This is a genomic window from Paenibacillus jamilae, assembly GCF_050482105.1.
GTDB lineage: Bacteria > Bacillota > Bacilli > Paenibacillales > Paenibacillaceae > Paenibacillus > Paenibacillus jamilae_B.
In genome coordinates this window covers 287,981-343,610 of sequence record NZ_JBCNHI010000015.1, presented here as the reverse complement: position 1 = coordinate 343,610, position 55,630 = coordinate 287,981, and the positions used below count along the sequence as shown (strand labels likewise).

General features: G+C 47.0%; 52 protein-coding genes and 1 riboswitch (1 of these 53 only partly in view). Of the genes, 16 read left to right on the top strand and 36 right to left on the bottom strand.

Going from position 1 to position 55,630, the window contains the following annotated elements:
- Positions 1–314: 314 nt before the first annotated feature.
- From ABEW32_RS13790 to ABEW32_RS13775, 4 genes are all read right to left on the bottom strand, one after another.
- A complete protein-coding gene (locus ABEW32_RS13790; protein ID WP_430188484.1) occupies positions 315–1,685 on the bottom strand; it encodes an NCS2 family permease in 1,371 nt (456 codons plus the stop codon).
- Between the two features lie 220 nt (positions 1,686–1,905).
- Positions 1,906–2,295 (bottom strand): hypothetical protein, encoded by a 390-nt coding sequence (locus ABEW32_RS13785; protein ID WP_430188483.1) that lies wholly within the window; start codon positions 2,293–2,295, stop codon positions 1,906–1,908.
- Between the two features lie 36 nt (positions 2,296–2,331).
- The gene (locus ABEW32_RS13780) at positions 2,332–2,805 is read right to left on the bottom strand and encodes a MarR family winged helix-turn-helix transcriptional regulator (RefSeq protein WP_430188482.1); all 474 of its coding nucleotides are present in this window, start codon (positions 2,803–2,805) and stop codon (positions 2,332–2,334) included.
- A gap of 130 nt (positions 2,806–2,935) precedes the next feature.
- On the bottom strand, positions 2,936–3,781 hold the full coding sequence (locus tag ABEW32_RS13775) for a LysR family transcriptional regulator (protein WP_430188481.1): 846 nt from the start codon (positions 3,779–3,781) through the stop codon (positions 2,936–2,938).
- Positions 3,782–3,910: 129 nt separating this feature from the next.
- Here ABEW32_RS13775 and ABEW32_RS13770 point away from each other — a divergent pair, with 129 nt between their 5' ends.
- The gene (locus ABEW32_RS13770; protein WP_430188479.1) at positions 3,911–5,041 is read left to right on the top strand and encodes a Gfo/Idh/MocA family protein; all 1,131 of its coding nucleotides are present in this window, start codon (positions 3,911–3,913) and stop codon (positions 5,039–5,041) included.
- Positions 5,042–5,138: 97 nt separating this feature from the next.
- Here the strand turns inward: ABEW32_RS13770 and ABEW32_RS13765 are convergent, their stop codons facing one another.
- Positions 5,139–5,756, bottom strand: coding sequence for a Type 1 glutamine amidotransferase-like domain-containing protein (locus ABEW32_RS13765; RefSeq protein ID WP_430188477.1), 618 nt, complete (start codon positions 5,754–5,756; stop codon positions 5,139–5,141).
- Positions 5,757–6,223: 467 nt separating this feature from the next.
- Positions 6,224–7,762: a glutamine-hydrolyzing GMP synthase gene (gene guaA, locus ABEW32_RS13760; RefSeq protein WP_430188475.1), complete on the bottom strand. Its 1,539-nt coding sequence runs from the start codon at positions 7,760–7,762 to the stop codon at positions 6,224–6,226.
- Positions 7,763–7,907: 145 nt separating this feature from the next.
- Between guaA and ABEW32_RS13755 the strand changes: the two genes are divergently transcribed.
- The 6 genes from ABEW32_RS13755 to ABEW32_RS13730 all read left to right on the top strand — a co-directional run bounded on the left by ABEW32_RS13755 (position 7,908) and on the right by ABEW32_RS13730 (position 14,103).
- The gene (locus ABEW32_RS13755) at positions 7,908–8,564 is read left to right on the top strand and encodes a DedA family protein (protein ID WP_430188474.1); all 657 of its coding nucleotides are present in this window, start codon (positions 7,908–7,910) and stop codon (positions 8,562–8,564) included.
- A 279-nt stretch (positions 8,565–8,843) separates the two neighbouring features.
- Positions 8,844–10,385 carry a spore germination protein gene (locus ABEW32_RS13750; protein ID WP_430188473.1) on the top strand — a complete coding sequence of 514 codons (1,542 nt, stop codon included), beginning with the start codon at positions 8,844–8,846 and terminating at the stop codon, positions 10,383–10,385.
- On the top strand, positions 10,382–11,590 hold the full coding sequence (locus ABEW32_RS13745) for a Ger(x)C family spore germination protein (protein WP_430188471.1): 1,209 nt from the start codon (positions 10,382–10,384) through the stop codon (positions 11,588–11,590). Before ABEW32_RS13750 ends, ABEW32_RS13745 begins: the two co-directional genes overlap by 4 nt.
- Before the next feature lie 5 nt (positions 11,591–11,595).
- Positions 11,596–12,705, top strand: coding sequence for a GerAB/ArcD/ProY family transporter (locus ABEW32_RS13740; protein ID WP_430188469.1), 1,110 nt, complete (start codon positions 11,596–11,598; stop codon positions 12,703–12,705).
- Between the two features lie 30 nt (positions 12,706–12,735).
- Complete coding sequence (locus tag ABEW32_RS13735) at positions 12,736–12,972, top strand: hypothetical protein (protein WP_430188467.1); 237 nt, start codon at positions 12,736–12,738, stop codon at positions 12,970–12,972.
- 15 nt (positions 12,973–12,987) lie between these two features.
- Positions 12,988–14,103 carry a GerAB/ArcD/ProY family transporter gene (locus ABEW32_RS13730; RefSeq protein ID WP_430188466.1) on the top strand — a complete coding sequence of 372 codons (1,116 nt, stop codon included), beginning with the start codon at positions 12,988–12,990 and terminating at the stop codon, positions 14,101–14,103.
- A 60-nt stretch (positions 14,104–14,163) separates the two neighbouring features.
- Here ABEW32_RS13730 and bcp read toward each other — a convergent pair whose 3' ends face one another.
- From bcp to ABEW32_RS13710, 4 genes are read right to left on the bottom strand one after another with little or no spacing between them, the layout of a single operon-like run.
- Positions 14,164–14,640: a thioredoxin-dependent thiol peroxidase gene (gene bcp, locus ABEW32_RS13725; protein WP_430188464.1), complete on the bottom strand. Its 477-nt coding sequence runs from the start codon at positions 14,638–14,640 to the stop codon at positions 14,164–14,166.
- A 42-nt stretch (positions 14,641–14,682) separates the two neighbouring features.
- Entirely contained in the window at positions 14,683–15,471 is a 789-nt protein-coding gene (locus ABEW32_RS13720; RefSeq protein WP_430188463.1) for an ABC transporter permease, read from the bottom strand.
- 4 nt (positions 15,472–15,475) lie between these two features.
- Positions 15,476–16,270: an ABC transporter permease gene (locus tag ABEW32_RS13715; protein ID WP_016819311.1), complete on the bottom strand. Its 795-nt coding sequence runs from the start codon at positions 16,268–16,270 to the stop codon at positions 15,476–15,478.
- Positions 16,263–17,303: an ABC transporter ATP-binding protein gene (locus ABEW32_RS13710; RefSeq protein ID WP_430188461.1), complete on the bottom strand. Its 1,041-nt coding sequence runs from the start codon at positions 17,301–17,303 to the stop codon at positions 16,263–16,265. The genes ABEW32_RS13715 and ABEW32_RS13710 overlap by 8 nt, the downstream gene beginning before the upstream one ends.
- Before the next feature lie 103 nt (positions 17,304–17,406).
- Between ABEW32_RS13710 and ABEW32_RS13705 the strand changes: the two genes are divergently transcribed.
- The 3 genes from ABEW32_RS13705 to ABEW32_RS13695 all read left to right on the top strand — a co-directional run bounded on the left by ABEW32_RS13705 (position 17,407) and on the right by ABEW32_RS13695 (position 21,094).
- The gene (locus tag ABEW32_RS13705) at positions 17,407–18,528 is read left to right on the top strand and encodes an LCP family protein (RefSeq protein WP_430188459.1); all 1,122 of its coding nucleotides are present in this window, start codon (positions 17,407–17,409) and stop codon (positions 18,526–18,528) included.
- Between the two features lie 82 nt (positions 18,529–18,610).
- The gene (locus tag ABEW32_RS13700; protein ID WP_430188457.1) at positions 18,611–19,927 is read left to right on the top strand and encodes a glutamate-1-semialdehyde 2,1-aminomutase; all 1,317 of its coding nucleotides are present in this window, start codon (positions 18,611–18,613) and stop codon (positions 19,925–19,927) included.
- A 207-nt stretch (positions 19,928–20,134) separates the two neighbouring features.
- Complete coding sequence (locus ABEW32_RS13695; RefSeq protein ID WP_430188456.1) at positions 20,135–21,094, top strand: DMT family transporter; 960 nt, start codon at positions 20,135–20,137, stop codon at positions 21,092–21,094.
- Between the two features lie 93 nt (positions 21,095–21,187).
- Here the strand turns inward: ABEW32_RS13695 and ABEW32_RS13690 are convergent, their stop codons facing one another.
- From ABEW32_RS13690 to ABEW32_RS13625, 14 genes are all read right to left on the bottom strand, one after another.
- Entirely contained in the window at positions 21,188–21,589 is a 402-nt protein-coding gene (locus ABEW32_RS13690) for a sensory rhodopsin transducer (RefSeq protein ID WP_430188454.1), read from the bottom strand.
- Between the two features lie 51 nt (positions 21,590–21,640).
- The gene (locus ABEW32_RS13685; protein ID WP_430188502.1) at positions 21,641–22,675 is read right to left on the bottom strand and encodes a glycoside hydrolase family 88/105 protein; all 1,035 of its coding nucleotides are present in this window, start codon (positions 22,673–22,675) and stop codon (positions 21,641–21,643) included.
- A 73-nt stretch (positions 22,676–22,748) separates the two neighbouring features.
- Positions 22,749–23,861, bottom strand: coding sequence for a rhamnogalacturonan acetylesterase (locus ABEW32_RS13680; protein WP_430188452.1), 1,113 nt, complete (start codon positions 23,859–23,861; stop codon positions 22,749–22,751).
- A gap of 114 nt (positions 23,862–23,975) precedes the next feature.
- Positions 23,976–24,815 carry a carbohydrate ABC transporter permease gene (locus ABEW32_RS13675; RefSeq protein ID WP_430188450.1) on the bottom strand — a complete coding sequence of 280 codons (840 nt, stop codon included), beginning with the start codon at positions 24,813–24,815 and terminating at the stop codon, positions 23,976–23,978.
- A gap of 5 nt (positions 24,816–24,820) precedes the next feature.
- Positions 24,821–25,729 (bottom strand): carbohydrate ABC transporter permease, encoded by a 909-nt coding sequence (locus ABEW32_RS13670; protein WP_013369434.1) that lies wholly within the window; start codon positions 25,727–25,729, stop codon positions 24,821–24,823.
- 190 nt (positions 25,730–25,919) lie between these two features.
- Positions 25,920–27,212, bottom strand: coding sequence for an ABC transporter substrate-binding protein (locus ABEW32_RS13665; protein ID WP_430188448.1), 1,293 nt, complete (start codon positions 27,210–27,212; stop codon positions 25,920–25,922).
- Positions 27,213–27,386: 174 nt separating this feature from the next.
- Positions 27,387–28,946 carry a response regulator transcription factor gene (locus ABEW32_RS13660; protein ID WP_430188447.1) on the bottom strand — a complete coding sequence of 520 codons (1,560 nt, stop codon included), beginning with the start codon at positions 28,944–28,946 and terminating at the stop codon, positions 27,387–27,389.
- Entirely contained in the window at positions 28,924–30,654 is a 1,731-nt protein-coding gene (locus tag ABEW32_RS13655; RefSeq protein WP_430188446.1) for a sensor histidine kinase, read from the bottom strand. Before ABEW32_RS13655 ends, ABEW32_RS13660 begins: the two co-directional genes overlap by 23 nt.
- Positions 30,655–30,825: 171 nt before the next feature.
- A complete protein-coding gene (locus tag ABEW32_RS13650) occupies positions 30,826–31,062 on the bottom strand; it encodes a hypothetical protein (protein ID WP_430188444.1) in 237 nt (78 codons plus the stop codon).
- A gap of 37 nt (positions 31,063–31,099) precedes the next feature.
- On the bottom strand, positions 31,100–31,966 hold the full coding sequence (locus tag ABEW32_RS13645) for an inositol monophosphatase family protein (protein WP_430188501.1): 867 nt from the start codon (positions 31,964–31,966) through the stop codon (positions 31,100–31,102).
- Between the two features lie 173 nt (positions 31,967–32,139).
- Positions 32,140–33,141 (bottom strand): UV DNA damage repair endonuclease UvsE, encoded by a 1,002-nt coding sequence (gene uvsE, locus ABEW32_RS13640; RefSeq protein ID WP_430188442.1) that lies wholly within the window; start codon positions 33,139–33,141, stop codon positions 32,140–32,142.
- Positions 33,142–33,279: 138 nt separating this feature from the next.
- Complete coding sequence (locus tag ABEW32_RS13635) at positions 33,280–33,603, bottom strand: hypothetical protein (protein WP_016819326.1); 324 nt, start codon at positions 33,601–33,603, stop codon at positions 33,280–33,282.
- Between the two features lie 102 nt (positions 33,604–33,705).
- Entirely contained in the window at positions 33,706–34,794 is a 1,089-nt protein-coding gene (locus ABEW32_RS13630; protein ID WP_430188440.1) for a D-alanine--D-alanine ligase, read from the bottom strand.
- A gap of 65 nt (positions 34,795–34,859) precedes the next feature.
- The gene (locus ABEW32_RS13625) at positions 34,860–35,855 is read right to left on the bottom strand and encodes an amidase domain-containing protein (protein ID WP_430188438.1); all 996 of its coding nucleotides are present in this window, start codon (positions 35,853–35,855) and stop codon (positions 34,860–34,862) included.
- Positions 35,856–36,261: 406 nt separating this feature from the next.
- Between ABEW32_RS13625 and acnA the strand changes: the two genes are divergently transcribed.
- Positions 36,262–38,973: an aconitate hydratase AcnA gene (gene acnA / locus ABEW32_RS13620; protein WP_430188436.1), complete on the top strand. Its 2,712-nt coding sequence runs from the start codon at positions 36,262–36,264 to the stop codon at positions 38,971–38,973.
- 162 nt (positions 38,974–39,135) lie between these two features.
- Here the strand turns inward: acnA and ABEW32_RS13615 are convergent, their stop codons facing one another.
- A complete protein-coding gene (locus tag ABEW32_RS13615; RefSeq protein WP_430188435.1) occupies positions 39,136–39,972 on the bottom strand; it encodes a YitT family protein in 837 nt (278 codons plus the stop codon).
- A 506-nt stretch (positions 39,973–40,478) separates the two neighbouring features.
- Here ABEW32_RS13615 and ABEW32_RS13610 point away from each other — a divergent pair.
- On the top strand, positions 40,479–40,631 hold the full coding sequence (locus ABEW32_RS13610) for a hypothetical protein (RefSeq protein ID WP_010348453.1): 153 nt from the start codon (positions 40,479–40,481) through the stop codon (positions 40,629–40,631).
- A 144-nt stretch (positions 40,632–40,775) separates the two neighbouring features.
- On the opposite strand, the gene thiC is transcribed toward ABEW32_RS13610, so the two are convergent.
- Positions 40,776–42,590 carry a phosphomethylpyrimidine synthase ThiC gene (gene thiC / locus ABEW32_RS13605; RefSeq protein ID WP_430188433.1) on the bottom strand — a complete coding sequence of 605 codons (1,815 nt, stop codon included), beginning with the start codon at positions 42,588–42,590 and terminating at the stop codon, positions 40,776–40,778.
- 183 nt (positions 42,591–42,773) lie between these two features.
- A riboswitch (TPP riboswitch) is annotated at positions 42,774–42,885 on the bottom strand.
- A gap of 117 nt (positions 42,886–43,002) precedes the next feature.
- Positions 43,003–43,746, bottom strand: coding sequence for an IclR family transcriptional regulator (locus ABEW32_RS13600; RefSeq protein ID WP_430188432.1), 744 nt, complete (start codon positions 43,744–43,746; stop codon positions 43,003–43,005).
- A 297-nt stretch (positions 43,747–44,043) separates the two neighbouring features.
- Here ABEW32_RS13600 and ABEW32_RS13595 point away from each other — a divergent pair, with 297 nt between their 5' ends.
- Positions 44,044–45,081, top strand: a complete 1,038-nt coding sequence (locus ABEW32_RS13595; protein WP_430188430.1) for an alpha/beta hydrolase — start codon at positions 44,044–44,046, stop codon at positions 45,079–45,081.
- Positions 45,082–45,332: 251 nt separating this feature from the next.
- Positions 45,333–46,712 carry a Fe-Mn family superoxide dismutase gene (locus tag ABEW32_RS13590; protein WP_430188428.1) on the top strand — a complete coding sequence of 460 codons (1,380 nt, stop codon included), beginning with the start codon at positions 45,333–45,335 and terminating at the stop codon, positions 46,710–46,712.
- A gap of 17 nt (positions 46,713–46,729) precedes the next feature.
- Here the strand turns inward: ABEW32_RS13590 and ABEW32_RS13585 are convergent, their stop codons facing one another.
- The 7 genes from ABEW32_RS13585 to ABEW32_RS13555 form a co-directional block, all read right to left on the bottom strand.
- The gene (locus tag ABEW32_RS13585) at positions 46,730–47,575 is read right to left on the bottom strand and encodes a lipoate--protein ligase family protein (RefSeq protein ID WP_430188426.1); all 846 of its coding nucleotides are present in this window, start codon (positions 47,573–47,575) and stop codon (positions 46,730–46,732) included.
- Between the two features lie 143 nt (positions 47,576–47,718).
- Positions 47,719–48,312 carry a GTP cyclohydrolase I FolE gene (gene folE, locus ABEW32_RS13580; RefSeq protein ID WP_013369415.1) on the bottom strand — a complete coding sequence of 198 codons (594 nt, stop codon included), beginning with the start codon at positions 48,310–48,312 and terminating at the stop codon, positions 47,719–47,721.
- A gap of 54 nt (positions 48,313–48,366) precedes the next feature.
- Positions 48,367–48,621 carry a YneF family protein gene (locus ABEW32_RS13575; RefSeq protein ID WP_013369414.1) on the bottom strand — a complete coding sequence of 85 codons (255 nt, stop codon included), beginning with the start codon at positions 48,619–48,621 and terminating at the stop codon, positions 48,367–48,369.
- Between the two features lie 104 nt (positions 48,622–48,725).
- Positions 48,726–50,459: a tRNA epoxyqueuosine(34) reductase QueG gene (queG, locus tag ABEW32_RS13570; RefSeq protein WP_430188424.1), complete on the bottom strand. Its 1,734-nt coding sequence runs from the start codon at positions 50,457–50,459 to the stop codon at positions 48,726–48,728.
- Positions 50,460–50,554: 95 nt separating this feature from the next.
- Positions 50,555–50,992: a ribonuclease HI gene (gene rnhA / locus ABEW32_RS13565; RefSeq protein WP_430188423.1), complete on the bottom strand. Its 438-nt coding sequence runs from the start codon at positions 50,990–50,992 to the stop codon at positions 50,555–50,557.
- Between the two features lie 90 nt (positions 50,993–51,082).
- Positions 51,083–51,667, bottom strand: a complete 585-nt coding sequence (gene lepB, locus ABEW32_RS13560) for a signal peptidase I (RefSeq protein WP_430188421.1) — start codon at positions 51,665–51,667, stop codon at positions 51,083–51,085.
- 119 nt (positions 51,668–51,786) lie between these two features.
- The gene (locus tag ABEW32_RS13555; RefSeq protein ID WP_013369410.1) at positions 51,787–52,212 is read right to left on the bottom strand and encodes a GNAT family N-acetyltransferase; all 426 of its coding nucleotides are present in this window, start codon (positions 52,210–52,212) and stop codon (positions 51,787–51,789) included.
- 520 nt (positions 52,213–52,732) lie between these two features.
- Between ABEW32_RS13555 and ABEW32_RS13550 the strand changes: the two genes are divergently transcribed.
- Positions 52,733–53,347, top strand: coding sequence for a superoxide dismutase (locus tag ABEW32_RS13550; protein WP_430188420.1), 615 nt, complete (start codon positions 52,733–52,735; stop codon positions 53,345–53,347).
- 137 nt (positions 53,348–53,484) lie between these two features.
- Complete coding sequence (locus tag ABEW32_RS13545; protein WP_430188419.1) at positions 53,485–53,973, top strand: DinB family protein; 489 nt, start codon at positions 53,485–53,487, stop codon at positions 53,971–53,973.
- Between the two features lie 85 nt (positions 53,974–54,058).
- Here ABEW32_RS13545 and ABEW32_RS13540 read toward each other — a convergent pair whose 3' ends face one another.
- A complete protein-coding gene (locus ABEW32_RS13540; RefSeq protein WP_430188418.1) occupies positions 54,059–55,498 on the bottom strand; it encodes a PTS transporter subunit EIIC in 1,440 nt (479 codons plus the stop codon).
- A gap of 24 nt (positions 55,499–55,522) precedes the next feature.
- Positions 55,523–55,630, bottom strand: partial view of an alpha-galactosidase gene (locus ABEW32_RS13535; RefSeq protein WP_430188416.1) — the 3' end only. 2,085 nt of this gene lie beyond the right edge of the window; the window shows 108 of its 2,193 coding nt (coding positions 2,086–2,193); the start codon falls outside the window, past its right edge; its stop codon occupies positions 55,523–55,525.

Sequence of the window (55,630 nt, the reverse complement as noted above, 5' to 3'; positions counted from 1 at the left end):
TTTTCAAAGATCAAACATTTTCTTGAATCAGCTCATCGCCTCATCAACTCTTATATCATATCATGTCCGAACCAACTTTGCAAGCATTTTTTTGAAATCTTTTTTTTCATTCGCTCGCAACCTTGTATTTCTTGGCCGGAATTAGAATATACCATATACGTTTTTCATTTGCAAGTATTATTTATATAAAATTTTTCAACACATATTTATTATTCATTTCCCTTCATATATTAACCCTATTGCTTTTACTCCTATGAACAAAAAAATCTCCTTCCTTAAAACAACAGGAAAGAGATTCTTTATTATCAACTAAATTATTCGGAACCCATGAAGGCAAAACGGATCACTACAATAATAGCAAGCACCCACATAAGCCAGTGAATTTTAACTTTATTACTGGTAAACAGATTACTGAACACTGCCAGCACAACGTAAGACAGAATACCAGCAGAGATACCATTCGCAATTCCACCTGTAAAAGGCATCAAAACAATGGTCAAGAACGATGGGAATGCCAGCAGGAAGTTATCCCATTCAATATTGCGAACCTGACTCATCATCAACACCCCGACGATAATCAAAGCTGGGGCAGTAGCCGCTGAAGGCACGACCAGAGCCAGCGGAGCAATAAAGAGAGACAGCAAGAACAAAATACCTGTCGTTACAGCAGTGAGACCTGTACGTCCACCTTCTTCTACCCCTGCGGAGCTTTCTACAAATGCTGTAATTGTACTTGTACCCAGTACTGCACCAGTACTTACACCAACAGCATCTACAAGCATCGCTTTACCGATGATTTTTTCGCCTTTTTTCTTATCTTTCATTATACCTGCACGCGTAGCTGTACCCACCAACGTGCCGAATGTATCAAACAGCTCTACAAATGTGAAGATAAAAATAATATCAAACAGACCGATATGCAAAGCAGCCTTCAAGTCTAGCTGACCTACGGCCAAATTGCCGAAGTCTGGAATCCAGTGGCCTGTTGTCAAGCTACTCAGATTTGTTACACCCATCGGAATACCGATTAATGTAGTAGCGACGATTCCAATCAACAATGCACCTTTGACCCGAACGACCATCAATGCTGCAATAATAAGCAACCCGATAAGCGCCAGAAGCGCATCTTTTTGATGTACCAGACTACCCAGAACCAAGTTAAAAGCATGACCCGGAACTGGATGACCCACATCGGTCCCTGGAACGATACTCACCATAACCAGATTACAAAGCTTGAAGCCCACAATTGTGACAAACAAGCCAATACCAACTGTAATAGCTGTTTTTAAATTTTCCGGAACCGCAACAAGCAGCATCTGTCTTACCCGGGTAACGGTCAAAATCAGAAAGACGATACCGGATATAAATACAGCGCCAAGTGCCGCTTGCCAAGTAATCATCCCATTAGAACTCAAGACTACAGTCATAAAATAAGCATTCAAGCCCATCCCTGGTGCCATACCGATCGGTACATTTACAAACAAGCCCATTAGAATGGTAACTAAACCTGCACCCACTGCTGTTGCAAAGAAAACAGCTTCACTAGGCATTCCCGCTCCGGTTGGTCCCAAAAAGGTATTGTTGACCACCAGGATATAAGCCATGGTCATAAAAGTAGTGATCCCCGCAATAATCTCGGTGCGGATGTTCGTGCCATGTTCCTTTAATTTAAAGAAACGCTCCATGAGTCGTAATTCCTCCTACGTAAAGCATACTCGTATTGTTGTCGTTCAATTGCTGTAATATTCGCATTCATATACGCTGTATTACATCCGTTATTTTAGGCTCTCACCTACAGCTTGTCAACAGAAAAAACGAATGTTACAAATTAAACACATAAGTATTGTTCGGAAAAAAGATAACCCGCAAGCTCTTATACAGCTGGCGGGTTATCTTTTAGGATAATCAGATGTTTTTGTACTTATCAAAGGCATTCGCTGTATCCGGTATATTTTCCAGATAAACGATCTTTCCTTCTGTATCCAGCCGGGCTTTGTCCACTCCAGTGAGTGTATAAACTTCGCCTGTTGCCTTTTTGCCACACACTGCCCATTTGGTTTGATAGGTATCAGCTTCTCCGAAAACAGGCTTCCATCCCTCATACATATGCTTGATTTCGAGCGTCCCCTCGAAGAACATGTTCAAAAAGCTTTTCCAACTGTTCATACCTTGTTTTCGATCCCCATTTAACACGAACTCAATCTTTTCGGAAAAAAGGCTGATTAATCGATTTCTATTTACCTGATCGTCTTTTGCTAAATCGTAGTAATGAAAATAATCTTCTAAAATCTTCATTGAGTGGCCTCCAAAAACATTTTGTCCTCGCACATTTCACATATTCTTCACATTGCTAGACATACGCTGTAGTGCATCTGTTAAAGCTACAATTTCCTCGTCTGCAAACTTGTAGAGGAGCTTTTCTTGAAAGGCTTCTCTTTGCTCTGTCAAAACTCGCAGCTCTTGAATCCCTAAATCAGTTAAACGTATATAGGTCACACGCTTATCCTGCTCTTTTTTACTGCGTAAAATCAGACCTTCCTCTTCCAGTCTTTTCAAATGCCGGGTCACTGCTGCACCATCAAGAACGAGCAGATGTTGAAGCTCTAGCTGACTTAATTCCTGACGATGATGAATATGATATAAAATTTCAACCTTGGTAAAGCTGGTTTTTAGCTGTGCTTCAAAAGCGTTATTCATTTCTTTACACAACAGATGCATACGATAAAACAACTGGCTTTTTTCAGAGCAATGTTCGATAGCTACCACTCCTCCTTCAAATACTTGACCTATCAATTGATATATCAAGCATTATACACTCTTACTGGAAATTAACAAGCCATGAGACAAGTCTACATATATTAAAAAGTCGGAGCTAACAGCATGGTAGCCTTGGTATTTGCCTTGATTAATTGGCATTCGATGTCTCTCCTATTTATTAGATCGTATTGTTGATTTCGATAAATTTATGTTCAATTGCTGTCATTTCGTGATTTGGACGGGATATTAAATATGTATCCATGTATCCAAAAGTCGAAGGAATTGGTAAATAGGACGTTACTTTAAATTGCCGCGCCAGCTTTTTGGACATAAGGGTGATTCCCATTCCCATCAGAGCGAACTCCACCATCGTATCAAATATCCCAACCTCGACAACCTCGCCATGGGTCAATTGCATGTCCTGATACATCTTCTCTAAATGCGTGAGGTACAGGCAGCTATCCGATAATATGATAATAGAAGCTCCTTGCAGTACCTGTTGGAGATCCGAGCCTTCGTGTATACCTTTCCCCACCAGTACCAGCTCTTCACGGCATATTTTTTGATAATGAATATATGGGTTGGTAGGATATCCTGTAACAAAAGCTATATCAAGCTCGCCGTCGAGGATCAATTGCTCCATTTCCGTGGTGGTTCCGGTTTTTAATGTCACTGAAGCCTGCGGATACATCTCATACACCTTTGTTAGCGCCCTTGTTGTTTCCCCTGCTACAATGGACTGCATCGTGCCGACGCGCAGTTTTTCCTCCTGGGGTCTCATTTTCATCTCCGTGTCTTGCCATAGCAGCAAAATTTGCTTGAACTGAGCATATAAAATTTCTCCAGCGGGTGTCAGTTCCATACCACGAGGCTTGCGGTAAAATAACGCTGTGTCGTAATAGGCCTCCAGCTTCTTGATTTTAGCTGTCATATTCGATTGCAAATGATTCAGCTTCTGGGCAGCTTCTGTTAGACTTCTAAGCTCTGCCACTGAAACGAATGCCTGCATATTTTGAATATCCACCTCTTTACCTCCCATCAAATAAAATGATATCTACATCACTAACAAACATTATTCTTTATGAGTTAAGTGTATTATATTGGGCTGGAGCGCTATTTTCTACCCATATTTTAAAATCAGGAGGAGTGACACATGATTAAACAGATGATTCGTGCAGGTATCATAGGAGGTTCGATGAATAACAAATGGGCCAGCCAAACGCATATTCCTGCTTTGCTCAAGCACCCGAGCTTGGATATCACGGCCATCGGCACTTCCCGTATGGAGAGTGCACGAAAAAGCGCAGATGACGTAGGGGCAACATTAGCTTTTGACGATGCCAAAAAGCTCACAGCTTCCGAGGATGTGGACATGGTCGTGGTGAGCGTAAAAGTTCCCCATCATTATGAGGCGGTGATGGCGGCTATTCAAGAGGGGAAACATATTTTCTGTGAGTGGCCTCTGGGGGCCAACACTGCGGAAGCTGCTGAGATGGCTAAGGCGGCGGAACTGGCTGGCATTCATCATACCGTCGGCTTGCAGGCACGGCAGGATTATGAAGTGCAAACGATGAAAAGGCTAGTGGAAGACGGGACAATTGGTGAAATTGTATCCTGTCATATGCAAGTAGCTACTTCCGGCAAAGGTGGACAAGTAAATCAGGACACTGCTTATCTGCTGAATAGAGCCAGTGGTGCCAACCTGCTGACCATTAACGGAGGGCATTCCCTGGATGCGCTGCAATACATCGTTGGCGAATTCCGTGAGCTATCGGCCATCACATACTCCCGTTATAATGAGGCCACTATTCATGAAACGGGCGAAGTTATTTCCAAGGATACTCCCGATCAGATTCTGATTCACGGACTAATGGAAAATGGAGTACCGACTTCCGTTCACATTCAAGGTGGAGTGAATTCTAAGTTTGAGCTAGAGATTCAGGGGAAAAAGGGAATTTTGCGTTTGTCACAGAATCCTTCGCTTGGGCATATTCAATTTGGGAATCTGACGCTTGAAAAGCTCATATATGATCCAAGTAATGAGCAGAGTCATGTGCCTAACGGTGATTTTGAAACAATAAATATAGCTCATGAACCTGATAGTACCCTGGATTTCCCAAAAGAAGGGGTAACCCTGAATGTTTCCAAAGCTCATCATGTATTTGCCAGGGATATTTTGACGGACACCCATCTCGCTCCTGATTTCAACCATGCCTTAAAACTGCATCAGTTACTTGACCGCATCGAGGAATCGGCTGCAACCGGGAAAAAGATCGTATGGTAAGTTAGAATTTAAAAAAGAACCTTCAATACCAAGATAGATGTGGATTGAAGGTTCTTTAAAATATTTATCAGTTGAAATTCTCCTTTATTTAATGAAGTCATGCATTCTCGACTTTTATACTATCACCTTCAACCAAAATAACTTCCGCGTTGCTGATTGGATATAAATTTAATTGGCTGCCATATTCCTCAATGATGTTCTCCACCGCTTTTTTAAACGGGATGTTCGTATGGTGAGGGACTGGATAAAATTCAATTGCCCTGAGTGCAGCAAAGGAATCCAAAGCAGGCGCCTCCTGCACATTGTCCATAAGTCGGGCATATTCGATATTAGGTGATAAAATCATCGAACCTGCCGATTCGCCTATATACAACTTCCCTGCATTCACTTCCTCAGCAATGATTTTGTCAGCTCCGGTTCTTCTTAACTCTTGAAGTAAATAAAATGTGTTGCCTCCGGTCATATAAATATAGTCATTTCCTCTAATTTTACTCTCTATTTCATTCAATGTTGTTGTGCTGATTTCGATCTCATCCACGATTAGTCCTAAATTCTCTAATGCTTTTTTCCCTGTATTCACATAAAACTTGACTTTCTCTGGAATACTTGCGGTTGGAATGAAAGTGACTTTTTTTCCTGCCAAGTTTTCATCAGCGAAATGGACTAAGCATGGTGCTACATCCTTAAATGAGGACGACAAAAATAATTTTTTCATCTCTTTATTCTCCTTAGAATAGCGTTTAATGAAACGGATATGTAACAAGTTAATCTAGATAAATTATAAAATATATTAGTATCAAAACATGACACCATTAGAGGATGACATAAAAAATAAACGTTTAATTCCACACTTGATTTAAGCTATTTATAGCTTGAAGCTAATCAATTCATATAAAAAAGGAGACATTACCATTGAATAATATCTCCTTTTTTCAACTTCATATTCCGTTTTGCAAAAACGAGTGACTTTATATCTCCGTCGCATGAGGCCATGCAGTTCGCCTTTAGCAAACCCCCGTCGATTGAGGTTGCCGCGCAGTAAACTTTCCCGAATAAAGTTTCGACCTTGCCCCCGTAAAAAAGACTCCGACCGCATAGCGATATTTCGCCGATACGGAGGAGCCTGATGTTGTATTGGTGAATCTCAAAGGATTCATGGTTACGATGCGGGAGTCTCTACGCTTACTCCCACTCAATTGTTGCTGGTGGTTTGGATGTTACGTCGTAGACGATACGGTTAACGTTGTCCACTTCGTTAACGATCCGAACGGAGATTTTCTCCAATACGTCCCAAGGGATACGTGCCCAGTCGGCGGTCATACCGTCGATTGAGGTTACTGCGCGAATACCTACGGTGTAGGAATACGTACGGGCATCGCCCATAACGCCAACGCTCTTCATATTCGGCAGAGCGGTGAAGTATTGCCAAATTTCCCGATCCAGACCTGCTTTGGCAATCTCCTCGCGCAAAATAAAGTCAGAATCACGGACAATCTTAAGCTTGTCCTCTGTCACTTCGCCCAATACACGAATGGCAAGACCCGGGCCTGGGAATGGCTGACGCCATACAATTTCGGCCGGAAGTCCACATTCTTCGCCGACTTTACGCACTTCATCCTTGAACAAAGCATTCAGGGGCTCGATCAGTTTGAACTTCATGTCTTCTGGTAAACCGCCCACGTTATGGTGGGATTTGATGGTTTGCGCCGTTGCTGTTCCGCTCTCTACAATATCAGTGTACAACGTGCCTTGTGCCAGGAAGTCAAAATCATCGAATTTAGCTGATTCTTCTTCAAAAACGTAAATAAACTCGTTACCGATGATTTTACGTTTTTGTTCCGGGTCATCCACTCCTGCCAGTTTGGACAGGAAACGCTCACGTGCATCAATTTTGACAACTTTCATATCAAATTTACCAACGAACGTCTCCATTACACTTTCAGCTTCACCCTTGCGCAACAGTCCGTGGTCAATGAACATACATGTCAGTTGGTCGCCGATCGCTCTGTGAATAAGCATGGCTACTACGGAGGAGTCCACGCCGCCACTTAAAGCGCACAGTACTTTCTTATCGCCTACTTGTTGGCGGATTTCACGAATTTGCTCTTCAATGAACGATTCCATGGTCCAGTTGCCTTCACAACCACACACTTCATACAGGAAGTTGTTAATCATCTCATTACCTTGAACAGAATGACGTACCTCTGGATGGAATTGTACCGCATACAGATTCCGCTCCAGGTTACTCATTGCGGCAATCGGGGCACTCTCTGTTCCTGCATCCAGTGTAAAGCCGGTTGGCAGATCTGTAACGTGGTCGCCATGGCTCATCCATACGGTTTGACGGGAATCCAGTCCTTTAGTCAACCGAGCGCCCTCATTGAATTGCACGTCTGCTTTGCCATATTCACGCTTGCCCGCACGTTCTACTTTACCGTCCAGTTGGTGGGCCATCAGCTGCATGCCATAACAAATACCAAAGATAGGGATGCCAAGATCATAAATTGCCCGATCCACCTGAGGAGCATTGTCTGTGTATACGCTGGAAGGTCCGCCTGAGAAAACAATTCCTTTCGGCGCCAGCTCTCTCAGCTTCTCCGCAGGCGTATTGTATGGAAGGAGCTCGCTATATACGCCGAGATCCCGAATTCTTCTTGCAATTAACTGGTTGTATTGTCCTCCAAAATCGAGAACTACAACGATTTCATTAGGCTTATTCATTACCGTGCCTCCCTCAATTGTTCGTTTCATTATACGCAACGATAAAACAACACGTCAAGAAATCAACCATAGTTGAGTGGTCATGAAAAGATTGATAAAATAAATTAATTCTAAATTACTTAATCTGCCCGTAGGAGTGTACACGATGGATGTGCTGAAATGGATCGCGCAATTGTTCGAAGAATATGGATACGGCGTCCTTTTTTTCGGCTTGCTGCTGGAGTTTATTGCTTTGCCTTTTCCCGGAGAGACCACAATGGCTTATGCGGGATATCTCTCCTATGTCGGCACCCTGGATTTCGGCAAGCTGGTGCTGCTAGCTTTCTTAGGCACAACCATCGGTATGACCATTACCTACTTTATCGGAAAATGGGCTGGACTCCCCTTTATTCAGAAATACGGTAAATGGTTTTTGTTATCGCCGGACAAGCTTCAGAAAACACAAAAATGGTTTCAACGTTATGGATACTGGCTTATTTTCGTTGGATATTTCATTCCAGGTGTCCGTCATTTTACAGGCTATTTTGCTGGAATTATAGCTCTTTCTTTCCGTAAATTTGTCTTATATGCTTACAGCGGTGCTTTATTTTGGGTCGTTCTCTTTCTAAGCATCGGCAAGCTGTTTGGTCCGCAATGGGATGCCATTTTCCATTTGGTAGAACTGTACGCATTACGAATCGCGGCTGCCGTTGGGTTCATCATCCTGCTGTATTTTATATACCGATGGAGAAGCTTGTTGTTTGGCTCGCTATACAAATCTAAAAAATCGGTTAAAACCAGCAGCAAAGATGACACGGAATAGTCGCACTCCTGCGCCTTCCACTTACAGATCCTTGCATGATATACCGAAATCACGTTAGATTTCACAATACCCCTCGTTGTTCTAACCAAAGCCCCACATTCGCGGCTCCAACATTTCTAACGTTTCCCCTGCTCCCAACATAGACGATCCGATGTTCCCTCGGCTCTACGTCGTCAGCATACCCAACAATCGGCCCTGTAAATACAACAGGGTCAAGCATAAATTCATATTTTCAGAGCATACTAAACCAACAAACTCCAATATCGGAGGATTTTACGTATGCCAAATGAGAATAAAAGCTGTCCACTTACTCATATATCCTCTAACTTGAAAGATAATGTAAATCATATCGAGAGCTCCTTTGGAAGCAGCGGAGATGTAATTATTAAAGAGCTATTATGGATGCAAAAATGGCCAGCAGCTCTGTTTTATATCGACGGTCTGGTCAACACTCAGTTACTCCATGATTCCGTTCTGCGTTCATTGATGCGGGTAAACGAACATCATGTACCGGAGGGCATAGAACCATTTGACTATTTAAAGGATCAGGTTCTAATTGCGGGTCACTCAGGTAGTGTGGACGAAATGGACGCTCTATTCAATCATATGCTATCTGGCGGTATTATCATTTTGCTGGAAGGATATACAAAGGGCATATGGATTGATGCGGTCGGTTGGGAGGATCGCAATGTCAGCGAGCCCCAATCCCAGACGGTTGTACGGGGTCCAATGGAGGGTTTTACCGAAAATTTGCGTACTAATACAGCTCTGATTCGTAGGCGAATCCGTGATCCGCGGCTGTGGATGGAAACAAGACAGATCGGTCAGGTGACTCATACCAATGTGTCTGTGATGTATATCAAAGGAATCGCTGACGAAGGGGTTATTCAGGAACTGAGAGATCGTTTGGACCAAATTGATATTGACGGAATCCTGGAAGGGGGTTACATCGAAGAGGAAATTCAGGATGAAACCTTTACCCCATTTCCGACCATTTATAACAGTGAGCGTCCGGATTCGGTCGCTGCCAGTCTGCTGGAAGGTCGAATTGCTATATTAGTGGACGGCACCCCCTTTGTTCTGCTGATACCTGCATTGTTCGTTCAATTTTTCCAGTCGGCAGAGGATTATTACCAGCGTGCCGATATCAGCACTTTACTGCGTATGCTGCGTTTCTTTTCCTTTTTTATCGCAATGCTTGCCCCCGCAGTTTATATTGCGATAACTACCTTTCATCAAGAGATGCTTCCGACAAACCTTTTGATCAGTCTCGCCGCACAGAGGGAAGGCGTACCGTTTCCGGCATTTGTCGAGGCAATGCTTATGGAGATTACTTATGAAATTTTGCGTGAAGCAGGGGTTCGAATCCCCAAGACTGTCGGGCAGGCTGTGTCGATTGTAGGTACACTGGTCATTGGACAAGCAGCTGTAGATGCAGGAGTAGTCTCGGCGGCTATGGTCATTGTTGTGTCAATCACAGCGATCTCCAGCTATGTTATTCCAGAAAACGGTTTGTCGATAGCGGTTCGTATTGTACGTTTCGCCTTAATGATGCTAGCGGCAGCCTTCGGACTTCTTGGAATATTAATGGGTTTAATTGTACTTTTGCTGCACTTAACCAGTCTGCGATCGTTCGGTGTCTCTTATATGAGTCCATTCGGACCCTACGTGGAGAGTGATTTGAAAGATACGCTATTTCGCCTACCTTGGTCTCATATGAGGACACGTCCTCAATCCACCCCTATCCAAAATACGATCCGCCAAAAAAAGAAAAAAAGACGAATTGGCAATACATCGAAAACCAGAAGGGATCAAACATGAAACAAACTATACATTTGCTCTTCGTCTGGGGGCTGATTGCATTACTATTGGGTGGATGCTGGGATCGAAAAGAATTAAACGAACTAGGCATCGCTATAGGGATCGGGGTGGACATGGAAGGAGATCAGTATCAGGTGACTGCTCAGGTGGTTATTCCTTCCGCAGTAGCCTCCAAATCCTCACCTGCTTCAGGCTCTCCGGTTGTTACTTATCAGGCCACTGCGCCGACGATTCAAGAGGCTATTCAAAAAATGACGGATACAAGCCCGCGATCCATCTATTTATCTCATATTCGCATGCTGATTTTAGGCGAGGAGTATGCAAGAAGAGGAATTTCTGATGCGATTGAAACCTTGATGCGAGAGCCTTTTACCAGAAGTGACTTTTATATTGCGATAGCCAAAAATAACAAGGCCTCTACGATGTTAAAGATCCCCACTCCACTGGAAAAGCTGCCAGCCAATAAATTGTTTGCTTCATTGGATACGTTAACGAAAACATGGGCTCCTGCCACCAAAATAACCATGGATCAACTGCTTAGCGACTTGGCTAATCCCGACATCCAGTCCACCCTGCCCGCATTGGAAGCCGTGGGAGATATAGAATCGTCCAATGAAAAAGGTGTAGATGCTACCAAAAGCATATCTCCTGGAACCATATTAAGATTCTCTGGCATTGGTGTATTAAAAAAAGACCGCTTATTGGGCTGGATCAATGATCAAGACAGCAAAGGGTTCAATTACATCCGAAATAAAGTGGTATCTACTACGGGACATGCCGACTGTCAGGGAGGCGGGGAAATTGCCTTATTAACCTTAAGCAGCGACACCCAAAAAAAAGTGCTTATTCGCGATGGAGAGCCTGTTATCTCCATATCTGTTACTAACAACAGCACAGTGCGAGAGATTAACTGCAAGCATATGAAGTTAAGTAGTATGGCTGATATTAAAGAAATTGAAGCTGCGAGCAATGAAAAAATCGTTGAAATTATGAAACATTCCGTAGAGACCGTTCGGCATGAGTTCAAGTCAGACATTTTCGGCTTTGGTCAGCTGATCCACCAGTCCAAACCAGAGCTTTGGGAAAAACTAAAAGAAGAAAAAGAAAATCCTTTTATGGATTTAAAGATTGAATACAAGGCAAAAACCAGAATCAGAAAAATTGGTTCCTTGTTCGAATCATTCCAAAAAAAAATGAAGGAGTGAGCTTGGTGGAGGAGAAAGGACGTATCGGCATCACAAATATAGCCGTGCTCGTATTTTTGAGCATTTTCGGAGACTGCGTTCTGGTATATCCCTCCCTCATTACGGGCATATCCAAGCAGGATGCTTGGATCAGTTCATTCCTAAGCATCCCTGCAGGACTGGCTGTGCTACTGCTACTCCTGCGGGTACATCAGCTATATCCTGATCTCACCTTTGTTCAACTCAGCCAGCGAATTTTAGGTCCGTGGCTTGGCGCTCTCATCTCCATCTGGTATCTGTTCCATTTATTAATGAATTCAGCGATTTATTTAAGAGAAGTCGGAGATTTTATGAACAACCAGACCTATGTGATGACGCCTCTTCCCGTTATCAATTTACTCTTAGTTCTTGTGCTTATGTGGGGCATGTATATGGGCCTAGAGCCTATTGCGCGTACAGCTCAAATCATGTTTCCTTTATGTTTGGCCTTTACATTGTTTTTAATCCTATGCTTGCTTCCCCAATGTGACAGTCAGCAGCTTAAGCCAGTGATGGAGCAGGGTATTCCTAAGATTATGGAAGGTAGCATTTTTGCATTGTCCTATCCATTCGGAGAATTAGCTTTTTTACTCATGATTTTTCCTTATGTGCGCAAGCAACCGGGTCTAAAAAAATCCGTTTTATTATCCGGGCTTGCTGCCAGCGTTCTGTTAAGTGTACTGCTCCTGGTTTCTCTTCTGGTTCTAGGCCCTTTTATAACCGAAAATAGTGTGTACACCTCTTATACGCTATCTAAAAAAATCGACATAGGGAATTTCTTACAAAGAATTGAATCCATGATGAGTACAGCCTGGATTATCACTACTTTTGTTAAAACCATCCTACACTTCTATGCCTTTACCTTAGGAATGACTCAGCTTCTGCGATTAGACAATGTCCGGACCTTTCTTGGCCCTAGCTTCATGATTCTGTTTGGTCTGATCATCGTGTCGGCACCCAATATTACCTATTATCTGAACACGATCATTCACGCCTGGATTTATTGGGATTTGACGGATTCCGTTGTCCTCCCTTTGCTGCTGCTTGTCGTGTACAAATTGAGATCGAAAAGCAAACATACCTTGGGATCTGGTTGAGCCTCACCCATTAAAGGAAGGAGCATCGACATGCTGATTACCATTGTCATTACCTGTATCGGTCTAGCCATTGCAGTCAAGGATTTGCCAGGCTTGTACCGAAAGCATCGCTTTAAGGATATGTTCGTGTACATCATTATGCTTGGATTAGGCACATGGCTCAGTATTCTTGCTGCCAAATTAGAGGTTACGCCAAGTCCGCTAATTTTGATTGAAATCATCTATAATCCTGTTAATGCATTTGTGTCACATGTATTTGGTTTTTAGAAAGGAGACAGCCACATGTTAAAAAAAGCACGTATTAGCATTCGGCAAGTGACTGTCCTGATGTTTCTGAGTTTAATCGGGGATATGCTGTTAATTTATCCAACTGTTATTACACATATCGCTCACCAGGATGCCTGGATCAGCTCTATTCTATCCATCCCGCTGGGCTTAATTATTATTTACGTGCTTCTTCGCGTTCACGAGCTCTACCCGGGCCTTACACTTATAGAAGCCATCCGCAAAATTTTAGGACCTGTATTCGGATCTATCGTTTCTTGCTGGTATCTGTTTTATTTTTTCATCGGTACCGCCCTTAATGCGAGAGAAGTAGGAGATTTTCTGACTACAACGATATTTGAGGCTACCCCTTTGCGCGTTCTACTGGCACTGGAAGTGTCATTATTGGTGCTTGCTGTGTTAGCGGGAATTGAAGCCTTTAGTCGGGTTAGCGAAATTTTGCTGCCTGTGTATGTATTCATTTTTTGCGGTCTGATCTTGGCGCTGCTCCCACAAGTTCATCTTTCTAATCTACGTCCTTTTTTGGAAAACGGGTTATCTCCTGTTGCTAAAGGGATGGTTCCAGGCGCGGCAATGCCCTTTGCCACAATGTCCGTCATGCTCATGGTATTTCCTTTCGTCAACAAAAAGGCCCATTTTAAAAGGGATATGCTGCTTGCATCGCTTACAGGCGGAGTGATCGTTAGCCTCTTTCTGCTGCTCTCCCTGCTTGTCATTGGACCCTTCGTAACCAACTACAGTCAATACATTTCCTCTGCACTTACAACCAAAATTAATGAGCTGAATTATATTACACGTGTTGAATCGCTGGTTTCCTTGATCTGGGCACTAGCCGCTTATTTTAAGGGAGTCATTTTCTTTTATGCCTTTACTTTTGGTATAACCCAGCTGTTCCGAATTTCTAATGTTCGTCCTTTCGTCATACCTGCCGGGGCGCTTGTGTATGGAATGACCGTTTTGGTAACGCCTAATGTGTTTTATTATATAAGAACTCTTGTTTATCCAATGGCTGCCTGGAATTATACGAACGGTTTGATCATTCCGCTGCTTTTGTGGACTGTTTACCTCTGCCGGCAAAAGTGGAAACATCGGCAAAACACATCTAAAAATTAGCAAAAAACCTTTTGAAACCGATGCTTAGAAAGCACACCCGGATTCCAAAAGGTTTTTTTCTTACGCCATGTCCTGAATGAATGCCAGCGCAGCATCAATATGCCCTTTTACTCTTAAACCACGCCATTCATGAACTAAAATGCCATTCTCGTCAATAAGGAACGTAGAGCGAACAATGCCCATGTACTGCTTGCCGTACATTTGTTTTTGCTGCCATACACCATAGGTTTCAGCCACCTGATGCTCTTCATCAGATAACAGCTGAAAAGGTAGACCGTACTTGGCAATAAATTTGTCATGCTGCTTAAGTGGATCGGGGCTTACCCCCAGAATTACGGTGTTCAACCCTTCAAACTCCGCATGTTTATCCCGAAAATCGCAAGCCTGGGTCGAGCAGCTAGAGGTCAAGTCCTTGGGATAAAAATACAACAATACCCTGCTGCCTCGATAATCCGATAGCTTGACGCTCTTTCCCTCACTGCCAAGCAATTCAAAGTCTGGTGCCGCTTGTCCAATAACGGTCGCTGTCGTGGACATTTTATCATCTCCTATCTTGTAGGGGTTCTTATATCATTCGCCCTATGAGCCAGCACCCCGGTAACGCCGAATCCCCCAGTTCCAAGCCAGTAAGCCCAATGTCAGAAAGACAATCCCCATCACAGGAGTTAAGAGCGCCATATGACGCATGTCCTCTCGTTGAAGGAACAGTGAGGCCGGATATACGCCAACAAAAGCAAAAGGCAGTATCCAGGTCAATACAACCTGAATGGCACGGTTATAGATCGTTACCGGATAACGTCCATAGCCCTGAATATTGTACATGAGCGGAATAATACCCGTAGGCGCATCCGAAAAAAATGAAAGAGAAGTCAATATAGTGTATATGCCTGTATAAATGGCCACGGCACTTAAACTCAAAACGATCAGCGCAGGTATGAACCACCACTCCATAGCCAAATCCATCTGTGCCCCGCTGATCCCCATAATAATCAGACCGATCACTGAGCCAACCAGTGCGGGCGGGTCCACATTTTCAAGGAAAATCTGGAACAGATTATATGCGGGACGGGTCATTACCCGGTCAAGTTCACCTTTTACAATATAGCGCTCGCTAAAGTTCCAAAGATTAACGAAACAACTGAATAGTCCGTAAGGAACCATAAAGAATCCATAAACGAACACAACTTCGCTTTCACTCCAGCCACCCAGACTGTTCGTATGCATAAAAATAACCAAAATAAAAATAAGATTTGTGGCCTGGAACAACAGATCCGAAATGACTTCTACCCAGAAATCAGCACGATAGGTGAGCCGTGATTTCATGTAATTTTTCAAATATTCGCTAATGAGACCCAAATAGTACATCATCGGCTTACCCTCCCTGCACGAACAGACGTCTGCGCGCCAGCCGCCAAATGATGATCATCGGCACGAGCAGAACGACCAGCCAAATGATTTGGATACCCAGCACATTCCAGATGCCCACGCCTTTTACACGTCCCGTAAATACGGAGCCCGGCAAATAAGTAATTGCCTGAAAAGGCATCCATTGGGAGATTGTCGCCAGCCAGCCCGGAAACAAACTGATTGGCAAAATCAACCCTGAGAATAGGTCTACGACTACGCGCTTCATACGCATCATGCCCTCATTATTTTCAATAAAAAAGGCCGTCAAGCCCGTAATAATATTAATCTGAGTGTTGATCAGAAAGCTGAAAAACAGCATGACCAGAAAACCAATCCAGGCTACCGGGTCACTGGGAAGCTTCACGGGGAACAGCAGCATCGCAATCGCCATGCCCGGAATCATAAACAAGAGGAAGCGAAACATCCCCTCACCGAGTCCCTGCATAAACTTAACAAGTACATAGTTATAAGGTCGGATCATCTGAATAGCAATGCTTCCATCACGAATATCTGTCGATATTTCGCGATCCAGATTATTAAAGTAAAAGGCTCTTGCCATCCACGATACGGCTACATAGGTCGTCATCTGAGCAGCAGTAAAGCCTCCAATACTACCCGCATCGCCATATATCGCTTTGTACGTGAAATAATACACGCCGATATTCATAGAATAAATAAGTATGCCTGAATAATAGTTCACACGATAAGCAAGCATGGTGAGAAATCGAATACGAATAAAATCGGTGTATACGCTAAGCATGAACTTTGGCCTCCACTATCGGATTGCCCTGGCGTTCTGCCGAGCCAGACTGATAGATACTGCGGACGATATCATCCGTATTAGTTTCAATGATTTTGATATCCGTAATGTCCGTACGACCAACTACACTAGCCAGCACATCCGATACATTAATATGAAGAGGAATCCACACCTTGGCAGCCAAATCGTTATCCATGGTCCACGTCAGCGGCATATCGGCTGTCCATGCCTGCAATTGCTCCAGCTGTGTCGTCGTACCAAATTGAAACCGTACTTCTCGCCCTGTACCCCAACGATCCTTGAGATCATCCAGTCCACCATCATAAATGATATTCCCATCATCCAGCATAATGACGCGCGAGCACAGCGCTTCAATATCCTGCAAATCATGGGTTGTCAGCAAAATAGTTGTCCCGTGTTCCCGGTTCATGTCCTTCAAAAACTCGCGAATTTCGGACTTCACCATAATATCAAGCCCAATGGTCGGCTCGTCCAAAAAAACAATGGACGGATTGTGCAGCAAAGCAGCTACCAGCTCACAACGCATCCGTTGTCCAAGGCTAAGCTTACGTACCGGGCGGCTCAGCAAATCCTGTAGCTGCAGCCTCTCCACCAGCTCATCCAGCCTGCGTTTGAAGTCCATAGCCGGAACCTGATATACTTTGCGCAGCAGTTGAAAAGACTCGATCACACCGATGTCCCACCACAGCTGGCTGCGCTGACCGAAAACAACGCCAATGTTACCTACAAATTTCTCGCGATCCTCATAAGGGACATAGCCCCCCACCTTGAGATGTCCCGATGTTGGCACCAGAATACCTGTCAACATCTTAATCGTAGTGGACTTTCCGGCCCCGTTCTCACCAATATAACCGCATATTTCCCCCTGCGGAATACGGAAGGATATATCTTTGACCGCAGCCACCTCGTTGTATTCGCGGGCGAATAAATCAAGGAAGGCACCTTTTAAGCCCTCGCGGTTTTTTTGAACCTTAAATGTTTTGCGCAGATCCTGCACATCAATTGCTAGCATGCTATACCTCTCAATCAGGATTTGTAAAATCCATAGTTAAATTGATTGTGCTCCAAAAAGAAATTATAATGTAATGAACTGAAAAGCGAAAGGGAGAGCATCCATGACAAGCAGAACCAAAAGGACGATATGGTCGGTTCTAGCCGTGGTAATCGTCGCGATTGTCGGCTTTGCCGTGTACTACTTTACATCCATTTATAATCAGCTGGATAATCTGCATAAAGAGGGTGCCAATTCCCCCTTCAAAAATGTAAAACAGGTCGATCAGGTTCGTACACCAGAACCGCCTAAGTGGGAAGGTACCGATATGGTCAACATACTGCTAATGGGTGTCGATGGCCGTGGCATCCAGAAAGGGGAAGTCCCCCGATCGGATAGCATGATGGTTGTATCACTGGACCCTGTGAAGAAAAAAATCCACTTGTTCTCTATTTTGCGTGATACGTACGTGGATATTCCTAGCTACGGAAAAAATCGAATCAATACTGCCATTACTCATGGACCCAACACGGCCATGAAGACGGCCAGCGACCTGCTTGGCATCCCGGTGCAATATTATGTATATACAGATTTCCAAGGCTTTATTAAACTGGTGGACGCTGTAGGCGGCATTGATTTTGAAGTGGAAAAGGATATGCATTATACAAGTAATGCGGATAAGCACGAATATGATATTGATTTGAAAAAGGGTATGCAGCATCTGGACGGCAAGACGGCGCTTCAATATGTGCGGTTCCGCCATGATGCCATGTCCGACTTCTCCCGTTCTGGACGGCAACGGGCATTTTTGGAGGCTGTAGCCCAGAAAATGCAGACCACGACTTCCATTGCTAACCTGCCAAACATTTTAGAGCAGGTAAATCCGTATATTGATACGAATCTCAGTGTTAACGATATGTGGAAGCTTGCGAATGTAGGATACCAAAGCAGCTTTGCGGGCAGCGAGCAGGTTCCACCGATGAAGCTGCTTGGCGAAGAAAATGTGGGCGGCGCGGAAGTGCTTACGGTCCGCGATCCCGAAGAACTGAAATCGTATGTGCAGGATATATTTAATAATCCTCCCGTACAGACACAGGAACAAAATAAGGATCAGAACGGAACGAAGCAGCCGGATAGTGCATCGTCTTCCAAGACAGATAAACCTTCCTTCACAGGAGGCAATAAAACCAGTACTGAGGATGCTTCGACACAATCAACAACAAAGACAGGACAAAAAGAGCTATAATAATGTATGCAGGGGCAGCCGTGAACGCTGCCCTTTGGCGTGTGTATACCCTATCTTAAAGAACGGAAAGGAAGTTTTGAGGATGAAACGGGAAAACTCCGAAGCACTATATAAAGAAGCCCTGGAGCATATTGTCGGGGGCGTTAACAGCCCTTCGCGCTCCTTTAAAGCTGTAGGCGGCGGCGCTCCAGTATTCATGAAACGCGCCCAAGGCGCTCATTTCTGGGATGCGGATGATAATCAGTATATTGACTATTTGGCGGCCTACGGCCCTATTATTACTGGACATGCTCACCCCCATATTACGAAGGCCATCAGCGAAGCGGCTGCGAATGGCGTATTGTATGGAACCTCGACGGCCTTGGAAATCAAGCTGGCCAAGATGCTGAAGGAAGCCATTCCTTCATTGGATAAAGTCCGGTTTGTGAATTCCGGCACAGAGGCGGTCATGACGACGATTCGCGTGGCCCGCGCCTATACGGGACGGAACAAGATCATCAAATTCGCCGGCTGCTATCACGGTCACTCGGATCTGGTCCTTGTAGCCGCAGGCTCGGGTCCTTCCACACTGGGCATACCTGACAGCGCAGGGATTACAACCAATATTGCAAGCGAAGTCATTACCGTGCCATTCAATGACCTCGACGCGTTGCGCCAAGCATTGGAGCACTGGAGCGACGATGTGGCGGCAGTCATGGTCGAGCCGATTGTCGGTAATTTCGGCATGGTCATGCCGCAGCCTGGCTATCTGGAAGGGCTGTGCTCGCTGGCGCGGGCGAACGGCTCCCTCGTCATTTATGACGAGGTCATTACCGCCTTCCGCTTCCACTACGGCTCAGCCCAAACGTATGCAGGCCTGGACAACCATGATGCGATTCAGCCGGATTTGACCGCGCTGGGCAAAATCATGGGCGGCGGTCTGCCGATTGGTGCCTACGGTGGCAGCAAACAGATCATGGAGCAGGTGGCCCCACTCGGCCCGGCCTATCAGGCAGGTACAATGGCAGGCAACCCGGCTTCGATCTCGTCAGGCATCGCCTGCCTTGAAGTTCTTCAAGGGGAAGGCGTGTATGAAGAGATGGAACGTCTGGCTGTGAGACTGACGGACGGTATTCAGTCTTCTGCTGATCGCTACGGCGTGCCATTGACGATCAACCGTATTCGCGGAGCGTTCTCGACGCATTTCTGCGATCATCCGATCACGAATTACGCGCAGGCGCAGGATACAGATAGCGAAGCGTTCGCATCCTTCTTCCGCCACATGCTGGATCGCGGCATCCATCTGGCTCCGTCCAAGTTCGAAGCCTGGTTCCTCACAACAGCACATACGGACGAAGATGTGGATGCCACACTGGAAGCAGCGGACGATTCGTTACGTGCGATGTCACAAGGAAAATAAGCAGAGCAGTAAGCGATAATATATGAATAGGATGAGAGCTGGAAGTAGTCTTAGGGACGGGGTTTTGACCTCAAGACTGCGTTCCGGCTCTTTTTTCATTTCACAACTGTACCCGTACAGTTGTGAAATTTATAAATTGTATATGGTTATGCCATCCGGTTATATTGAGAGAACCACAAGTTAAGATCATGATTACGGAGGTTTATTATGCACAATCGTTCCACAAATGGGGTCGCCTATCTGGCAGCTCTCAGCTATGCAGCTATACTTGGCTTTTCATTTTTATTTGTAAAATTGACGGTGACGGAGGCAAGCCCACTGGATGTGATCGCCCACCGCTTTGTGTTGTCATTGATCGCTTTGACCATTCCAGTGCTGTTTGGTTGGATTAAAATCAATATCAAGTGGCGCGATATGCTGCGCATCTTGCCATTGGCGCTGCTTTCACCGTTACTGTTTTTCCCTTTACAAGCGTTCGGGCTGATGAGTACTTCTTCATCGGAGGGTGGAATTATTCAAGCTACCGTTCCTATCTTTACACTTCTGTTAGCCTCCTATTTTCTTAAAGAGCGCACAACAGCGCTTCAAAAGATATCCTTACTGCTCTCTGTCTTTGGTGTGGTTTTTATATTTGTGATGAAGAGCGGAGCACCGCTAGCTTCCAATAGCTTTGGCGGTATTGTTCTGCTCGTGCTCTCTGCTATATGCCTATCTGGCTATAATGTGCTGGCTCGTCCATTGACACAAAAGTACAGCCCGATGGAATTGACCTACGTTACCTCCATTTTGGGATGTGTCGTTTTTAACCTGGCGGCCTTGGGGTATCATGCCATAGACGGTTCTATGAGCGCCTATACTGCACCGCTGGTAAAGCCAGATTACTGGCTAGCACTGGCTTATCTGGGCATACTGTCTACCCTCGTCACCTCGCTGTTATCAAGCTTTGCCTTGAAGTGGATCGAAGCCTCCAAAATGAGTGTGATCGGTAATTTATCCACCCTTATCTCCATGATTGCCGGTGCCTACATTTTGAAGGAACAGCTGGCCTACTATCACATTATTGGGGCTGTGGTGATCATTATCGGTGTGGTGGGCACCAATTTCGGAGGACGAAAAAGCTTCGCGCCTATTAAAACAGCTTCTGAGATATCACAAAGAACAGAATAATAACAGACATTAATCTGTGTTCAAAAAAAGAAATCTCTAAGCTGGACCATTCCAGCCTGGAGATTTCTTTTTTAACTTCATCGTTTTCGTGGACTAGACTGGGTATGCCATGACACTCATTAGCGCCAGCTCCGGCTGTGTCGTGTCCAGTCTGCTATATTGTACAATGATAGGCACATCGCTAGTGACCGTAATTGCGTAAGGAATACCTACCGGAATCCGTTCGCCGGACTTTTCCAGCGAGGCTGTTCGGATATGACGGGTTCGTTTTCCTTCCACCACCTCAATCAATCCCTCCAACGGCTCGCGGTCTTCAAAATAGATGTCTATACTCAGATTTGCCGCACGTGTTCCACAGTTCAGCACGCATATACTCTCATGACTGAGCAGCTCCCCCCGGCTTTCCGGTGGAATATATCCGTCGGGGATGACCCAGAACAGGTTGCCTTGCGGTTGATTAGCCGCCTTTTCCTGAGATCGTTCAGTATCTCCCATGCCATTGACCTCCTTTCATCTATGAATACATTCACACCTCTAAAGACTTTTTTACCCGTACGGATTCTCCTTGGTACGCAGCAGCTCAGCCAGAAAAGCAAGCGCCAATCCCTGGCCCCAGCCCTGAATGCGTTTGTATGGAACGTTTCGATAGCCGTCCATATCGTTCATTACAGCAGTTCCAGCGGATACGCCAGTCACTGTACCGTCCTCCTTAATACGAGAAAGAATGGCGTCGATCGCCTTTTGCGTGTATTTGTTAAACAGTCGGCCCTGCATAAGCAAAGCAGTCGCTATTCCTGCCGAGCCGGAGGTTTCCAGATAAGAGGTATCATCGTTCAGCACTGTATGCCATAGTCCTTCCGGGGATTGCAGCCGCACCAATGCATTGAGTTGGTCACGCAGCGAGCCGTCGATGATCATATAGGATGGATGCTGCACCTCCACACATTTTAGCGCCTTGGCCATCGTGAGGGCTGCCCATGAATTGCCGCGCGCCCAGTATATGCCCGACATGCGGCTTTGGTTTGCGTGATCCCAGCCGTGATAATACAAATTTGTATCCGGGTCCTGCAAAAATTCCTCATGTCCATGATATTGCCGGATTCCGTCCTCCCAATATGTCTTGTTGCCCAGCAAATGACCGATCCGCAGCAAATAAAAGCCGGCCATAAACATGGTATCCACCCATGCTTGCTGCGGAAATACGTCATGGAGTGAATTCACGGTATGTTGGAAAATGCCGTCGGCAAACCGCTCGGCTTTTTTGACCAAAAATTCTGCCATCTCGATGGCGATATCCAGGTATTTTTGTTCCCCTGTAGCCTGATGCAGCGTCAACAAACAATGCCCGACAGAAACGCCGTTTACCGACAAAGGCGGAAGTCCATCCTCGATATTTTCATCAACCCATTCCTTCAGCCGGGTCAAATATTTTTCATTGCTTGTCGCTTCATACGCTTCACAGACTCCATAAAAGGCTACTCCACCCGGCCAATCCCAGCTATAATGCATTTGAAATGTGCGTTCCACTACCCGGTCGATCACCTGTTTAATCTGTTCCTCATCAAAACTCAATGCGGGCATTTCCACGTCTCCTCCTTTGGTAAGCTTCACATTAATTGCCCTCCTTGCCATCTGCTCCAAAAAAGGTCACCCGTCAGCGTAAGTACGTGCGCAGCGGTTGCAAATTCAGTTCCTGCACAGCCCTCGTCACCATATTTGCAATCCTGATCGCACCGTTCTCATGAAAATGCGTATTGTCCTCCAGGCCGCCGGAAAAGTTCATGTATTCCCCGGGCAGCAGCCACATAAAAAGCTCCTTGCTCTCTTCGGGGCCCAGCTCTTCATATAACTCCTGCGTACGGGCAGACAAATCAATGAGCGGCACGTTCGCTTCTTCGGCCAGCTCGCGAACCGCCGTTATATAGTCGCCATGTGTGTCAGACAACGTACCGTCCTCGTTAAAATAGCGACGATGTACAGGCGTAATCAGCACCGGAGTTCCGCCCTTGCTTCTCGCTCCGTCGATATACAGGCGCAGATGTTCCTTGTAGGTCGTAAAAGGCTCCGTGGCCCGCTCCGGATCGGGCTTCTGATCATTATGGCCGAACTGAATGAACAGGAAGTCTCCTGTCTTCATTTCTTCCAAAATAGCGTCCAGCCGTCCCTCGTCCACGAAGCTCTTGGAGCTTCGCCCCGATACGGCATGGTTATCCACGCAGACATCATGCTTGAACAGGGCCGGCAAAGCCTGGCCCCAGCCTGTATACGGAAAGCCGGACAGCCCTTGGTCCGTAACCGTGGAATCTCCGGCTAGAAATAGCCGGAGACTCTGCAGTGCTGGCACAATTTCCAGCGCATTAAGTCGCGGTGCGGTGCCAGATAGGGTGAGGCGCAGTTTGCCATCCCGCACAGGCACCGTAAACATCGCCTCCGTAAACTGGCCTGGCAACGTGTGGACGGGAGGTAGCATATGCTTGCCTTCGCCAGCCTGAAGGCGCGTGAGCGTTTCCGCTAGTGGATCGCCAAGCAGTACAGTGACCAAAGCTATTCCGTCCGGTACATCTGCAACAAACGAAGCGTTCAGTGGAATACAAAAGCTGCTGCGCAGCCGTGTACGTGCATCCTTGGCTGGATTCTGCCTTTGCCGCCCATACACATGCTCCGTAGTCTCGAAGCCATAGCCCTGTTCAGCCGTATATATGCAATCCGGGGACACGGCCTTGTAGCCCTCCACAGGCTCCCCCGGACCAAAGTCAAACTTCCACATTTTACTCACTCCTCGGCCTTCACCCTTAAATCCTCACCATCAATCGTATGCATATTCAGGTGCATCCCCTTTTTATGCGCACGCTTTGTTTCCTCACGCTATGCATTTGGGGTCTTAGCCCTTCAGACCACTGGTGCTCATTCCTTCTACGATTTGCTTTTGGAAAGCGAAGAATACGGCGATAACAGGCAGCAAACTTAAGATAGACATCGCGAACATTCCTCCCCAGTTGGAGGCTGACTCGCTGTCGAGGAACATTTTGAGTGCAATCGATACGGTATATTTCTCTGGCGAATTCAGATACAGTACCGGCCCTAACAGATCCTCCCACTTCCAATAGAAAGAGAAGATGGCCGCTGTAGCCAGCGAGGATTTGAGCAAGGGTAAAATAATCCGAAAATATAAACGGAACTTGCCGCATCCGTCAATTGTCGCCGCTTCATCCAGCTCAACCGGTATCGTCCGTATAAACTGCACCATCAGAAAGATGAAGAACGGCATCCCAAAAAAGGATGGCACCACCAACGGTAGGATCGTATTGATCCATCCAAGCTTGGTGAAAATAATATATTGCGGCACCAGTACCACATCTCCCGGCAGCATCAGCGTCACCATCATCAGCGCAAACCACAAGTTACGCCCTTTGAATTTCAAGCGTGCGAAGCCAAATGCGATCAATGAGGAGGAAAGCACGGCGCCAATCGTGGAAATCACTACGATCGTGAGCGAATTCAGAATATATGTGCCGAAGTTATAACCAGTTGTGCCTTTCCAGCCTGTTACATAGTTTTGCCAAATCCATTCTGTAGGGAAAAGCGAGGAGGCCGTGACGAAAATCGTCCGACTTTCTTTAAATGAGCTGAACAGCATCCAAAACACGGGATACAGCATTAGGAGCGCCAGTGCAGCAACCAGAATGTGATAAATTGGCCATTTGAACGTTTTCCATGCCATTGGTATCAGCGCCCCTTTTCCGTTTCATAAAATACCCAGAATTTGGATGTCATAAATAAAATCGCTGTGAGTATGGCAATCATAATGAGCATGACCCATGCCATAGCCGCTGCATATCCCATATTGCTGAACATAAACGCCTGCCGGAACAGATACAGTGAATGCAGCATCGTTCCATCCATTGGACCACCCTCACCCTTGGAGATAACATAGGCAGGGACGAAGGTCATAAAAGCACTGATTGTCTGCATGATCAAGTTAAATAAAATGATCGGACTCAGCAGTGGCAACGTAATACTGAAAAATTTTCGTACTGGCGTAGCACCATCTACACTGGACGCCTCGTACATCTCATGCGGAATGTTTTTCAGCCCTGCCAGAAAAATAAGCATGGATGAACCAAATTGCCATACAGACAAGGTGATCAGCATCATTAGCGAGGCATTCGGATCACCAAACCATTTTACCGGTGTTGCCCCCAAGGCTGAAAGCAAGCTGTTAACAATGCCCTCATTACTGAAAATATTGCGCCACATGATGGACACTGCAACGCTACCCCCGATAATAGAAGGCAGATAGTACATCGTCCGATAAGTACCTACCATGCGTGACTTGGTATTCAAAATCATCGCCACAAACAACGCGAAAATCAGTCGCAACGGTACACCGACCAATACATACGTAAATGTGACCCTGATCGAATTCCAGTATTTTGGGTCGCCTGTGAACATTTTTTCGAAGTTACCCAGACCAATCCATTTGGGCGGGGTGAACAGATTGTAGCTGGTAAAGGACAGATACAGCGAAATAAACATTGGAATTAACGTAAACGCCAGAAAGCCCACAATAAACGGGCTGATGAACGCATATCCAGTCATATTGGCTTTCAAGCTCTGATGATTTCGCAAGCTCATCAAGCCTCCCTTCTGTTGCATTTAAAAAATTTGTCAATTCATAAATATTACAAAATCGTTGTTATAAGAATTATATTGTGACATCTACAGAGGTTGCTTTTGCGATGGGTTCGTCAGATCTACCGTGCGCAAGTCATGCTTGGCACTACGCACGGTTAACCTAACGAATTGATCCTTCAACCCTGCATTATTACTGCTTGTTATTCGCAAGGATGGTATTTGCGTCAGCCCGGAATTTGACCGCTGCGTCTTCAGGCGTCATCTGTCCGAAATTGACTTGCTCAATATAGTCGGTCAGAGTGGCAATCACTTCCGGCGATCCAACCGGTGGCGGCGGGCTCATTGGAGAAGCTTTTGGCTCCATAGACGCCACAAATTCAAACACTTGCTTCGTTGCGTCGCTCAACTCCGGTGCTACAGCTTCCTTGATTTTGGCAGAAATCGGTACACCACGTTCGCCTTTAATCAATTTATTCGCTTCTACATCGTTCATCCAGAAATCAATAAATTTTGCGGCCTCATCCTTCACTTGTGAACGGGAAGCCACCGCCCAATACATGGTAGGCTGCATATACACGCCTTTTTCCATATTCGGTCCAAACATCGGAGCAAGCGCCATTGGACGATTAACGACCTGTTGTAAGCCCACATACTGATTAGACCACTGCCAAATGCCAATGCCTGTTCCTTTTACGATATCCGATTCCTCAAGAATTCCCTTGGTTTGGTTCATGACTTCAGGAGACGGTGTCGCCCCCTTCTTAATCAGCTCAGCTAAACCACCAAAGAAATCAACGAACAGCTTATCGTCGTCATACCCCAACCCTGTTCCTTCCGTATTGTAGAGAGATTTTCCATGTGTCCGCAAATAGTAGTGGAAGAAAATATCCGCAGCCATGGAGCTATCAAAGTAAACTTTATTGGAGGCTGCCTTCAAAGCCAGCTCTTTGTATTGATCCCATGTCCAGTCATCAGGAATTTTGTCTATGCCCGCTTTTTTGAGCAATGCCGGATCATACTGGAAACCCAGCACGTTGACACCTGTTGGGATACCATATTGCTTTCCAGCAATGATCCCGGTTTTGAGTACATTTTCGTTTACATCAGCGACTTGGATTTTCTGATTCAAGTAAGGTGCCATATCTTCCAGCTGGCCGTTCTTCGCATATTGGCTAATATACGAAATGTCCATCTGTACGATATCCGGCAATTGATTGGCCGCCGCTTGCGGTGCGAGCTTCTTCCAGTAGTCATCGAAAGAGGCGTATTCCACATCAATCGTTACATTCGGATTTTTTTGCTTATACAAATCGATAACCTTCTGCGTATATTCGTGGCGCGTATCCGATCCCCACCAAGCGATCCGCAACTTTACTTTTCCGTCTGCGCTTGTGCCCGAATTGCCTCCGCCGCCCGCTCCACTACATGCCGTCGTCAATACGAGCAGCATCGCTATGACCAGAAACCATCCTTTTTTGCCCACCTATCTCTCCCCTTTTCGCTGTTCTAGAAAGGAGCCTTATGACAAGTAACAATGTACTTACGCTCGTTTGGTAGCGTTTACATTTGCTCCTGTTGTTATTTTCCCAAAAGCAGAGAAACATTGGAATACACAAATCAGATTTCAAAGGTTTAAAAAACAGAGGGACTCAGCTACTCATCCCCGTTCGTGTGATTTAATGTACTCGGAAGGTGTCATACCTGCCCATTTTTTGAACACCTGGCTAAAATATTGCGCGTTCCCGCCAAAGCCGAACCATTCCGCCAGCTCAAACACCTTTACGTCTCCCGTCTCCCGAATATGCTCAGCCGCGCGTTCGATCCGGTAACGGTTAACATAGTGTGAAAAGTTTTCACCCGTCACTTTTTTGAAAATTTTCCCTAAGTAGTCGGAATTCATATAGAGCATTTGACCCGCCACTCCGTTCAGCGAAAGATCGGATTTTCTATAGTTTTGCTCAATAATAGTGATCATTTTATCCACCGTGGAAGATTGGCGATATACATTGCTTTTATAATAAATTGCGGTCATTCGTTCGGCGGCTTCCTGTACAAAAGATTTGAGGCATGCCAATGTTTTTTGCTCTGCCAGCACAACCATTCGGCTCGTAAACGCCGCACGCTCTTCTTCAGGACATATACGGATCATGGCCGCATAGAGCTGTAGCACATAGGAACGGGTTACGGAAATTTCCAGCTTCATACGGGACAGGATGCCGAACAGCCGATCCACTTCTTGCGCAACTTCCTCCCTATTTCCAGCCTTGATCAGCAGACCAAACTTCTCTTCGTCCAGTTCCAAATCTGCCATCTCCCGGGTGTCATCAGCCGCCAAATCTTCCTTCGTAATGAGGCTGCCCTCCCCGGTGTAAAAGCGGTGATTCATACAATGCAATGTCTCCCGGTACATCCCCCGCGAATGCTGCATGCTATCCGACTCGCTAACGGCGACGGTCACCTCCAGCTTATAAAAACGGTAAAATGTCATGCGTACCGCTTCAATCTGTTTCATAAATCGAGACGTGTCATCCGCACTTTCCAGCACAATCAGCAGTTGCCCTTGCATCGTCGTACTGAGCAAGACATGATCCATTAAATCGCCTGCTATATTTTGCAAAGCAAACAAATGCTCCGGCTCGTGGGACTCCTCTACCCGCAGCAACAGCATTCGAACCTGCTTATCTTGCAATTCCAGACCGAACAAACGCTCATAAAAAGCGATATCACGGCTGCCGTAAGTTTTATAGGAAATAAACTCCTTCAAAAAATGCTCCTTCACATGCGGCAGCATACGCTGAAAATCAAGCTTCATCCGGTTCACAAACTGCTTGCGTTCTTCCTGTTCCTCCCGTTCCTGTCCCAGCTCAGTCAGAGCCTCATGAATTTGCCGCTCATTGCAGGGCTTCAACAAGTAGTGCTTCACCCCGTATTGCATGGCCCGACAGGCATAGTCAAAATCTTTGTAGCCAGACAACAGAATAAAACGAACGTCTGGAAAATGCTCCGTCGTTTTGGCAACGAGTCCGATACCGTCCAGTCCTGGCATGGAAATATCGCTAATCACAAAATCAGGCGGGCTCGCCTGGATCTGATCATACGCCTCGATGCCATTACGTGCCGTACCTACCAGCTGTGTTCCGGCCTTGCCCCAATCAACCACCTGTGATATGCCTTCCAAAATCATACGCTCATCATCAACCAGTAGCACCTTGTACACGACCCTGATCCCCTTTCACATATGGAATACAGACATGAATTGACGTTCCTGTTCCTGACTCGCTATGCAGTTCTATCCCCCAAGGTGTACCAAATGTCAGGTTAATCCGTTCCTGAATATTCGCAAGTCCAATGCCCCGCCCACGGGTTGTGATCTGTCCGCTGCGTAGCTTTTCCAAGAAATCCGGGGTCATTCCAGGTCCGTCATCTTCAACCCGCAGGAACAGCGCTCCCTCGCTTTCTCTGGCCACAATCGTGATCCGACACGGTTCAATACGCGGCTCCAGCGCATAATGGATCGCATTCTCCACCAAGGGCTGAAGCGTTAGCTTCGGAATTTGTGCATCCATCAGCTCTTCTGGAACATCGAGGTGGAAATCGAGGCGCTCATCAAAACGTGTTTTTTGGATCGTTACGTAGCTCCTTACGATATCCAGCTCTTTTTGAAGCGGAATCAGCTGCTCTTCAAAACTGACCGTGCTGCGTAGTAGAAAAGCAAGTGCTTCCACCATCTCTGAAATCCGGTCCTGCTTATTGGCCTTGGCGAGCCAGTTCACAGATTCTAACGTATTGTATAGAAAATGTGGATTAATCTGTGCCTGAAGCGCCTTTAACTCTGTTTCCCGCAGCAATAGCTGCTTGGCAACATTCTCATTAATAAGCTCGCGGATACGGCGGATCATCTTCTTATACGTCCGATGCAAGAGACCCACCTCATCCTGTGTGGAAAGGGGGACCGCCCCAAGCGCTTCCTCTTCCAGACGGTCGAGGTCTCCTTTTTCTATTTTACGCATGTTCTGGATTAACTGAACGATCGGTTGAGTAATGCTGCCCGACAGCCTCGCGCCCAGCGCCAATGCAATAAGTAGCATAATGACAAAAATTGCGCTTACAATTTCTTTGATTATCGTGATGCTGCGGAACATATCATCAAAGGGAGTCATATGTAAATACGTCCAACCCGTATATGAGGATTTGATTTGAGCGGCAAAAAAGGTCCCGCCTGTATAGGTTGCAATCCCGTAAGGCTGCTTCCGCCCAAGCTCTGCCTGAATATCGCTCTCACTCAAAAGCGGTGTTTCGGGATAAATCATCCGTCTTCCGTCTGTAATCATCAACTGTCCGTCACGGCCGGAAGTCTGCACTCGATCCGCTACAATCCGGTCAATCCGCACACGAATCGCAAGCGTTCCGAGCCCATTCAGCGTAAAATTGGAATCCGTAAAGGATTTGAATTGCCGCGCAGCCAGCAAGGAGGAGTGACCTGCCGCATACCATGCATGGGAGCCGTCATATTCGTCTGCCAACTCCGACAGGGTGGATCGAAGCTCTTGGGGGATACCTTCGCGGTTGCCTGCACTCATGACCTGTCCCTCTTTGTCGATCACCATCATAGAATAGACGTAGGTTTCAGAGCCGGCAAAGGCAATAAGCCTATTCGTTATTTTTTTACGCAGTACCATTTTGACATAAGGTGAGGTCTCCTTTTCCAGTTGTAGCAAATAACGCTGTAGCTGCTCGTCCGTGATCACCTTGAAAGTAACTTTTTCAACATCCTTAAGCTCATTTTCAATGCCTATTGAAGAAATATTGAGTACTTCAGATGTCTTTTTGTACATTTGATTATCATAAATATGAAATACGTATTTAAGTATGACTGCAACAACCGCAAAGTTAACCAGCATGAGCACCGTAATTAGCAGTACCATCTTATGATGGATCCCAGCATTTTTGTAAGCGCTCTTAAAATAGGTGATCAGTACACGTCGCCTCCTTCGCACGTCCTGCCCGTCCAGCTCAAAATGGAGAAAACTCTATATATTATACAAAATACCCCATGCCTTGGTCATTCGGCAAGAGGTATTTGGGTTTGCTTAGCGTTAATCGTTTGCTTTCGATTTGTCCGCCTTGCTCATATATTCATCATATCGGTCATCAAGCTCACGTGCCATATTCCGGTATTTACGCGTCTCCTCGACAATAGGGTCCATTTGCGTCTGAACCCGCACCTCATATTTGGGGCTAAGTCGTTCCCGTTTCTTGGCCTCATTCTCACGCATTTCGCCTTCCGTCAGCAGTTCACTGAGCTGGCGTTCCAATTCTTCGGACTGGCTCATCGCGATTTCCTCCTTCAGGATGATGGTCTACGTAGTATTATAACCCGGTTGCGTCTGCTTCTTTCAGCACTTGAATAAGTTGAGAATGAATTGCTGTATTCGTAGCTACAATATGCCGTACACCCAGGTCATAAGGGCGGCCCAATGTGTCCGTAATGGTGCCTCCTGATTCCTGTACCAGCAAAGCGCCCGCGGCCACATCCCAGGCATTCAAACCGATTTCACAGTAAGCGGATAGACGTCCCGACGCCACATAAGCCAGATGCAAGGCTGCCGAGCCGAGTGCCCGAATGCCGCGTACCTGTGGTGTAAGTACCTGCGTAATTTTCATATTCAACGGTTGTGCATACGTACGATCCGGCGGGAAGCCGATGCACACCAAACTATCTCCCAGTGTCTCTTCTCTCGATGCTTGCATACGATTACCATGGACGTATGCGCCTTTACCCTTTTCCGCTACAAACATTTCATCACGGGACGGATCATAAATTACCCCGACAATCACTTCACCACGATGGGCCAAGGCAATAGACACACTGTAGTACGGCAGACTGTGCACGAAATTGGTAGTGCCGTCTACCGGATCAATAATCCATAAATATTCCTCTTCACGGGCAGCTTCTAATGCACGGGCAGAAGCTTCAGCTCCCGGCTCTACGCCTTCTTCACCCAAAATGGCATGATCGGGAAAATGGGTGAGAATGAGTCTGCGAATCATCTGTTCTGCACCTTTGTCTACCTCGGTCACTAGATCGGTCGACGACTGCTTGGTATTCAATTGTTCCACTGTTCCCAGTCTGCTCTTAATCCATTCCCCGGCTTTGGATGCCGCATTAATAGCTACGGCCGTATAGCTTTTTCCTGATACGATATAGGGAACCTTTTCGTTTTCATGTTCGTTCAACGTGTTCACTCTACTTTCTATATCATTGTTACGTGGTTTACGAGCCTGCCCTACAGACATTCTCTTAACCATCTCTGTTTCAGTACAAGTTTGCTAGTTTACACATTCTAGTATACACAATAAGGTTCATAAAGTTTCTCCATATGGAAGATTTATCCGCGAAATACTGCATTTTAAGGCGTAATTTCTATGGAAGCTCCATCCAACACTTTGACCCCGTTACCTTCCTGAAGACGCAGTTCATTCATTAATCCAAACAACGCTTCATCCTTAAGTTTGGCTTCAAGCATGACATCAATCCGATCGGTATATCCAGCAATATTGCGCAGAAAGGTCAGCAATGGCTCCACCAAAACGCCGTCTGCATGACCGCGGGGGTCTTTTTCACTTTTGGGACTGGACGCATGGATTTTGGGTGGTAATGGATGATTGGTAGAAGATCCGGCTTGGGCGAATCCCCCTTTCCAGGTATTCAGTATATCCGGCCATAGCTCCCACGGCTTCTCTCCCTCGTTATTGACCCATTGATGATGAATATCGAGGACCATTGGCAAGCCCGTTAATTTGCAAGCTTCCAATGTTTCCACCGCATTGAACGTTTTATCATCATTTTCCAATGTTAACCGTTCTCTTAATGAAAAATCCAAGGCATTCACTTGCTCTACAAAACGCTGACCTGAGGTCACCTTATCTCCGTACGCACCACCAATATGAATGTTGTTCTTGGCTTCGGCACCAAGTCCCATGGCCTCCAGCATCGCCACGTGGTACTTCAGATCATGAATGGAGCTCTGCAACACTTCAGGGCGGGGAGTGCTCAACACTGTAAAATGATCGGGGTGAAACGATACCCTCATCTTATTCGCCTTGACATAGTCTCCCACCTCTGCAAAATCAGCGGCAAGTGCCTGAAACGGGTCCCAGTCCCGCAGATCCTGATGGGTCGCGAGTGGTATCAGCTTGGATGAGAAACGATAGACCTGAATATCATTCGCACGATTGTGGCGCAGCAGCCTTAATGTATTATGAAGATTTTCGGCTGCAATCCGCTCTAGCTTGCGAATCGCGGCTTCTCGGTCTCCGATCTTGTTAAAGCTGGCCATGGTCATGGTTTTAGAAGGGGAAGCATTTTGCACGGTGACCGACATGGCAACATAACCGAACCTTACGATCATAGATGTCCTTCCTTTCAGCAATTCGCAGTAGATGGCAAAGCCACTTTTATTCTGTGACCTAAATCCCTTTTCTACTGATCATACCCGGAAAAGCACCTGCTGATTCGGTGTATTGCCCAAAGTGTAAGAAACCAACAGCTAGGACTGCTGCTGTGCTCCAAAAAACATTTCATCCGCCAATGCGGTCTGAATTCTCGATTCCTCTTCGTTCAGCTTACGAATAAGAGTCATTTCTACCTCGGTCACTTCGTCACCTTGGAAATTGATTTCGGCGATACAGCCCACAATCTGAACAATGGCTACTGCCACGTTATCCACGCTGTAAGCGATGACCTTCTGTCCTGTCGGAAAAACACGCAGGCCGGATTTAACCATTTTGCCACGGCCATATTCCAGCAGTTCATAAAGTTCTTGTTCACTCTTGAATTTGCACACCGAGTTAAATTCAGTTTGAAAGCCCATGTGTAGCCGCCACCTTTCATACTTAAGGGTTTGGTAAAATGCTCAAGTCTATCAATGTATATGAACAAAAAGGAGAGTGATCAGCTCCCCTTCGTTTTTCGTTTATAGGTTTTCATAGTGCAGTGCCGACCTGCGTTCATAACGCTCCAATGCAAGAGCAATCATGCGATCCAGCAGACTTGCATAGGATACGCCGGTTTCTCTCCACAATAATGGATACATGCTGAACGGTGTAAAGCCAGGCATCGTATTCACTTCATTAATAAGGATATGTCCATCTGAGCGTCTAACGAAGAAGTCGGCACGGGAAATTCCACAGCCTTCCAGAGCGCGGAAAGCTTGCAATGCGGCTTCACGAATACGATCTGCCACTTCCTCGTCCAATGGAGCCGGAATAAGCATTTCCGATTGACCATCGGTATATTTGGCAGCATAGTCGTAGTAATCACTCGTTGACACAATTTCACCTGGTACCGAGGCAATCGGCTCGTCATTGCCAAGCACGCTGACCTCAATTTCACGGGCATCGACGTACTCTTCCACAATTACCTTCAAATCGAATTGCAAAGCCAGAGCGACAGCCTTTTCCAGTTCTTCCCGGTTGCCGGCTTTGGAAATACCGACGCTTGATCCCAGATTGGCTGGTTTGACAAAGCAAGGATACCCTAATTCAGTTTCTATGCTACGCACCAAGTCATGGCTGGTTTGTACCCACTGTGTACTATTAAAATAGCAGTATTTCACTTGTGGTAATCCTGCATGCTCAAACAGCTTCTTCATGACGCCTTTATCCATACCTGCTGCCGAAGCCAGCACCCCTGCCCCGACATAAGGCATATCCGCCATTTCGAACAGTCCCTGAATTGTTCCGTCCTCGCCAAAGGTACCGTGCAGCAGCGGAAACAGCACATCCAGCGTCTGCTCTCCGTACAGCTTGCCGAACAACGTATCTAATGCCGCCTTGGTGCCGCCCTCAGCGTGCTCCAGCTTCAATTGCTCTACAGTAGCCAGAGGTGCACTTAGCAGCGCACCTCTACGCCAATCGCCAGCCTTCGTAATATAAAAAGGAATAATCTCGTATTTCTCATAGTTAAAAGCGCTCATTACCGCATACGCCGTTTGCAGCGAAACCTCATGCTCGCCTGATTTACCACCGTACACCAGCCCTACGGTCAATTTTTGATTTGCCATGCCTATCCTCCGCTTTCCTGCTTTCGTCATTGTGCCTGATTTGCGTCACTGTACCATCATCTCATTTAAAAATAGTCAGCGATGTGATAAAAACGATATACCGTATTATCCGTCCACGCATACGAATTTTTATAGTCCCAATAACGATGTCTGGAGCTTACCGTATGTGCATTGACTAACGGCATGCCGCCAGCATCAAAGGCCGTTACTACCGTGCTGTGCTGGAACGTTCCGTCACCATCCCAATCGTAAAAAATGACGTCCCCCAGCATGAGCTGCTCCGGTCGACTCACCTGCTCTGCGGTCAACCCCCAGGAGCTGGAGCCCAAATACCGCTCCAGACTGTTGGAAACCGCCCAGCTATAGCTCCACAACTCACGTCCGGCGACCCGCCCTTTATACCACCAGCCCGATTCTCTTTTACCAGTATAGTGGATCGGTGCGCCACCTGCAAAGAGGCATTGCGAGATATAATTGGTGCAATCCACATCAAAACCCTCAAACTCCGGGTTAAAGCTATCCCACCACTGGTCCGCATAGGCCGCTGCTTCTTCACGGCGATATCGGCTGGGGCGTGCTGATGAGCCGAAGCCCAGCACACCACGATTCAGCAGCGGCAGACTTCCTCCCTGATTAAACGACGCTTGTTCGAAAGGAACCTCTCCTCCCGCCGGCTTTCTTTCTGCCAGATCGCGTTCGATCCTCGTCACCTGCCAAGCTTCGCTCTCGCGTGTGAACGTTAGACGCTCCCGTTCAATCCGATCCTCCCGGTGCGTCATTCCGCCCTTTTCATAAAAGAGCCGCACATGCAGTTGTACATCGACCACTGCCTCATCCGGGCTATCCTGCACTATTCGTAGTGGCTTGGCGCGTGTCTCGCTGCGTAGAGGAACAGCGTCCCGTTCGTTGTACCACTGCTCCAATCTGGCCGCACGTGCCGCCCGCTCCATTCGCTGGCCCACCTCCAGGTACTCATCCGGCTGTGGTACACCATTTACCTCACTGCGATTGTACTGATTCACATAAGCAAAAAGGGCCTGCTTCCATTCCCGCTCCCCCATCCCTATCCCTCCATTTTTCGTCTCGCTATCCTTATTCGGGGATAACTACGCTGATATAACTTCCTTTCTTCCCTCTCTGGTCGGATATGCTCTCTATCTATAAGTATGAATCTCTAAAGCTTGGTATGAACATCGAAACACGAGGAAACCGAACGTTTTATTTTCCAGTCTGAACACGCATAATTTAAGTCAAAAAAACTTTACGGAACCGTCTGAAAACGGTATACTTAATCCAAAAGCAATCATTTTGAAATCATGTTTCATCTAATGAAACGAATTATTTTTATCGCAACCTCTTAACTTACGATGAATCACTGAAGCTGGAACCAATTAAACCAAATGTGAAGACGTCGAAAAAAGACATCCCTTAATCCCCACAAGCATTTACTTCAAGGAGGTAATACTTATGTCAGGAAAAGATCAATTCTCCATTGCCCGTAGTTTGGAAGTTAACGGGAAGCCTTATCGCTACTACAGTCTTAAGGCACTGGAGGAACAAGGAAAAAGCGGAGTTGCCAAGCTGCCTTTCTCCATTAAAGTGCTGCTGGAAGCAGCGGTTCGTCAATTCGACGGACGCGCCATTACGGAAGAACATGTGCAGCAGCTGACAGGCTGGGCTGAGGATCGTGACAACAACAAGGAGATTCCGTTCATTCCTGCACGTATCGTGCTTCAGGATTTTACCGGTGTACCGGTGGTTGTCGATTTGGCGGCCATGCGTGATACGGTGAAAAAGGCGGGCGGAAATCCGAAACAAATCAACCCACTCGTTCCCGTCGATCTCGTAATCGACCACTCGGTCATGGTTGATGCTTTCGGTACAAGGGACGCGCTGGACTACAATATTAATGTAGAGTTTGAACGCAACGAGGAACGATATCGTTTTCTGCGCTGGGCGCAAACGGCATTCAATAACTTCCGTGCGGTGCCGCCTTCCACCGGTATCGTTCATCAGGTTAACCTAGAGTATCTCGCTTCCGTAGCTGCCACCAAAACCATCGACGGTGAAACGGTTGTCTTCCCGGATTCCCTTGTGGGAACGGACTCCCATACGACGATGATTAACGGACTCGGTGTCGTAGGCTGGGGTGTCGGCGGGATCGAGGCAGAAGCGGGTATGCTGGGGCAGCCGCTGTATTTTGTCACTCCTGACGTGATCGGCTTCAAGCTGACAGGCAGCCTGTCGGAAGGAGCTACCGCTACAGACTTGGCGCTGACAGTAACGCAAATGCTGCGTAAAAAAGGTGTGGTCGGCAAATTCGTAGAATTTTACGGCCCAGGTCTGGCCAACATCAGCTTGGCTGACCGTGCAACCGTGGCTAACATGGCACCGGAATACGGTGCAACGATCGGATTTTTCCCGGTTGATGCCGAAACGCTGGCTTACCTGCGCAGCACTGGACGTTCCGATGAACAAGTCAGCCTCGTAGAGGAGTATTACAAAGCTCAAGGCATGTTCCGCACAGCCGACACTCCGGACCCTGTGTTCAGCGATACACTTGAGCTAGACCTGGCTTCGGTTGTACCGAGTCTGGCCGGACCCAAACGTCCGCAGGACCGTGTTGAGCTAAGCCGCATGAAAGAAACCTTCGAAGGCATTATCCGTACCCCGGTAGACAAAGGCGGCTATGGACTGAGCGATGAAAAGATCGCACAGAAGGTTCCACTGACCCATCCGGACGGCTCCACCAGCGAGCTGGGTACTGGCTCAGTCGTGATTGCAGCCATTACAAGCTGCACGAACACCTCCAACCCGAGCGTTATGCTAGGCGCGGGCTTGCTCGCCAAAAAGGCAGTGCAGCGCGGACTCAATAAGCCGGGCTATGTTAAAACAAGCTTGACACCAGGCTCGCTTGTCGTGACGGAATACCTGCATAAAGCCGGGCTGATCGAACCGCTCGAAGCCCTCGGCTTCCACGTGGCAGGCTATGGCTGCGCAACTTGTATCGGTAACTCCGGTCCACTTCCTGACGAAGTAAGTCAGGCCATTACAGACAATGATCTGACCGTTGGCGCCGTCATTTCCGGTAACCGGAACTTTGAAGGCCGTGTGCATGCGCAGGTCAAAGCCAACTATCTCGGCTCACCGCCACTGGTAGTTGCTTATGCGCTGGCAGGTACAGTGAACATTGATTTGACGAATGACCCGCTCGGTTACGATCAGGACAATCAGCCTGTCTACCTGAAGGACATCTGGCCTACTTCCGAGGAAATCAAGGAAGCGATCAGCCTGTCTCTGAGTCCTGATATGTTCCGTCGCAAATATGAAAATGTATTTACAGCCAACGAAAAATGGAATTCCATTCCGGTTCCTGAAGGCGAACTGTATGAATGGGATGAAAACTCAACTTATATTCAAAATCCGCCGTTCTTTGAAGGACTTCAGGATGGCGTGCAGGATATCAAGGAAATCCGTAATGCCCGTGTACTTGCCCTGTTGAATGATTCGGTCACGACGGACCACATTTCACCAGCAGGCAACATCGCCCCTTCCAGCCCGGCAGGACTGTACTTGAAGGAGCATGGCGTGGAACGCAAGGACTTCAACTCCTATGGCTCCCGTCGCGGTAATCATGAAGTCATGATGCGCGGTACATTCGCCAACATCCGTATCCGCAACAATGTAGCTCCAGGCACCGAAGGCGGTGTGACCAAGTACTTGCCAACAGATGAGGAAATGTCCATCTATGATGCGTCCATGAAATATCAGGCAGCCGATCAGAATCTGATCGTCATCGCCGGCAAGGAATACGGCACAGGCAGCTCCCGTGACTGGGCGGCCAAAGGTACGCTTTTGTTAGGTGTTAAAGCCGTCATTGCTGAAAGCTTCGAGCGGATTCACCGCAGCAACCTGGTCGGCATGGGTGTACTGCCACTGCAATTCCAGGAAGGCTATGGCTGGTCCAGCTTGGGCTTAAACGGTCGCGAAACCTTCGACATCCTCGGCATTGACAATGACGTGAAACCAGGTCAAGAACTTACGGTTGTAGCCAAACGCGAGGATGGCACCAAGTTCGAATTCCCGGTTACTGCCCGTCTGGACAGCACCGTTGACATCGACTACTACCACAACGGTGGTATTTTGCAAACCGTATTACGTCAAATGATTCAAGAGTAATGAGCTAACCTAGATATACAGAACCCCCGATTGCAGATTCATCTGCGGTCGGGGGTGTTTGTTCTATACAAGAATCTATATATGAAAAACAACAAAAAAAAGCCGACCCACTCAGGACCGGCTTCCAACCATGCTCTCTATATAACCTACTTCGCTTGCCAATTACTTCGAAATATCCAAAAATCCCTCTCCAAATACATCCCGTACGTCATGAATGGTGATAAATGCTGCTGTATCGATGGATTTTACAATCTTTTTCAGCGCGGATACCTCTTGTTTGCTAATGACGATATATAGGACCTCTTTCGGATTTTTAGTGTAATATCCGTGGCCTGACAGGACGGTAACTCCACGGTCCATTTTCGTAATAACCATCTCGGCAATTTGATCTTGGTGCTCCGAAATGATCATGACCGCTTTTTTCGGATTCAGTCCTTCAATCATGAAGTCCATCACCTTCGTACCGACGTACAAAATAACGATCGTTAGCATCAATTTCTCCGGTCCAATAATAAAATAGGAAGAGAATGCGACAATCAGATCAAAAAACAGCAGGGCATAGCTGATATTCCAATCCAAATACTTGTTGGCAATCCGGGCAAGAATAACCGTTCCCGCCGTTGTTCCACCTACCCGTACAATTAAGCCAATTCCGACCCCCACCATCACTCCGGCAAATACAGCGTTAATGGTCGGCTCATGCGAATCAATCCGCCAGTTGACTGTTAAATGTAAAAACAACGAGTTAAAAGCGACCGCGATTATCGTGTACACGGTCGTTCTCTTGTCCAAAAATTTATATCCGACAATCAGCAGCAAGCCATTAATCACCAGATTGACGATCGAAGGAGACCACTGAAACATGTAGTACAATATGATTGTGACCCCTGTAACGCCCCCCTCGCCAAACTCATTCGGGATTACATACAGATTAACAGCCAGCGCGAAAAAAAACGCACCCAGAATAATAAATACGATATCTGCAATACTTTTTTTCATATATGTTCTAATCCTCTCTCTAACATTTCAACGGATGAATTGCCAGATGGATTGGCTGACTCTTCTTGCCAAAATACGCTGACAACCAGTTCATGGTATCCACTACCCAACATAAAGTCAATACAACTTTGACACTTTAATTCGCCACCAGACTGCCTTAGTCCAACCTTAGAATTCCGCAAAATCCCGCTTATACAAGCTTATTCGACAAAAAAACACAATCCCGACTGCTAAACTAAGAAAGCGGGCCTCTAGCCCTTGTTTTGATCCTAGGCACATTTTCCCCTAAAATGACCATCCTCCTAATACACATTTTGGACACACACGACCATTTTCCTGTTTTATGGCAAAAGCGTTTTACTTTGAAAAAATGCGGGTATAATGTTTGAAACATTACCAAGCAACCTACACGGCATTACGACATCAAGTACATACAAATAGTCCTATACAGACGTCCTAAGCAACTCAATCTGAATTTGACAATATGGAATTGGAGGAATGACCACATGAATACAATGAACTTAACTGTACATACCCTGATGCCTTTTCACCACCAATACCAACGTGCCAACGCGGTGAGTATGCAGAAGAAAGAAGACAGCTCGGAGAAGAAGCTCAGCTTTCAGGACATTTTGAATGAAAAAATGGGTAAAAAATAAAGCTCCGTTAATCCGGTAGCATGATTCTGCTTTACATAGCTGAAAAGCCGTGGTTTCCTACATCGACTGTAGAGAATCACGGCTTTTTTGTTACTCATACGTTCATTAAAGTTTCCAGTTGATTGCCTTTTGTATCGCTACCAATTAATGTCCAGCATCCCGATACTGCTCTGCCTTCTCACGCATTCCGGCGGCGACGGCTTCTTCGGTATTCAGTCCCTTATCGGCCGCATAGGCGCGAATGTCCTGGGTGATACGCATACTGCAAAACTTGGGACCGCACATCGAGCAAAAGTGGGCTTCCTTAGCCCCCTCTGCCGGTAGCGTTTCGTCATGGTAGGACAAGGCTCGCTCAGGGTCAAGCGAGAGATTGAACTGATCGAGCCAGCGGAATTCAAAACGTGCCTTGGACAAAGCATCGTCCCGCTGCTGTGCCCGTGGATGGCCCTTCGCCAGATCGGCAGCATGTGCCGCAATTTTGTAGGTAATAACTCCCTCGCGGACATCATCCTTGTTCGGCAGGCCCAAATGCTCCTTCGGCGTAACGTAGCACAGCATGGACGTACCGAACCAGCCGATCATCGCCGCCCCGATAGCTGAGGTAATATGATCATATCCTGGTGCGATATCCGTCGTCAGCGGCCCTAAAGTATAAAAGGGAGCTTCCTGACAAATCTCCATTTGTAAATCCACATTCTCCTTGATTTTGTGCATAGGGACATGTCCTGGCCCTTCAATCATGACCTGGACATCATGCTTCCATGCAATTTGCGTGAGCTCGCCCAACGTTTCCAGCTCTGCAAATTGTGCTGCATCATTCGCATCATAGATACTCCCTGGACGCAGACCATCCCCGAGAGAAAAGGCCACATCGTAGGCTTTCATAATTTCACAGATTTCTTCAAAATGCGTATACAAAAAATTCTCCTGATGGTGTGCAAGGCACCAGGCTGCCATGATCGACCCGCCCCGGGATACAATTCCCGTCATTCTATTCGCCGTCATTGGTATATACCGCAGCAATACACCCGCATGGATCGTAAAATAGTCCACTCCCTGCTCCGCCTGCTCAATCAGCGTGTCCCGATACAGCTCCCACGTCAGCTTCTCAGCTTCGCCGTTCATCTTTTCCAGTGCCTGATATAGCGGCACCGTTCCAATCGGTACGGGAGAATTCCTGATGATCCATTCGCGAGTCGTATGAATATTGCGGCCTGTGGACAGGTCCATGACGGTGTCTGAGCCCCAGCGCACAGCCCAGGTCATCTTCTCCACTTCCTCCTCGATGGAGGACGTAACTGCGGAATTCCCAATGTTCGCATTGATCTTTACGTGAAAATGGCGTCCAATGACCATGGGCTCGCTTTCCGGATGATTGATATTTGAAGGTAAAATCGCTCGTCCAGCCGCCAACTCCTGCCGTACAAACTCGGGCTCTACGCCTTCGCGGATCGCCGCGAATTCCATTTCGGGCGTAATGATCCCTTGCCGCGCATAGTGCATTTGCGTCACAGTACGCCCTTGCGAAGCCCGTAGCGGACGGTTGGTCACGCCGGGGAATTCTACTGTCTCCCGTTTGGAACCGGGCTTCAGCCCGTTATCCTCCGGCTTGACGGCGCGGCCCTCATAAGCCTCCACATCTCCCCGTTCCAGTGCCCAAGCTCGCCGTAATGGCGGCAATCCCTGACGGATGTCGACCTGGAAGGCTTCGTCCGTCATCGGACCGCTGGTATCGTACACACGCAGCGGCTCATGATACTCGGTTCCCTGCGGCGTATGTGTGGGTTGTAGCGCGATTTCACGCTCAGGCACGGCAATATCCAGCCGAGAACCTTGAATATACACCTTACGGCTCCCCGGGAAAGAATTAACCCTACTGGCTTGCTCCGTACTTGTCTTCCCTACTTCTACTGATTTCACTCCTGTTTCTTTTGTTCCTTCTGTTTCTGTCGGTTTCATGGTCCATTCCTCCCATTTCGTTGAAATGACACACCGATCCGGAACCATTCCCAGGGTGGCGCTGATCTATGCAAAAAAGCCGGTTCCCCAGGGAACCGGCTAATCTAACGAGACAGCTATCCAAACCGTGCGCACATGGAATAAAACCCAACGCGTCACTGTAGACAGCAGCTACGTATACATTTCAATGGCCGATTACTTCCCTACGCTGGTATGATCCAGATCAGGTGCAAAGGGTCCGGAATCTTATCCGATTCCATCTCAGCCTGCATTACAGGCTCCCCCAGTAACTGTGATACTTTGTATTCACATGAATTGGCGGCTATAACAGTCATCCCGCCATCTCTACCAGACTACTTTAATTTTATATCTTTGGCAACCCTTGTATGCTTTCCTTTGATACTCACTACCGTTACGGGAGCATAAGTCCCATTTCCTTGGCCGCTTCGATCAAGATTGGAGCAAAATCATGCAGTGTCTCAGGCGCAAGTCGACTGACCGGGCCGGAAACAGATAAAGCCGCCGCGACTTGTCCCTTTCGGTTCACAATAGGCGCGGCTACAGCAGCAGCTCCAGGCTCACGTTCTTCATAGCTGGTCGCATAGCCCTTCTCGCGAATATCCTGTAGCTGAGCTTTATAGACCTCAGGATCTACCGAGGAAGGCCATTCTTCACCGCTTAGCAATACTTCCAGCTCCTGCGGCGGCATAAAGGCCGCCAGCACCTTGCTGGAGGCTCCCACAGCTAGCGGCATACGCGCACCTACAGGCGCAACCCTGCGAATCGCTTGATTGCTCTGCACGGCTTGTATGCGAATACGCATGCTGCCGTCCCGTAAATACAAGCTGACCGTCTCCCCCAAGCGATCACGCAGTCCTTCCATTGCAGGCTGTAACAACACCGCCGGCTCATCGCTTTGGGACAGATGCGTGGACAGCTCCCATATGCGAAAACCAAGCCTATATTTTTCCGTTTCGGCATTCCGAACGACAAATCCCCGATCCTCCAGCGTAGTCAAAAGACGATGAACGGTGCTTTTATGTAGACCAATTTGGGAGGCAATCTCCGTTAGACCAAGATCAGATTCTGCGGTAAAACACAGCAGTATATCAAGTGCACGCTCTACAGCGCGGACGGTTAATTTACGGTCTTCCATCGTGAACCGCTCCTCTTGTATCCATATTCGTTTCACACTATGAAACATGGTTACATAAATTATATAGAATAGTCGCGGCTACTGTAAACCGATGTTTTTGTGACAACCATATTACAGAACGAGAACAAACATCGACAATTCTTTGCATCATTTTTACTTTTCCGGTTCAAGCGTTGACTTTGGATAATACCCATCATACGATAATAGGTATCTATACGGACATACCCTACTATTTTCAAGTGGAATTATACCTAAATTTATAATTCGAAGATCAATTTTATATAAGGAGGCTCTTACATGATTTCGACATCCCAGCGCAACGCTCAGCTACAGACCGCTGTTCAGGAGCCGTCCACCCCACTCTTTAATCCCCGTCTGCTGCGGTTCAAGCACGTCGTGATTGCTCTGCTGCTGTCGGTCGTATTTTTTCTGTTGTTTTGCTTTATTGCCTTGCATGCCTATATCGCCTGGGTGCTTACGAATCCCACCGTCGCACCATTGTACTCTAATCCGATGCAAGCCAAAGGCATGCCTTATGAGGAAGTCAGCTTCCCAGCCAAGGATGGCAGCCGCATGGTACAAGGCTGGTATATCCCGGCGAATCAATCGCGGAAAACTATTATTTTCAGTCATGGCTATGGGGCTAATCGCGAAGAAAGCTGGATTCCCATGTATGATTTGGCGCATTATGCCCACAGTTTGAACTTTAATGTGGTCATGTTCGATTACGGATTCGCGTCACAAAGCAGCAAGGCTGTCGCCACCGGAGGTAAGGCAGAATCCCAGCAGCTTCTTGGGGCGATCCAGCTTGCAAAACAACGCGGCTCGTCGGAAATTATCGTATGGGGCTTCTCTATGGGGGCAGGAACCGCTCTTCAGGCGGGTTTGCAAACCAAAGATGTGGACGCGATGATTTTGGACAGCACCTTCCTGCTGGAACCGGATACGCTGTACCATAACATTCACAATCAAATTAATCTGCCCAGACATCCGTCTTTGGAAATTCTGGAATTGCTGTTTCCCATCTTGAACGGCACCAGCTTGCATCAGATTCCATATCAGGAGGTAAAAAAGGAGGACTATCCGTTCCCAATCATGTTTGTGCATGGTACACAGGATGAAAAAGCTCCCTACCCCATTGCGGAAAAGCTCGCTGCCAATCAGACCAACCCCCTCTCCAGTGTATGGATTGTCAAAAACGGGCTACATGAGCTTATTTTCAGAGAGCATCCCCGTGAATATTTGCGACGGGTTTCGACATTTCTAAGCAGTGTGCAGGAGCTGGAGGACAAGAAAACCACCGCGGATGCCCATACACAAACGACCACGAAGTAAAGATTTATGTTCAAAACAAGTATTCATCGCCTTGAAGGAGCCTGCCTATGGACACTTAGCCCGTGTCGTAGAAGGGCTTCTTTTTATTTTCGATAAGGAATTAATGTTCTGTGCAACAGGTATGACCTGATTAGGGAAGTTCATAGACATATTCCTGATGAGACAGCGAATATACTGGGTACATATGCATCCAGGACAGATTTGTTAGATCTGCCGGATAGCCAGAGTGGGATACGGGAGGTAAAAAAAAGATGCTGAGTACTTATGGGTCTTTCCTGCCCTTACGTGTACTGGAGGAAATTCGTCATTGGAAGCAGCAGGAAAGTTGGCATGTAGAAGTGATTAAATCCGCTACTGAAGGGCTGGAACCTGCTTATGTGCGGCTGCTGGATGATTGGCGAACCGTATTTGAGCAAACGGAACGCAGCGCCATAGAGCTGCTTGAAGAGCAACGGAGCGCGCTTGACCCGGCAGAACAAGCATGGCAGCATCAGGAGAAAAAAGTGGCGTCTGCTCCCCAAGCTCATACACACCAGCTAGCTGAGTCATCAGCACATACAAGGGGACCAGACACATCTGCAGCTGGAGAGAAAGCATTGTCACCATTAGCCCTTAATTCACAGCCTGCCTCACAAGAACTACATCGCCGACTGGACCATTTGCTGCAAACCGCAAACCGCCAATCACAAGAGTATGTACGGCAGCTAGGTTTGCTGACCGAGCACAGTCATGCATTACGTCAGCAGCCAAAATCCACTGGAGTTGTAATACACGCAGCGCATGAAAGTCAGTATTTCCTGATCTCGACAACTCCCTTTCAGGAACCCGGCTCCGTTGCGCGAGCCGCTGGGCTGTACCATGTAGCGGCAGAGGGTGGAGATTACCCGGAGGAAGCGTTTCGAGAACGGCAGGCGGGCATAAGAGGAGAAGAAGCAGGGGCCACTAAAGGCGTACAATCGGGCCAGGCGCAACCTTCTGCAACGGAAAAATCCTTAATCGGTCGCCCAGTTCCTATTGGGGGACATCGGCTGCCTCCGCTTCCTTACCCTTATAATGCGCTTGAGCCGTACATTGATGAAAAAACGATGCGTATTCACCATGACAAGCACCATTTGAGCTATGTGAATGATCTGAATAAAGCAGAAAAGAAGCTGGAAGAAGCCCGAAAAACAGGTGATTTTGACCTCGTAAAGCATTGGGAGCGTGAACTGGCATTTAACGGTGCAGGTCATTATCTGCATACTCTTTTTTGGACGATCATGAGCCCTCAAGGCGGTGGAAAACCAAGCGGGCCGCTGGCTGAACAAATTAAAAGGGATTTTGGCAGCTACGATGCCTTCAAAAAGCAATTTAGTTCGGCAGCCGAAAAGGTCGAGGGCGGCGGCTGGGCCATCCTGGTATGGAGCCCGCGCGCCGGTCGGCTTGAAATTTTGCAGGCCGAAAAGCACCAGAACCTGACTCAATGGGAGTCTATTCCGCTGCTGGCGATCGATGTGTGGGAACACGCATATTACTTAAAGCATCAGAACGAGCGCAATAAATACATTGAAGATTGGTGGCATGTCGTCAACTGGCCTGAGGTGGAAGCGCGCTACGCTCAAGCCTCCAAGCTGAGATGGCAACCATTCTAAGCGTAAGCAAAAGCAAACTACACCTGCAAATCGTACCGCTCTCTGAGCGCAGCCATTTGTCCAGCCAATTCTTCTGGCTGTACCAGCGAGCCGTCAGCAGGCAAAATGGCTGACCGGCTCTCGACCACACGGCGCAGCGATGCTGTGTACGCCTCGACAGACGGCACTCCAGCCAGCTCTGCCAGGCTACCCATCGTGGCCGGATTCACCCGGGGATAATCCGGTTGCTGCACGCCTGCCGGCGTATCCCCGGCTGCCTCCCGATAAAACTGCTGCACCGCCTGTGCGCGCTCGGCCCCATTGCCTTCAATCATCACGAAGGCTGTGATGATATACGCCTTGGCTTGACGCCGCTGCGCAATGCCGCAGAACTTGCGCCCTCGGACGCTTATATCATAATCCCCGGGGCAGAAGGACCCGATGATTTCTCCAGTCTGCGCCTCGGCAGACCACGGGGCCAGCGCATCGGCGATCAGCCCCGCCATGAGCCGGAAATCCTCATGCAGGCTGATGGCCCGCTGCGGATTCGGCAGGATCAAGGACAGGTTCAGTACCCCCCTGTCCAACATGACGGCTGCTCCGCCTGAAGGACGCACGCATACCGAAGTTCCCAAGCTGCGCACTCGCTCCATCGCCTGTGGGGCGTTAGGAAGCCTGCGATCCCGGTGACCTATCACAAGCGCCGCCGGATGCCGCCATATATGCAAAATGGGCGCAGCTCCTTTCCCTACTTGCCGACAAGCCAGCTCTTCCCAAGCCAGCGGAATTAATACGTCTTCCTGAGCAGTCGCCAGTGGCGCTTCCAACCATTGCAACTCAGGTAATGCTGTTGCGGATTCTGTTGAGCTATGTATATGATTCATACGTTATCTCCTATCTTAAAAATAACTGTTAATCCATAGGCTACTCGTAACGATTCTGTCTTCTCTATTTCTGATGTTAACAAAAAAAGGCGGCTACGCCTATGCGTAGACCACCTTTTTTCATTTTATCACGCCGTGTTCAATCATTCCTTGATCAGGGACAAGAACTCTGCGCGTTGTGCTGCATTATCACGGAACGTACCGCGTACGGCGGACGTTACCGTTTTGCTGCCAGGCTTTTTGACGCCTCTGGCACACATACACAAGTGTTCGCCTTCCACAACGACCATAACTCCGTGAGCGGAGACCGCTTCATTTAGAATATCAGCGATCTGCGATGTAATGCGCTCTTGTACCTGCAATCGGCGGGTCACCGCCTCCACCAAACGGGCAAGCTTGCTTAGTCCTACAATTTTACCGCTAGGTACATAGCCGATATGCACTTTCCCGAAGAAAGGAGCCATATGGTGCTCACACTGACTGTAATAGACGATATCCTTCACAATCACAAGCTCCTCGTGATTCTCGTCAAATGTTACACCCAGCGCATCCCGTGGATCAACCTCATAACCCGCAAATATTTCCTCATACATGCGCGCAACGCGTGCCGGTGTTTCCAGCAATCCCTCACGCTTGGGGTCCTCACCGATCAGTTTTAAAATCTGCTCCACATGGTACTCGATTTTATCCCGGTTATCCGCAGCTTTGCGGTTAATATAATCTTTTACGCCAGCCACAGTAATCCTCCTCTATGCAGCAACCTCATGCGGCATCCGTGCTCACGTTGCTCATTATTTCCGACGGCCCTGATTTTTACGCGCACCCGGCTGATTTTTGGAGAACTGTTGGTTCTTCATCATCTGCTGGGCTTTTTGCATCTGTTTTCCATTCAGGTTGTAGCCCATCTGTTTGGCCATTTTTTGCAGCGTTTCAGGGTCGTTTTGCATCTTTTCAAGCTGTTTGCGAAGATAATAAGCACCGATGAAAAATCCCCCGACCAAGCCAACAATCAGGGTAATAATCGGAATGACAATATTCCACACCACGAAGTCGTCACCTCTGTATATTTATATGAGACATCTTGAATTACACGACTTATCATAGCAAAACATGGGACAGCTAGCAAATTACTTTTTGCAAACATATGTCCTTATTCCTTCTCCAATTCCAGCAGCTTCATCTTGACTGGCAAGCCTCCGGCATAGCCGACCAAACTTCCATTTGCACCCGATACACGATGGCATGGAAACAGGATAGGCAATGGATTTTTGTTATTGGCTCCGCCGACAGCACGTACTGCCTTGGCTCGTCCGATCGATTCTGCAATATCTTGATAGGACACACTTTGTCCGTACGGAATATTTTGCAGTGCGCGCCATACCTGCTCTTGAAAAGGAGTGCCTCTTAAATCATAGGCTATACTGAATTCCCGTCGTTCTCCCGCAAAATATTCACGCAGTTGTTCTGCAGCTTCGCGCAGCTTTTCCGGCTCCTGCACATAGACATATTCTCCGACCCATGTCCGGGCCCATTGCTGAAGCAATGCTTCCTTCGCATAAAAAGAGCCATAGTCAATTCGACATAGCCCACGATCCGTAGCACACAGCGTCAGAGTGCCCACAGGCGTCTCCATTTCGTCATAATAAATCGTAGTTGGACCCTGTGAATCCTCCGTCTTTAATTCAGCAGAAGTTTGCTGCTCTGCCTGCTCTTGTTCTTCTAATTTGGAATGCGCTTGTGCGATCATTTCGCGTACTTGCTCATGTTGTTCCTTCTCTGATGCTTGCTTGATCGCTGTCATAGCGTTCTCCCCTCCTATTCGACTCAAAGCCCACGCCGCCGTGCCTCGCAGCTCGGGACGCGGGTCATCCAATAAAACCTCCGTCAATTTGGGCACCGCGCTAACATCCTTGAAGTTGCCAAGACCAATGACTGCATTGCGTTGAATCGGCTTCTTCCCCCGCCAAGCCGCTGCACTTTGACCAAACCGGTCTTTGAATTCGCGATTGCTCAAATCCAGTAACGGTAACAGCAACGGCTTTACAATTTCAGGATCGGGTGTAAGCTCGGGATGATGATCCCAGTTAAGGCCCCGATTTTTGGGACATACGATTTGGCACGTATCACATCCATACAGCCGATTCCCTATTTTCAGCATAAATTCCTCGTCCAAAAAACCCTTGGTTTGCGTCAAAAAGGACACACACCGCTGGGCATTCAATTGTCCTGGACCTACAAGCGCACCGGTAGGACATGCATCCAAACATTTGGTGCACTCTCCGCAACCATCCGTAACCGGTTCGTCTGGCTGGAAGGGAATGTTCGTCAACAGCTCCCCCAGATAAATCCATGATCCCAGCTTCGGTGAAATCATCATCGTATTTTTGCCGCTAAAGCCAATTCCTGCCCTTTCCGCCACGGCTCGATCCGACAATTCTCCGGTATCCACCATGTTTTTCAACAATGCATCAGGGACCCGCTCACTTATAAAAGCCTCAAGCTTTTCCATTGCTTCGCGCAGTACCAGATGATAATCTTTGCCCCAGGCGGAACGCGCCAAAATACCACGATACTTGCCCTTGTCCGACTTCGGCGGGTCCTTCATTTTGGAAGGATACGCCACCGCAATGGCAATCAAAGATGCAGGCTGCGAGCCATACAGCTCTGGATAGATGCGCTTATCAATATCAGGCTCCTCAAAGCCAGATTCATAGCCTTTAGCACGATGCTCTTCCAATATAGCTTTCAGAGACAGAAAGGGATCGGCGGATGCGAACCCGATGGAGTCGATCCCCAGCCCTGGAGCTGCCTCAATAATTTCCTGCTTGAGCGAAGCCCAAGTCGAAGCCGTTCCAGTCGCCGTCCGAGTTAGTTCGCGTTGCATCCGATACTCACCTCTCTTTCACAATTCTTCTTACAGATATGAGAATGCTATAACATTCTTATATCTCAAATTTCAACAGAAAACAGCAGCAGATGCTACCGTAAATTTTTAACAGCACTCGTCGCCAAAAAATCACAGCGATTGTTCAGTTCGTTGTCACTGTGGCCCTTCACCTTCACATATTCAACCTCATGCTTACCCATCAGTTCCCACAGTTCTTCCCACAGTTCCTTGTTCTCCACCGGCTGATTTTTACTGTTGCGCCAGCCATTGCGGAGCCAATTTTTAATCCAGCCTTGTTTGAAGCAATTGACGACATAGGCAGAATCACTGTGTACTTTTACATGGCACGGCTCCTTCAGCAGTTTCAACGCTTCAATCACCGACTTGATCTCCATACGGTTGTTTGTCGTCATTTTCTCGGCACCCGATAGCTCCTTGCGGTGCTCTCCATACAACAAAATGACCCCCCAGCCCCCCGGGCCCGGGTTACCCGAACAAGCACCGTCGGTATATACCATCACTTCTTTCATCCTTCTCTTCCTTTCCTGATCGGGAATTGCTGATCCATATAGCCCTGATCGGTTCGCACGTGTTCCCCATTATTTTAGACGATAGCTACTCTATAGCCACTTCCACTCAGAGACTGGCCAAAAAATAAACTCTGCACGCCCTAGTAGATCCTGGGACTTAATGCTGCCAAAATATCGGCTATCCTTGCTTGCAGCCGTATGACGATTATCCCCCATGACAAAAAAGTGTCCCGGCTCCACCGTAAAAGGACCGTAATCACCATCCTCCACGTCCGAGTTGGTGTACGGCTCATTTAGCAGTTCACCGTTCACATACAAACGATTATGCTCAATCCGAATGACATCTCCAGGAATACCTATGACTCTTTTCACTAAAAATCTTGGGCTGGACAGTTGGGAATCAGGATCTTTTAAAATTACAATATCCCCTCTTCCCGGATCATGAAAATTATAAACCAGCTTATTAACGAACAAATGCTGGCTTTCCGTTAGCGTCGGCTGCATCGAATGTCCTCTGACCGTAGACAAGTTAAATACAAACAGGTTCAGAAGCAGCAAGACGAACATCGCGATCAGCAGAGTAACTAGCCAATCACGTATGTAACTAGCGCGCCCTGCCTGTCTGGACGTTTCCGGTGAAGGAATCGGGTCTGACGAAGGAGCCAAAGCGTTCATAATTAACCTCCTCAACCCTGTTATAAATAGAAAAGCATATCCCGTACCCGATTGCAACGGTTACTCAGATATGCTCTAAATGTAAATATTATACTTCGTTTCTGTATATCGATTGCCGATTAATGAGGTGCCAAAATACTCAGCTTCTGAAAAGCCTGTAAAATCTGGCTTGCTCCGTAGCCCATAGCTTCGTACAACGGCATGGCCGCACTATTATGCTTGTCCCCGGCTACCCAAATACGGCTAACCTTGCGTTGCTGGAAACGCTGCTCCATGGACTCTACAAGCGATTTCCCGATTCCCATTCGACGATGATCCGGGTGAATAGCAATACGATAATAGCAACCATGATTCTGATCAATCGTGCCAATCAGGGCACCAACGATCTCTCCCTCTTCTTCAGCAACAACGATCAAACCAGAATCCCACGAAAGCTGACGGGCAAAAGCACCCACCGTCTCTTTGTAGCACTCCTCTGACAAGGCAATTTGCATGAGTTCCGTTACTGAATTCACATCACTTAATTGAAAGGAACGAACGTGCATAAGTAATATCTCCCTTTTCGTAAGCATAATAAAAAAATTGAGACAGCACCGTCATTTTTACATAAATCCATAAAGCGCTTATCATGGTGTTAATCACAAGACGTTATGATAAAAATGCATACGATCTGCTATATATGAAATGAAGAACGGAAGAAGGGTGAATGCCCTCAAGTTCGTCATGTCATAGACATGACAGTTTATAGCAGACGACAAAAAAGCCGAAAATTCTGCTTCCTTGACCATTAAACCATACTTTTTGACGGAATACATCCTTTTTTCTCATGTAAGCGCTGTATATAAAGCGTTTACATTTTTAGAGGTCGAAATTTACCTCTTATTACCTAATATTGTGTATTCCAAACGGGTTTTGGACATGCTAACTACCAGGTCATATTGCCCAGTTTGCTATTTTACAAACAAAAATGTTGAAAAAATAGGCTGAATGCGGTTTAATATAACTGTCGAGGGTATTATTACATAGGAACACTTACCCAACCATATAACCAGGAGGGATTTTACTATGGCATTTCAATTACCAGAACTTCCTTACGCAAAAAACGCACTGGAACCACACATTGATGCACTGACAATGGAAATTCACCATGATCGTCACCATAACACATATGTTACGAACTTAAATGCAGCATTGGAGAGCGCTCCTGAACTGCAAAGCAAAAACCTGGAGGATCTGATCTCCAATCTGGACAGCGTTCCTGAAAGCATTCGCACTGCGGTTCGCAATAACGGTGGTGGACACCACAACCACAGCCTGTTCTGGGAAGTTATTGGTCCTAACGGCGGCGGACAGCCAACAGGTGCAATTGCTGAAGCCATCAACAACGAACTGGGCGGCTATGACAAATTTAAAGAAGACTTCACTAAAGCAGCTACAACTCGTTTTGGTAGCGGCTGGGCTTGGCTGGTTGTCGGCAAAGACGGCAAACTGGCGATCACTAGCACTCCAAACCAAGATAGCCCGCTGTTCGAAGGTCTGACTCCGGTACTTGGACTGGACGTTTGGGAGCATGCTTACTACCTGAAATATCAAAACAAACGCCCAGACTACATTACAGCTTTCTACAATGTAATCAACTGGGATGAAGTCAACAAACGTTACGAGGCTGCAAAGAAATAAGCCAGTAACACCCTTCTTATCCTAAATCAATAAGGGCTGTCTCAAAAGTAGATTTTCTACGAATGAGACAGCCCTTTTGGCATTTCGTGGTAAACTGGTGGAAATCATTTTTATCACAGTCCCTGGAGGTTAATTGGATGCAGACTTTTTTTCGTTATAACTGGATGGTTCGGGAACAATGGTATCGCTGGTGTGAAGAGGTGCCGCAGGAGGAACTGCTGAAAGAACGCATCGGCGGGGTTGGCGGTATTCTCAAGACACTCTTTCATATCGTTGATGTAGAGTGGAGCTGGGTTCAAACGATTCAAGGCAAACCTGATTTTCAGGAGGACTTCTCTCAGTATAATACGCTGGATAAAGTCCGTGAGCTGGACGCGAAGTTTCGACTTGATGTGGAGCCGTTCGTACTCGCCTGGCATGAAGGTCTGGAACGAAAAAGGTTTGAAGATCACCTCCCAGACGGTAGGGTTGTGATTGATGCCTGGGGCGAGGTGATGCGTCATGTTATTGCCCATCAAATTCATCATATCGGGCAGTTGTCTATATGGTCCCGTGAGCTCGGCATGCCCCCGGTTTCGGCCAATGTCATCGGCAAAGGGCTGATGGATAGCGATCCATCGATATAAGTATTTTTTCCACAATTAAAAAGGAGTAGAAAGAGCCTTCAAGCTCCTTCTACTCCTTTTTAATTTATAAACTTCGATTCATTTCTTAAGCTACGGCTTTTGACCTCTTGCTCTTGATTACACCGTAAGCCAATGTAAATAATGCTCCACATAACAGGGCAATCAGATGAGCTGCAAGATAATTGATATGACCGTGATTTTCTGATGCCGCAATTGCAAAGCCGGGAAGAGCTGTAGTTCCGAATCCAATGGCTGTGAGCTTGCTTAAATATACATATGCCCCTGCCACCATTCCTCCAAGGCATCCAGCAATCAGGGGGAATTTATATTTTAATGTGACCCCAAAGATCGCAGGTTCCGAAATTCCAAAAAGTACGGACCCGAATGCAGAGTAACCAATTTCTTTTACCTTGGTGTCTTTTCGATTCAAAAGAACATACCCCAAAACGGCGCCCCCTTGAGCCATCAAAGCTACCGATGCCAACGGATTAATAAAATTTCTGCCTGTATCGGTTAACAACTGTGCTTCTACCGCGCCCATAACATGGTGCAAACCCGTAATAACGATGATCTGCTGAATACCTGCAAAAAACATAAAGCCGAATATCCCTAGGTTTTGCGTCATCCAGAGCAACGAAACAGTCACCAGACTGGCCAACTCTCTCCCAAGAGGACCGATAATGGTAAACAGAAGCAGGGAAGAAACAAAGACCGTCAGCAAAGGGGCCAAAAATAGTTTAATCATGTCTGGAACCTTTTTGTTAAAAAACTGATCCAACTTGGCTACCACATATCCCATCATTAGAGCAATAATAATACCGCCCTGGAAGCCAACCAACTGTACGGGAAGCCCGAAAAGACTGATCGATTCCGGATTTTGGCTTCCTTTAGCTACCTCAAAAGCATCCGCCAAGGCCGGATGAAGCATAATCGCACCTAGCACAAGCCCGAGAATTGGACGACCACCGTATCTCTTGGTTGCAGAATACACAACAAGCAGCGGGAGGATGGTGAAAATCCCTGTGGAAACGATCTGAACAAAGCGATTGATCCCTTGGAAAATTGGATACATCTCCACAATCGATTTAGGGCCGAATAGCCCCTTTTGACCTAGAAGACCGGTTATCCCCATTAACAATGCGGCGGCAAGAATTCCAGGCATGATCTCAATGAAGACATCTGACAGGGATTTAATCGCTTTCTGAAAAGGATTTTGCTTTTGTGCGGACTTCGATTTGACATCACTTAATGACATATCTTCCGTTCCAGTCAGTTTGGAGAACACAGCATAGATATTATTGACCAACCCTGCTCCAAAAATGATCTGCAGTTGATCCCCTGCTATGAAAACACCTTTAACCAGATCAATATCTTCAATCTTCTTTAATTCCGCTTTTTCATTGTCCTCAAGGACAATTCTTAGTCTTGTGGCACAATGGGCCACACCGATAATGTTCTCTTCACCACCGATATATTTTAAAATTTCTTGAGAAATTTGCTGATAATGCTTTTCTTTTGCTTCCATCTAGTAAAACCTCCTCTAGCTGAATCAGATGTCCTCTTTAACAAATCTCCAGAACATGCCTAAAAAGTCCTGCTTCACCCTGGCAAGCGTTATGCCAACATGCATTAATTCATCACCACCGAACAGCTCACC

Coding starts and splice junctions, on each gene's coding strand:
- ABEW32_RS13790 (WP_430188484.1), bottom strand. CDS start 1,685: ATGGAGCGTTTCTTTAAATTAAAGGAACATGGCACGAACATCCGCACC.
- ABEW32_RS13785 (WP_430188483.1), bottom strand. CDS start 2,295: ATGAAGATTTTAGAAGATTATTTTCATTACTACGATTTAGCAAAAGAC.
- ABEW32_RS13770 (WP_430188479.1), top strand. CDS start 3,911: ATGATTAAACAGATGATTCGTGCAGGTATCATAGGAGGTTCGATGAAT.
- ABEW32_RS13765 (WP_430188477.1), bottom strand. CDS start 5,756: ATGAAAAAATTATTTTTGTCGTCCTCATTTAAGGATGTAGCACCATGC.
- guaA (WP_430188475.1), bottom strand. CDS start 7,762: ATGAATAAGCCTAATGAAATCGTTGTAGTTCTCGATTTTGGAGGACAA.
- ABEW32_RS13755 (WP_430188474.1), top strand. CDS start 7,908: ATGGATGTGCTGAAATGGATCGCGCAATTGTTCGAAGAATATGGATAC.
- ABEW32_RS13750 (WP_430188473.1), top strand. CDS start 8,844: ATGCCAAATGAGAATAAAAGCTGTCCACTTACTCATATATCCTCTAAC.
- ABEW32_RS13745 (WP_430188471.1), top strand. CDS start 10,382: ATGAAACAAACTATACATTTGCTCTTCGTCTGGGGGCTGATTGCATTA.
- ABEW32_RS13735 (WP_430188467.1), top strand. CDS start 12,736: ATGCTGATTACCATTGTCATTACCTGTATCGGTCTAGCCATTGCAGTC.
- ABEW32_RS13730 (WP_430188466.1), top strand. CDS start 12,988: ATGTTAAAAAAAGCACGTATTAGCATTCGGCAAGTGACTGTCCTGATG.
- bcp (WP_430188464.1), bottom strand. CDS start 14,640: ATGTCCACGACAGCGACCGTTATTGGACAAGCGGCACCAGACTTTGAA.
- ABEW32_RS13720 (WP_430188463.1), bottom strand. CDS start 15,471: ATGATGTACTATTTGGGTCTCATTAGCGAATATTTGAAAAATTACATG.
- ABEW32_RS13715 (WP_016819311.1), bottom strand. CDS start 16,270: ATGCTTAGCGTATACACCGATTTTATTCGTATTCGATTTCTCACCATG.
- ABEW32_RS13710 (WP_430188461.1), bottom strand. CDS start 17,303: ATGCTAGCAATTGATGTGCAGGATCTGCGCAAAACATTTAAGGTTCAA.
- ABEW32_RS13705 (WP_430188459.1), top strand. CDS start 17,407: ATGACAAGCAGAACCAAAAGGACGATATGGTCGGTTCTAGCCGTGGTA.
- ABEW32_RS13700 (WP_430188457.1), top strand. CDS start 18,611: ATGAAACGGGAAAACTCCGAAGCACTATATAAAGAAGCCCTGGAGCAT.
- ABEW32_RS13695 (WP_430188456.1), top strand. CDS start 20,135: ATGCACAATCGTTCCACAAATGGGGTCGCCTATCTGGCAGCTCTCAGC.
- ABEW32_RS13690 (WP_430188454.1), bottom strand. CDS start 21,589: ATGGGAGATACTGAACGATCTCAGGAAAAGGCGGCTAATCAACCGCAA.
- ABEW32_RS13685 (WP_430188502.1), bottom strand. CDS start 22,675: ATGCCCGCATTGAGTTTTGATGAGGAACAGATTAAACAGGTGATCGAC.
- ABEW32_RS13680 (WP_430188452.1), bottom strand. CDS start 23,861: ATGTGGAAGTTTGACTTTGGTCCGGGGGAGCCTGTGGAGGGCTACAAG.
- ABEW32_RS13675 (WP_430188450.1), bottom strand. CDS start 24,815: ATGGCATGGAAAACGTTCAAATGGCCAATTTATCACATTCTGGTTGCT.
- ABEW32_RS13670 (WP_013369434.1), bottom strand. CDS start 25,729: ATGAGCTTGCGAAATCATCAGAGCTTGAAAGCCAATATGACTGGATAT.
- ABEW32_RS13655 (WP_430188446.1), bottom strand. CDS start 30,654: ATGGTACTGCTAATTACGGTGCTCATGCTGGTTAACTTTGCGGTTGTT.
- ABEW32_RS13650 (WP_430188444.1), bottom strand. CDS start 31,062: ATGAGCCAGTCCGAAGAATTGGAACGCCAGCTCAGTGAACTGCTGACG.
- uvsE (WP_430188442.1), bottom strand. CDS start 33,141: ATGATCGTAAGGTTCGGTTATGTTGCCATGTCGGTCACCGTGCAAAAT.
- ABEW32_RS13635 (WP_016819326.1), bottom strand. CDS start 33,603: ATGGGCTTTCAAACTGAATTTAACTCGGTGTGCAAATTCAAGAGTGAA.
- ABEW32_RS13630 (WP_430188440.1), bottom strand. CDS start 34,794: ATGGCAAATCAAAAATTGACCGTAGGGCTGGTGTACGGTGGTAAATCA.
- ABEW32_RS13625 (WP_430188438.1), bottom strand. CDS start 35,855: ATGGGGGAGCGGGAATGGAAGCAGGCCCTTTTTGCTTATGTGAATCAG.
- acnA (WP_430188436.1), top strand. CDS start 36,262: ATGTCAGGAAAAGATCAATTCTCCATTGCCCGTAGTTTGGAAGTTAAC.
- ABEW32_RS13615 (WP_430188435.1), bottom strand. CDS start 39,972: ATGAAAAAAAGTATTGCAGATATCGTATTTATTATTCTGGGTGCGTTT.
- ABEW32_RS13610 (WP_010348453.1), top strand. CDS start 40,479: ATGAATACAATGAACTTAACTGTACATACCCTGATGCCTTTTCACCAC.
- thiC (WP_430188433.1), bottom strand. CDS start 42,590: ATGAAACCGACAGAAACAGAAGGAACAAAAGAAACAGGAGTGAAATCA.
- ABEW32_RS13600 (WP_430188432.1), bottom strand. CDS start 43,746: ATGGAAGACCGTAAATTAACCGTCCGCGCTGTAGAGCGTGCACTTGAT.
- ABEW32_RS13595 (WP_430188430.1), top strand. CDS start 44,044: ATGATTTCGACATCCCAGCGCAACGCTCAGCTACAGACCGCTGTTCAG.
- ABEW32_RS13590 (WP_430188428.1), top strand. CDS start 45,333: ATGCTGAGTACTTATGGGTCTTTCCTGCCCTTACGTGTACTGGAGGAA.
- ABEW32_RS13585 (WP_430188426.1), bottom strand. CDS start 47,575: ATGAATCATATACATAGCTCAACAGAATCCGCAACAGCATTACCTGAG.
- queG (WP_430188424.1), bottom strand. CDS start 50,459: ATGCAACGCGAACTAACTCGGACGGCGACTGGAACGGCTTCGACTTGG.
- rnhA (WP_430188423.1), bottom strand. CDS start 50,992: ATGAAAGAAGTGATGGTATATACCGACGGTGCTTGTTCGGGTAACCCG.
- lepB (WP_430188421.1), bottom strand. CDS start 51,667: ATGAACGCTTTGGCTCCTTCGTCAGACCCGATTCCTTCACCGGAAACG.
- ABEW32_RS13555 (WP_013369410.1), bottom strand. CDS start 52,212: ATGCACGTTCGTTCCTTTCAATTAAGTGATGTGAATTCAGTAACGGAA.
- ABEW32_RS13550 (WP_430188420.1), top strand. CDS start 52,733: ATGGCATTTCAATTACCAGAACTTCCTTACGCAAAAAACGCACTGGAA.
- ABEW32_RS13545 (WP_430188419.1), top strand. CDS start 53,485: ATGCAGACTTTTTTTCGTTATAACTGGATGGTTCGGGAACAATGGTAT.
- ABEW32_RS13540 (WP_430188418.1), bottom strand. CDS start 55,498: ATGGAAGCAAAAGAAAAGCATTATCAGCAAATTTCTCAAGAAATTTTA.